Annotated in this window: 48 protein-coding genes (2 of these 48 only partly in view); 16 read left to right on the top strand and 32 right to left on the bottom strand. The window is 56.4% G+C overall.

The genetic code is table 11. The annotated features are described in order from the left end of the window. Positions 1-370 carry the final stretch of a glucosaminidase domain-containing protein gene (locus QWI16_RS02650; RefSeq protein ID WP_302711180.1) on the top strand. 434 nt of this gene lie to the left of the window's left edge, so 370 of the gene's 804 nt are visible here — the last part of the coding sequence; its start codon lies beyond the left edge, outside the window; it ends in the stop codon at positions 368-370. Here the strand turns inward: QWI16_RS02650 and QWI16_RS02645 are convergent. From QWI16_RS02645 to QWI16_RS02620, 6 genes are all read right to left on the bottom strand, one after another. After that, positions 367-915, bottom strand: a complete 549-nt coding sequence (locus tag QWI16_RS02645) for a DUF924 family protein (RefSeq protein WP_302711179.1) — start codon at positions 913-915, stop codon at positions 367-369. The two genes, QWI16_RS02650 and QWI16_RS02645, sit on opposite strands and share 4 nt — an antisense overlap. Next, the gene (locus QWI16_RS02640; RefSeq protein WP_302711178.1) at positions 897-1892 is read right to left on the bottom strand and encodes a polysaccharide deacetylase family protein; all 996 of its coding nucleotides are present in this window, start codon (positions 1890-1892) and stop codon (positions 897-899) included. The genes QWI16_RS02645 and QWI16_RS02640 overlap by 19 nt, the downstream gene beginning before the upstream one ends. A gap of 71 nt (positions 1893-1963) precedes the next feature. Next, positions 1964-3187 (bottom strand): DUF4124 domain-containing protein, encoded by a 1224-nt coding sequence (locus tag QWI16_RS02635; protein ID WP_302711177.1) that lies wholly within the window; start codon positions 3185-3187, stop codon positions 1964-1966. Between the two features lie 8 nt (positions 3188-3195). Continuing rightward, positions 3196-3456 carry a PilZ domain-containing protein gene (locus QWI16_RS02630; RefSeq protein WP_302711176.1) on the bottom strand — a complete coding sequence of 87 codons (261 nt, stop codon included), beginning with the start codon at positions 3454-3456 and terminating at the stop codon, positions 3196-3198. Positions 3457-3469: 13 nt separating this feature from the next. Next, positions 3470-5728, bottom strand: coding sequence for a DNA topoisomerase IV subunit A (gene parC, locus QWI16_RS02625; protein ID WP_302711175.1), 2259 nt, complete (start codon positions 5726-5728; stop codon positions 3470-3472). Between the two features lie 11 nt (positions 5729-5739). Further along, positions 5740-6234 (bottom strand): LEA/WHy family protein, encoded by a 495-nt coding sequence (locus QWI16_RS02620; protein WP_302711174.1) that lies wholly within the window; start codon positions 6232-6234, stop codon positions 5740-5742. 168 nt (positions 6235-6402) lie between these two features. Between QWI16_RS02620 and QWI16_RS02615 the strand changes: the two genes are divergently transcribed. Beyond that, entirely contained in the window at positions 6403-6738 is a 336-nt protein-coding gene (locus QWI16_RS02615; protein WP_302711173.1) for a hypothetical protein, read from the top strand. On the opposite strand, the gene QWI16_RS02610 is transcribed toward QWI16_RS02615, so the two are convergent. From QWI16_RS02610 to QWI16_RS02600, 3 genes are read right to left on the bottom strand one after another with little or no spacing between them, the layout of a single operon-like run. Then, positions 6735-7097, bottom strand: a complete 363-nt coding sequence (locus QWI16_RS02610; protein ID WP_302711172.1) for a DUF2750 domain-containing protein — start codon at positions 7095-7097, stop codon at positions 6735-6737. The two genes, QWI16_RS02615 and QWI16_RS02610, sit on opposite strands and share 4 nt — an antisense overlap. Positions 7098-7107: 10 nt before the next feature. Continuing rightward, a complete protein-coding gene (locus QWI16_RS02605) occupies positions 7108-7809 on the bottom strand; it encodes a M48 family metallopeptidase (RefSeq protein ID WP_302711171.1) in 702 nt (233 codons plus the stop codon). Next, complete coding sequence (locus QWI16_RS02600) at positions 7802-8449, bottom strand: MBL fold metallo-hydrolase (protein WP_302711170.1); 648 nt, start codon at positions 8447-8449, stop codon at positions 7802-7804. Before QWI16_RS02600 ends, QWI16_RS02605 begins: the two co-directional genes overlap by 8 nt. Positions 8450-8553: 104 nt before the next feature. Between QWI16_RS02600 and asd the strand changes: the two genes are divergently transcribed. Further along, positions 8554-9423, top strand: a complete 870-nt coding sequence (gene asd, locus QWI16_RS02595; protein WP_302711169.1) for an archaetidylserine decarboxylase — start codon at positions 8554-8556, stop codon at positions 9421-9423. Here asd and QWI16_RS02590 read toward each other — a convergent pair. From QWI16_RS02590 to gltB, 4 genes are all read right to left on the bottom strand, one after another. Further along, positions 9420-10799: a cyclic di-GMP phosphodiesterase gene (locus QWI16_RS02590; protein ID WP_302711168.1), complete on the bottom strand. Its 1380-nt coding sequence runs from the start codon at positions 10797-10799 to the stop codon at positions 9420-9422. The genes asd and QWI16_RS02590 overlap by 4 nt on opposite strands. A 124-nt stretch (positions 10800-10923) precedes the next feature. Continuing rightward, entirely contained in the window at positions 10924-11988 is a 1065-nt protein-coding gene (hemE, locus tag QWI16_RS02585; protein WP_302711167.1) for a uroporphyrinogen decarboxylase, read from the bottom strand. A 64-nt stretch (positions 11989-12052) separates the two neighbouring features. Then, positions 12053-13471 (bottom strand): glutamate synthase small subunit GltD family protein, encoded by a 1419-nt coding sequence (locus QWI16_RS02580; RefSeq protein ID WP_302711166.1) that lies wholly within the window; start codon positions 13469-13471, stop codon positions 12053-12055. A gap of 33 nt (positions 13472-13504) precedes the next feature. Further along, the gene (gene gltB, locus QWI16_RS02575; RefSeq protein ID WP_302711165.1) at positions 13505-17959 is read right to left on the bottom strand and encodes a glutamate synthase large subunit; all 4455 of its coding nucleotides are present in this window, start codon (positions 17957-17959) and stop codon (positions 13505-13507) included. A 543-nt stretch (positions 17960-18502) separates the two neighbouring features. Between gltB and QWI16_RS02570 the strand changes: the two genes are divergently transcribed. Then, entirely contained in the window at positions 18503-20485 is a 1983-nt protein-coding gene (locus QWI16_RS02570; protein ID WP_302711164.1) for a hypothetical protein, read from the top strand. A 48-nt stretch (positions 20486-20533) separates the two neighbouring features. Here QWI16_RS02570 and QWI16_RS02565 read toward each other — a convergent pair whose 3' ends face one another. The 8 genes from QWI16_RS02565 to QWI16_RS02530 all read right to left on the bottom strand — a co-directional run bounded on the left by QWI16_RS02565 (position 20534) and on the right by QWI16_RS02530 (position 28556). Next, positions 20534-21934 (bottom strand): AAA family ATPase, encoded by a 1401-nt coding sequence (locus QWI16_RS02565; RefSeq protein ID WP_302711163.1) that lies wholly within the window; start codon positions 21932-21934, stop codon positions 20534-20536. Positions 21935-21951: 17 nt separating this feature from the next. Then, the gene (gene aroB / locus QWI16_RS02560; RefSeq protein WP_302711162.1) at positions 21952-23040 is read right to left on the bottom strand and encodes a 3-dehydroquinate synthase; all 1089 of its coding nucleotides are present in this window, start codon (positions 23038-23040) and stop codon (positions 21952-21954) included. A 68-nt stretch (positions 23041-23108) separates the two neighbouring features. Further along, positions 23109-23615, bottom strand: a complete 507-nt coding sequence (gene aroK, locus QWI16_RS02555; protein ID WP_302711161.1) for a shikimate kinase AroK — start codon at positions 23613-23615, stop codon at positions 23109-23111. 4 nt (positions 23616-23619) lie between these two features. Beyond that, positions 23620-25731 carry a type IV pilus secretin PilQ gene (locus QWI16_RS02550; protein ID WP_302711160.1) on the bottom strand — a complete coding sequence of 704 codons (2112 nt, stop codon included), beginning with the start codon at positions 25729-25731 and terminating at the stop codon, positions 23620-23622. Between the two features lie 36 nt (positions 25732-25767). Next, positions 25768-26307, bottom strand: coding sequence for a pilus assembly protein PilP (locus QWI16_RS02545; RefSeq protein WP_302711159.1), 540 nt, complete (start codon positions 26305-26307; stop codon positions 25768-25770). Next, positions 26294-26911 carry a type IV pilus inner membrane component PilO gene (locus QWI16_RS02540; protein WP_302711158.1) on the bottom strand — a complete coding sequence of 206 codons (618 nt, stop codon included), beginning with the start codon at positions 26909-26911 and terminating at the stop codon, positions 26294-26296. Before QWI16_RS02540 ends, QWI16_RS02545 begins: the two co-directional genes overlap by 14 nt. Next, on the bottom strand, positions 26911-27489 hold the full coding sequence (locus QWI16_RS02535; RefSeq protein ID WP_302711157.1) for a PilN domain-containing protein: 579 nt from the start codon (positions 27487-27489) through the stop codon (positions 26911-26913). The genes QWI16_RS02540 and QWI16_RS02535 overlap by 1 nt, the downstream gene beginning before the upstream one ends. After that, a complete protein-coding gene (locus QWI16_RS02530; protein ID WP_302711156.1) occupies positions 27489-28556 on the bottom strand; it encodes a pilus assembly protein PilM in 1068 nt (355 codons plus the stop codon). Before QWI16_RS02530 ends, QWI16_RS02535 begins: the two co-directional genes overlap by 1 nt. Positions 28557-28711: 155 nt before the next feature. On the opposite strand from QWI16_RS02530, the gene QWI16_RS02525 reads away from it, so the two are divergent. Continuing rightward, complete coding sequence (locus tag QWI16_RS02525; RefSeq protein WP_302711155.1) at positions 28712-31192, top strand: penicillin-binding protein 1A; 2481 nt, start codon at positions 28712-28714, stop codon at positions 31190-31192. Between the two features lie 104 nt (positions 31193-31296). Here the strand turns inward: QWI16_RS02525 and rpmE are convergent, their stop codons facing one another. After that, positions 31297-31515: a 50S ribosomal protein L31 gene (rpmE, locus tag QWI16_RS02520; protein ID WP_302711154.1), complete on the bottom strand. Its 219-nt coding sequence runs from the start codon at positions 31513-31515 to the stop codon at positions 31297-31299. Positions 31516-31749: 234 nt separating this feature from the next. Between rpmE and QWI16_RS02515 the strand changes: the two genes are divergently transcribed. From QWI16_RS02515 to QWI16_RS02490, 6 genes are all read left to right on the top strand, one after another. Next, positions 31750-33954 carry a primosomal protein N' gene (locus QWI16_RS02515; protein WP_302711153.1) on the top strand — a complete coding sequence of 735 codons (2205 nt, stop codon included), beginning with the start codon at positions 31750-31752 and terminating at the stop codon, positions 33952-33954. Between the two features lie 126 nt (positions 33955-34080). Further along, positions 34081-34653 (top strand): SPOR domain-containing protein, encoded by a 573-nt coding sequence (locus QWI16_RS02510; protein ID WP_302711152.1) that lies wholly within the window; start codon positions 34081-34083, stop codon positions 34651-34653. A gap of 118 nt (positions 34654-34771) precedes the next feature. Then, positions 34772-35311, top strand: a complete 540-nt coding sequence (gene hslV / locus QWI16_RS02505) for an ATP-dependent protease subunit HslV (protein ID WP_302711151.1) — start codon at positions 34772-34774, stop codon at positions 35309-35311. Between the two features lie 14 nt (positions 35312-35325). Further along, positions 35326-36642: an ATP-dependent protease ATPase subunit HslU gene (gene hslU / locus QWI16_RS02500; RefSeq protein ID WP_302711149.1), complete on the top strand. Its 1317-nt coding sequence runs from the start codon at positions 35326-35328 to the stop codon at positions 36640-36642. 23 nt (positions 36643-36665) lie between these two features. Beyond that, entirely contained in the window at positions 36666-37019 is a 354-nt protein-coding gene (locus tag QWI16_RS02495) for a gamma-butyrobetaine hydroxylase family protein (RefSeq protein ID WP_368045274.1), read from the top strand. A gap of 61 nt (positions 37020-37080) precedes the next feature. Continuing rightward, complete coding sequence (locus QWI16_RS02490; protein WP_302711147.1) at positions 37081-37752, top strand: hypothetical protein; 672 nt, start codon at positions 37081-37083, stop codon at positions 37750-37752. A gap of 8 nt (positions 37753-37760) precedes the next feature. On the opposite strand, the gene QWI16_RS02485 is transcribed toward QWI16_RS02490, so the two are convergent. The 9 genes from QWI16_RS02485 to tfpB all read right to left on the bottom strand — a co-directional run bounded on the left by QWI16_RS02485 (position 37761) and on the right by tfpB (position 51064). Then, positions 37761-38651 carry a glycosyltransferase family 9 protein gene (locus tag QWI16_RS02485; protein WP_302711146.1) on the bottom strand — a complete coding sequence of 297 codons (891 nt, stop codon included), beginning with the start codon at positions 38649-38651 and terminating at the stop codon, positions 37761-37763. A 161-nt stretch (positions 38652-38812) separates the two neighbouring features. Further along, the gene (gene hldE / locus QWI16_RS02480; protein ID WP_302711145.1) at positions 38813-40243 is read right to left on the bottom strand and encodes a bifunctional D-glycero-beta-D-manno-heptose-7-phosphate kinase/D-glycero-beta-D-manno-heptose 1-phosphate adenylyltransferase HldE; all 1431 of its coding nucleotides are present in this window, start codon (positions 40241-40243) and stop codon (positions 38813-38815) included. A 9-nt stretch (positions 40244-40252) separates the two neighbouring features. Beyond that, complete coding sequence (gene msbA, locus QWI16_RS02475) at positions 40253-42025, bottom strand: lipid A export permease/ATP-binding protein MsbA (RefSeq protein ID WP_302711144.1); 1773 nt, start codon at positions 42023-42025, stop codon at positions 40253-40255. Between the two features lie 22 nt (positions 42026-42047). Next, positions 42048-42830: a glycosyltransferase family 2 protein gene (locus QWI16_RS02470; protein WP_302711142.1), complete on the bottom strand. Its 783-nt coding sequence runs from the start codon at positions 42828-42830 to the stop codon at positions 42048-42050. Beyond that, on the bottom strand, positions 42820-44091 hold the full coding sequence (locus QWI16_RS02465) for an O-antigen ligase family protein (RefSeq protein WP_302711141.1): 1272 nt from the start codon (positions 44089-44091) through the stop codon (positions 42820-42822). The genes QWI16_RS02470 and QWI16_RS02465 overlap by 11 nt, the downstream gene beginning before the upstream one ends. Positions 44092-44298: 207 nt before the next feature. Continuing rightward, entirely contained in the window at positions 44299-45324 is a 1026-nt protein-coding gene (gene waaF, locus QWI16_RS02460; protein ID WP_302711140.1) for a lipopolysaccharide heptosyltransferase II, read from the bottom strand. 3 nt (positions 45325-45327) lie between these two features. Next, positions 45328-46257, bottom strand: a complete 930-nt coding sequence (locus QWI16_RS02455) for a branched-chain amino acid transaminase (protein ID WP_302711139.1) — start codon at positions 46255-46257, stop codon at positions 45328-45330. A 66-nt stretch (positions 46258-46323) separates the two neighbouring features. Further along, positions 46324-49269, bottom strand: a complete 2946-nt coding sequence (gene glnE, locus QWI16_RS02450) for a bifunctional [glutamate--ammonia ligase]-adenylyl-L-tyrosine phosphorylase/[glutamate--ammonia-ligase] adenylyltransferase (RefSeq protein ID WP_302711138.1) — start codon at positions 49267-49269, stop codon at positions 46324-46326. Positions 49270-49285: 16 nt separating this feature from the next. Beyond that, positions 49286-51064 (bottom strand): type IV pilus assembly ATPase TfpB, encoded by a 1779-nt coding sequence (gene tfpB / locus QWI16_RS02445; protein ID WP_302711137.1) that lies wholly within the window; start codon positions 51062-51064, stop codon positions 49286-49288. Between the two features lie 138 nt (positions 51065-51202). Here tfpB and QWI16_RS02440 point away from each other — a divergent pair, with 138 nt between their 5' ends. Together QWI16_RS02440 and QWI16_RS02435 are read left to right on the top strand one after the other, a co-directional pair. Beyond that, positions 51203-51883 (top strand): TIGR00153 family protein, encoded by a 681-nt coding sequence (locus QWI16_RS02440; protein WP_302711136.1) that lies wholly within the window; start codon positions 51203-51205, stop codon positions 51881-51883. Positions 51884-51935: 52 nt separating this feature from the next. Then, positions 51936-53210: an inorganic phosphate transporter gene (locus QWI16_RS02435; protein ID WP_302711135.1), complete on the top strand. Its 1275-nt coding sequence runs from the start codon at positions 51936-51938 to the stop codon at positions 53208-53210. Between the two features lie 32 nt (positions 53211-53242). Here the strand turns inward: QWI16_RS02435 and QWI16_RS02430 are convergent, their stop codons facing one another. Beyond that, positions 53243-54019, bottom strand: a complete 777-nt coding sequence (locus QWI16_RS02430) for a hypothetical protein (protein ID WP_302711134.1) — start codon at positions 54017-54019, stop codon at positions 53243-53245. A gap of 153 nt (positions 54020-54172) precedes the next feature. Between QWI16_RS02430 and argE the strand changes: the two genes are divergently transcribed. The 3 genes from argE to ilvD all read left to right on the top strand — a co-directional run. Beyond that, a complete protein-coding gene (argE, locus tag QWI16_RS02425; RefSeq protein ID WP_302711133.1) occupies positions 54173-55342 on the top strand; it encodes an acetylornithine deacetylase in 1170 nt (389 codons plus the stop codon). Then, positions 55339-56658 carry an amino-acid N-acetyltransferase gene (gene argA, locus QWI16_RS02420; protein WP_302711132.1) on the top strand — a complete coding sequence of 440 codons (1320 nt, stop codon included), beginning with the start codon at positions 55339-55341 and terminating at the stop codon, positions 56656-56658. Before argE ends, argA begins: the two co-directional genes overlap by 4 nt. A gap of 125 nt (positions 56659-56783) precedes the next feature. Then, positions 56784-57671, top strand: partial view of a dihydroxy-acid dehydratase gene (gene ilvD, locus QWI16_RS02415; RefSeq protein WP_302711131.1) — the 5' portion only. 954 nt of this gene lie beyond the right edge of the window; the window shows 888 of its 1842 coding nt (coding positions 1-888); it begins with the start codon at positions 56784-56786; its stop codon lies off the right edge, out of view.

The raw sequence follows: 57671 nt of genomic DNA, 5'->3' as shown, positions 1-57671 counted from the left end.
GCAGGCGGCCGCCGAATCCGGCTGGGGCACTTCGCGTTTTGCCCAGCAGGCGCAAAATCTGTTCGGCCAATGGTGTTACAGCAAAGGTTGCGGCATAGTGCCCGCCCGCCGAGCAGCCGGGGCGCGCCATGAGGTAAGACGCTTTCGCGGCATTGAGCACGCGCTAAACGCCTACTACCGTAACATCAACTCTCACCGGGCTTACCGGGAGGTTCGGCAAAAGCGCGCCGAGCTGAGAAAAGCCGAGACGCCGGTTACCGGCAATGCATTGATTACTGGGTTAACGCAGTATTCAAGCCGCGGACAGGCCTATGTGGATGAGCTGGCGGAGCTGATTCGCTATAACCGCCTGGGCGAGCTCGATGACTAAAAGCTCGACCCCGGCTGGGTTAAAAACGCCCGCTCCTCGGGCGTGCTTTCCCGGCCCAAAACCGCGTTGCGATGGGGGTAGCGACCAAAGCGTTCAATGATGACTTTGTGTTTGCGCTCAAACTCGAGATTTTTTTCGTTGCCGAGCTCAGTGAACAGCGCCATCGCCTGCTCGTGATCTTCCAGGCGTTCGCTGTGCATAAAGGGCATGTACAAAAAAGCGCGCTGGCGCGGCGGCAGCAACTGATCCCATTGACGCTCAATCGCAGCGCGGGCGATCGCCAGGGCCTTGTCGTCCTGAGCAAACGCCTCGGGTTGGTCGCGAAATAGGTTGCGGGAAAATTGGTCGAGCACAATCACCGCGACCAGAGCTTGCTCAGGGCTTTGCAGCAGGGCATCGTCTTTGGTTGATACTAACCTTTGATGCAAAGCGCCGAAGCACTGCGCGATCTGCTGATCGAGCCGGTCACTCTTTGCGAACCAGTCTTGCGGTTGGAGGCTGTCAAACCAGAACTTCAGTACCTCGTTTACTCCTCGTGTACCCACTGCCCCTCCTTAGAGCTCACCAGCCAGGGCTCTGAATACCAATAATAGCGACCCGTTTTCTCATCCCTTGCCGTACAGTTAAAGCGCGAACGGCCGGGTGTTAGCGCCTGCTCAGCACGAACGTGCACGCTCGCCCCCTCAACTTTACCCGGCAATGCTTTGCCCTGCTGATAACACTGAAGCGCCTGCGCCAGAGACTTGCTAGCCAGCTGCAAAATCAACTGGGGGCGTTCACCCGCGCGTACCACAGCATCGCTCAGCGCCTTGCCCTCACGATCCAGCCGCTTTACCTGTTCGAGCGGCAGGGGCAAGGTGTTGACCTTAGTGGCAAAACTGTCCATAGCCGCGTAATTCCCGCCCATGGGAAAGCGTGGCAGTGCGAGCCAATCACTGTTGCGGCCGACAGCTCCGGAGTGCTGGCCCACACCAATAAAGCCAAGTGACTCGACAAGCCCCTTAACGCGCGCATCAAACTCACCGTAGGGATAAGCAAGGATCGGGTAATCCTGCCCAGTGTGCTTGACGATTTCACGCTGCGCATCTTTTAGCTCGGAACGGATACGAACTTGCCACTGTTCCTCGGACTCATCCTCGCGCTTGCGTACCAAGTGAGGGTGATTCACTGTGTGGTTGGCCATGCTGGCGCCCGAGTCGATCATCTCCTGCACCTGTGCCCAGCTCAGAAAACCCTTCGCCTCCATCGGCGCCGTGTTGAGAAATACGGTAAAGGGGTAGCCGTGCTTTTTAAGCACTGGGAAGGCTTCGCGGTAGATTGAGTCGTAGCCGTCATCAAAGGTAATGGCCACGGTTTTTTCAGGCAGTGAGCGCCCATCTTTCAGCGCATCCAATAACTCTGGCAATGCCATGACCGTAAACTCGTGCTCTTGCAGGTAAGCCATGTGCTCGGCAAACCGCGCAGGTGTTGTCGATGTAGAGGCAGGCGTTGCCTCATCGACATGGTGATACTGTAGTATCACAGCAGCTCGCGCGCCTAGCGAGATAAGGCTCAACACACTTGCAAAACAACAAAAGGCAAACCGTTTAAATCTCATAGGGACTCGCACCCGCTAGCTGTGTTTAAGGCAACGCTGGTTACACAACGCCACTCCAAAAGGGTAAATCCCTGTTCTACCTCAGGGATAAGCTCAATATAGTGCCCGCCGGGAAGGGCGGTTTCCGGCAAAACGGCATGTACAACGCCGGGCGCCTGCATGTGCATAGACTCGATATGTCGACTGCGCGTTTGAGGGCCGCGCTCAAAGCCAATGGCCGACATGGACAGCGGCATGACACCGCGAACCTGATAATACTCGGCAATTGCCATGCGTACAGCACTGAGCTCCGCCAGGGCTGCCACAAAAGCCGAACGCTGCTGGGCTTGCTGCAATTGCCGTTGCTGAAAATCGTATGGCGCCGAGCCATTCGCGGTCACTACGCCTGGAGCACCTGAGGCCGTTTCAGGTTCTCCGCGTGCCGATTGCGTCACCGCCTGACGCCAGGCGTCCTCGCTTTGAAGATTATCAATGGCCGTCTCAAAGGCCACACGAACGGCAGAGCCCAGACGCAAGCCGCTGTCAAGGCGGGTTGCCGCAACGCCCCGGGTAGTAAACTCGGCCATAGGCTCACCATCAAGTCGACTCGAGAGCGTCCATTTCACTTCCAGCCAGGCATTGACCAGATCAAACTGTGTGACCAGTGAACCATCGAGATCACTGTTACTGATGCCGGGAGGCAGGTTGGTTCGACAGGCATTGATCTTGAGACTAGTGATTTCACCGTTCAAGTAACGGACATCAGCGGTATCCACATCGGGCGCGTTATAGTGCCCGGTGCGATAGACATTGCCATAGGCGCGGGTGCGCAGGGCACGAAAGACATCCGCTTGCAGCTTGCTTTCGTCGCGTAGCACCATGGTGTAGCGAGTGCGCAACTGATTAAAGTTTTGCGATGTGGGCGAGACACAATCGCCGCCAAAGTAAAAGGTGATCAGCGGGCGCTGCTCATCGCTGACGCTGTCGGCATAAAAAAAACGGTCGACTATCAAGGGGTAGAGTTGGCCGTTATAAGTGGCCGGGTCGCTGGTCTCGATCAGCGGTGCGGCAGGCATGGTGCCGATATCGATCTGCTGCGCCTCGGCATTCTCCGCGCGCCGCTGGTCGGAAAAATGCACTTTGCCTTTATCGTCGGTCCAGGTATACACCTGAGCGCCGGCAGAGCAGCAAATACCGGACAACAGCACTGGCAGCCACTGTTTTGTTTGCAACCAGCTCATTGGTTTTCCTAAATAAATTTAAGCCCCACGCCCTCTGGCTCCACTCTTACCACCTCCATGTCTACCACAGGCGCCTCGTCCATCAGCCCCTGGATCTGGCCGGTCACGCGATCACCCACCGGCGGTGTAAGCTCCGGGTCGAGTATCACGAAGACACCGCCCTCGGAAATGTCCCGGGTCTTCACCATCATTTCGCCGAGTTCCTTGTGGCAAATTTTGATGCGGCACGTCATGGGTGTGCGCAGGTGTTCGCGTTTATCGTCGGCCACAGCCTACTCCTTTTTATTTTTCATCGACCGCCAGGCGATCCACTTTCTGAAACCCCCTGGGCAATTTATTTCCGCGCCGGCCACGCTCCCCCTGATAGTGCTCAAGATCTGCGGGCTTGAGCGTCAGGTGGCGTTTGCCGGAGAACACGGTAAGTGACTGACTTTGGCTCAAAACAACGATCGCCACGGCAAACTCTTCTCTGGCCTGCACACGGGCGGACGGAATATTGATGATTTTATTGCCCTTGCCCCGCGCCAAGCGCGGCAACTCCGTCACTGGAAACACCAGCAAACGGCCCTCATTACTCACGGCCGCTACTCGGTCTGTGGCCGCATCACTCACGGTAGCTGGCGGCAGAACCCTGGCCCCTTTGGGCAAGCTTAAGGCATTCTTTCCCGCTTTGTTCTTGCTGTACAAATCGGCAAGGGTGGCGATAAAACCATAGCCTGCATCGCTGGCGAGCAACACCGGCAAATCATCAGCCCCCATCAGCAGCCCCTCAAAGCTGGCCCCATTGGGAGGATTGAGGCGACCGCTCACCGGCTCACCCTGACCGCGGGCAGAGGGCAGATTATGGGCGGCCATGGCGTAGCTGCGGCCAGTGGAATCAAGCAGTATGACCGACTGATTGGACTTTCCCGGCACAGCGAGTTTGAAACTGTCGCCAGCTTTGTAATTGAGTGAAGCGGGATCAATATCATGACCCTTGGCGGCGCGAATCCAACCTTTCTCCGACAGGACCACGGTGACAGGATCGACGCTGATAAGCTCCGTTTCGCTAAAGGCCTGGGCCTCGGCGCGCACCACCAGGGGCGAGCGGCGATCATCACCAAAGTCGCTGGCCACTTGCTTGAGCTCTTTGCGAATTAGGGTTTTCAAACGCGTGGCCGACGCCAGCGTCTTTTGCAAGTCATCGCGCTCTTTTTCAAGTTTTTCCTGTTCTTCCCGAATTTTCATTTCCTCAAGCCGCGCCAATTGGCGCAACTTGGTTTCAAGGATGTACTCCGCCTGCATTTCAATCAGGTTGAAGCGCTCCATGAGCACGGGCTTGGGATGTTCCTCTTCGCGAATGATGCGAATCACCTCGTCGACATTGAGGTATACCAGCATCAAGGCGGCCAGGCGCAACAGCCGCTCCTCGACTTTTTCCAGTCGGTGTTGCAGGCGCCGGCGCGTGGTCACCGTGCGGAAGCTGAGCCATTCGCTGAGAACTTTCTGTAGGCTCTTCACCGCCGGACGGCCGTCGATACCGATCATGTTCATATTGATTCGGTAGGACTTTTCCAAGTCGGTCGTGGCAAACAAATGCTGCATCAGTTGCTCACTATCCACCCGGTTGGAACGCGGGGTGATCACCAGGCGCGTGGGGTTTTCGTGATCGGATTCATCGCGCAGATCCGCCACCATGGGCAGCTTTTTATTTTGCATCTGCGCGGCAATTTGCTCCAGCACGCGTGCGCCGCTGACTTGATGCGGCAAGGCAGTGACAATCAAATCACCAGTGTCGCTCTCGCGGCTCCAGATCGCGCGCATCTTCAGGCTGCCGCGACCGGTTTTATACAGACCAATCAAATCCTCCCGGGGCGTAATAATTTCCGCCTCAGTGGGCATGTCCGGCCCCTGCACAAACTCGCAGAGTTCCTCGACACTGGCCTTTGGGTTATCCAACAAGTGGATGCAAGCATCGACCACCTCACGCAAATTGTGCGGCGGAATATCCGTTGCCATACCCACCGCAATACCCGTGGTGCCATTTAATAACACATTGGGAACGCGTGCGGGAAACACCTCCGGCTCGTCGATAGTGCCATCAAAGTTAGGCTGCCAGTCCACGGTGCCCTGACCCAGCTCTTCCAACAGCACCTCGGCATAGCGTGCCAGCTTGGACTCGGTATAACGCATGGCGGCAAAGGATTTGGGGTCGTCGGGCGAGCCCCAGTTGCCCTGCCCATCCACCAGCGGATAGCGATAGGAAAACGGCTGAGCCATGATCACCATGGCCTCATAGGCCGCCGAGTCGCCGTGAGGGTGAAACTTACCGATAACATCACCCACGGTGCGCGCCGACTTCTTGTACTTGGCCGTGGATTTAAGCCCCAGCTCGCTCATGGCGTAGACAATGCGTCTTTGCACGGGCTTTAATCCGTCGCCAATGTGGGGCAGCGCGCGATCGAGGATCACGTACATCGAATAATCGAGGTAAGCCTTTTCGGCATACTCTTTGAGAGAAATAAACTCTTCCGCTTCGGAAAAAGTGGTGTGTTCTGACATGATAATTCCTGTTACTGCAGCCGCGGGCTGGCGGCCATGTCTTCAAAGCTCACCTCGCCCTGCTCACGCACCTCAATGGCCGGCGAGAAGCGCCCGGTATCGATCCGGGCCTTGAATTCGTATTCTACCGGACGCCAATCCGGCCGCTCGGCCAGGGCGCGCCCAAGCCTGAGCATCTGCAGCACGTCCGCCGTTAGCACCAGCTCCAAGGGCGTTTCGCTGTAGGCGGCAAACACCGGCAAGCCGGAGCGAACGCCCGTGAGTAGATCGAAACCGTCCAAGGCTATGCTATAGGACATGCCATCGGCGGACAAATCCACACTACCGGGGTTGAGAACCCTCAGCGTCACCCCAAGCCTTGGCGCAAATTCGCCGTCGAGCGGCGGCAGCAGGCGCAGACCGGTAACCGTCACCTCAGGTTTGCTGAAACCCGGCTGCAGACTGGCGCAACCAAGCACAGACAGCAGCACCAGCGACAATAATCCGGCGAATAACCTTGACAGCATTGGGCGACCTCCCGAGTCGTCAAACTCTCAGACATTTCAGTAGTGTCACCACGCCGGTTGCGACGGCACACCGGCTTTTTGTGACGGGGTTCACACTGGCAAGCCTTGTCCCTGTGCTGTAATCGACACCATCGTTTTGCCGCCCTTGCGGCCGGCCAGAGAATATGTATGCCTGACCACCGTTTGTACAACCAGGAACTGCTTGGCAGCAGGGAAATTCGCTTTAATAATCGACAGGAATCGATCTATCCAAACCTCATGCGCTTCTGCCTGGACTTCAAGTTCAAGGTACTGCAGCTTCTGCTGAGCCCTGAGTCCGAGCTCTCTCCGCCCGCCAAGGTGGTGGTCATGACCCGCGCCGATTACACCGGCGACCCTGACAGCGCCATTACCCCCGCGTTTACCGAGCTGGAACAGCTTGAGCGCTATGTGTGTGACAATCAGGTGGATATTCTGCACGATTATTTGTTTGGCGTTGAGGACGTTTCCGGACAAGCGGGCTAACCCAACTCAGATTCAAATTCGGCGAGCAGATCCAGGGGCTCCCACTCCTCGCCTTCAAGCTCTTTGTTCCAGTTAACCCCCACCAGAATTACATCGTCGTGCATGCCCGGCAGCCAGTCTTCGAGCAGCTCCTCCAGGGCGATGGGCAGCGGCTGATAATCCGACCACTCCTCGACACAGTGCACCGCGGCCAGCTCGCGGGATGACCAAAGCGGCATCACATCGGTATCGTCGTGCTTCTCCGAGTCGCACAGGGCCCAGCCCTCTGGCCCCTCAAGCCCCCAGACACAGCCAGTGTCTATCCCCTCGACGATAAAGCGATCAACATTTTCTTCAAAGTCATCGGTTAAGGGTTCCATGATGGACCTCTCATAGCGGCGGTAAAATCAACAGGTGCCCGTGCTCCCTCAGCCACTGCCGGTTGTGGCGATAGCCGGGACAGAGCTTCTCGACCTGATCCCAAAAAGCTGGGCCGTGATGGCGATGCACGAGGTGGCTCACCTCGTGGGCTACAAGATAATCCACCACAGACTCCGGGGCCAGCACTATTTGCCAGTTGTACTGAATGTCGCCCTGGGCTGTGCAATGCCCCCACTTTGAGCGCGTCGCACGGACCCGCACAGTGCGGCAGTGGCGCCCCAGCTGTCGGCAGAGGGCGTATGTTTTGTTTTCAAGCAATTCGAGCGCCTGCGCGCGATACCAGCCGGTCAAACCGGCCAGCACCTGCTCTGGCTGAGGTTTGCGACTGCGACAGGACAACTGAATCTGGAGGGTCTGGCCGACCCGCTGACAGGCGGCTGAGGCGCCCAGAGAAACCGCCAACACCAGTGTATCGCCGAGAAAGGGAAAGCGCTCACCGCCTCGATACTCATAGCGCGGACGGCTCTGGATCCGTAGCTGCTGCTGCCGCACTTTCGCATCAATCCAACTGGCCTTTTCCCGCACCAACCGCTGCAGCTGTGCCTGCGAAAAGCCTTTAGGGGCACGCACAATCACCCGTGTCTCGCGCACCTCTATGCCGATGGTGCGCCGCTTCGCCGAGAAGCGGAACTCCGGATGCCAACTAGCCAAACTGTTTGTCCGCGACAAAGGGGTTATCGGCCCGCTCGCTCGCAAAGTCCGACATGGGACCGTGCCCAGGCACAAAGCGAATGTCGTCCCCCAGGGGCCAGAGCTTACCGACAATAGATCGCACCAGCACGGCGTGATCACCCAGGGGAAAATCGGAGCGCCCTACCGAGCCTTTAAACAGAACATCGCCGACAAAGGCCAGGCGCGAGGCTCGGTCCACCAATACCACATGCCCGGGCGTATGGCCGGGGCAATGCAGCACGTCCAACTGGCAATCGCCGACGCTGATTTGATCGCCATCGGCAAGCCAGCGATCCGGGCGCACCGCCTCAGTCGGTGCAAAACCCATCATCTGAGCCTGTTGATCTAACCGGTCAAGCCAGAAGCTGTCGTCCCGGTGCGGCCCAATGATCGGCACTGACAACGACTGTGCCATAGCCGTGGCCGCGCCCACATGATCCATATGCCCGTGCGTGAGCAGAATTTTGCCAACTCGCACGCCCACTTCAGCGATGGCCTCGAGGAGCTTATCCGGCTCGCCCCCAGGGTCCACCAGGGCCGCCTCGCGGGTTGTGCCACACCAGATTAGGCTGCAGTTTTGCTGATAGTGAGTCACCGGAATCATTCGAAAGGCAAGCACAAATCCTCCACCAAAAGAGCGAAAGCGGCATTTTACCAGCCCGGCACCCGCAGAGCTTGCTTCTCTGGTAGCATAAGCCTCCCACAGGTTTTAAAGTGAGCCCCATGAAAGACGCCCTGTTCATTGCCAGCCAGTATTTGATGCCACAACACACTCTCTCACGCCTGGCAGGGAAACTGGCCAACTGTGAAAACCAAACGGTCAAAAGCCGCTTTATTCAATGGTTTGCCAAGCGCTACGGCGTCGATATGAGCGAGGCCGAGCGCGAGGCGTTAGACAGCTACGCCCACTTTAACGATTTTTTCACCCGCGCCCTCAAGCCGGGTGCGCGGCCGATCGATGCGGCCCCTGGCTCCATTGTGTGCCCGGCCGATGGCAGCATTAGCCAAATTGGCGACATTGCCGATGGCCGTATCTTTCAAGCAAAGGGCCAGATGTACTCAGCGCTCGAGCTGCTTGGCGGTGATGAAGCCCTGGCACGGGAGTTTGACGAAGGCAGCTTTGCCACCGTTTATCTCTCGCCCAAGGACTACCACAGAGTCCATATGCCGCTGGGCGGACAGCTTCGCCAAATGACGGTGGTTCCGGGAGAGTTGTTCTCGGTCAATGAAGTGACGGCGCAGAAAGTCCCACGCCTGTTTGCCCGCAATGAGCGTGTAGTAACCGTATTTGATACCGAGGCAGGCCCCATGGCTGTGGTGTTAGTGGGCGCAGTGATAGTTGCCGGCATTGAGACCGTTTGGAGCGGCGAGGTAGCGCCGCTGCGCCGGCGCATTGCCACCACCCGGTACGGGGCCGAAGCAAACCCGCAGATTAAGCTCGCCAAAGGCGCTGAAATGGGACGCTTTAAACTCGGCTCGACTGCGATAGTGCTGTTTGCCAAGGATCAGGTTAACTGGCGCGAGTCGTTCGAAGCCGGCACCGCAACCCGCATGGGCGAGGCACTGGGTGACATTGCGGGAAGCAACAGCTAGTTGGTTAGCCGATCGAGCAACCCCAAAAGCCCTTTGCGCTCGCTGGCCAGCAGATAGCTGTCGCGAACCTGAATAATATCGACGTCGTAGCTACCGGGCTCGAGATCGCGGGCGATTTCTATTTTCTGCACTTCATCGAGCCGCTTCTTGCCCGAATCCACCAATGCCTGCTTGCGCTTGTCGTCCTCGGCCAGATCCAGCAGGCGGGGGCTTTTGAGCTTTTCTTTAAGCGCATCAATGACGACCAGAACTTTCGGCTTGAGGCGGCGCTCAAAATTCTGCTCCACCACAACCGCCACTTCCCCCGTACTTAGCTCCACGAGGGTGCCAGTGGGGTAGAGACCAATCGCGCGAATGAATTCGACCACAAGATCTTCCTGGAACTGGGTGTTGCGAAGCTCATACAAGCGCGCCACCGCCCGTGAGGGGGCAATCGGCACGGTCGCGCTACGCGGTGTTATCACGGTATCGTAAAAGGTCACGATGCCGGCGATCTTGCCCAGCAATGGAATTTTGTCGCCCACTAGGTGCTGCGGAAAGCCGCTGCCATTCAGCCGTTCGCAGTGGGTGCGTACCACACTGATGACCCGCGGCTCCACACCCTCGGTATCGCGCAGCAGCTGCACCCCGAGTTCAACAAAAGTTTCGTATTCTTCCTGCTCGGCCGCAGTGCGCTCGGTCTTGACCAACAGCGCTTTGGGCAGCCGCGTCTTGCCCACGTCTTTCAAAAGCACGCCTAAAGCCAGCACATCGAGGTCGCGCTTGGCGAGCCCAATATGTCGCCCAAACAAAATGGCCCAGACAGCTGCTCGCAGAGCGTGACTGTAGGTGTATTCATCCGCTTCCTGCACCCTCGACAGCCAGGTAAAAGCATCGGGGTTGCGCACCACACTGTCGACCATATCACTGGCCAACTTGCGAGTTTCGGAAATAGGGATATCGTAAAAGCGTTCGGCATCCAGCTGGCCCAATACCTGTCCGACAGCGTCGTACACTTTCTGATGCAGCAGGCGCGCCTTTTTCACCTCTTTGGCCAGGGGCTTGACCTCGGTGTAGCGGTCGCGTTGCACCTTAATGGGTTTGACGGGAACCGTAACGGGCGTGCGGTCATACTGTCTTGGGGCTGTGGACTTTTCGGCGGTGCCGCCCATACCCGGGGTCATCGCCTTAAGGTTGGCGGCAACCGGTGCGCGTCCTTTGACCACATCGATGTAGACATGCTGACAGAGGCTTTTGAGCTTCTTGATTTCATCCACATCGCGGATGTAAAAGCCCTGCAGCGGAAAAGGAGTCTGTGTCCAGGGGCGATCCAGCCCGGAGACAAACATTCCGATGGTCAGTTCATTGACATTAAGCTTGACTTGCTTGATGCCCACGGCAATTCCTCTGGTTGTGGAAACGCCCCGTTCCGACCGGGCAAAGCGGCAGGAGCAACAGGGCGCCTTCTGCAAGGCTCTGGCAGTTTAATCAATAATCAATTGCCGTGCCAGAGCAGGCCTGTCAGCCGTGGTAAGGAATTGATAATTCGTGAACCGCTCGAATAAAAGCACCGGCGTGCTCCGGATCCACCTCGGGGGTGATGCCGTGGCCGAGATTAAACACATGCCCTGCGCCTTTGCCGTAGGAGGCCAGGATACTGCTCACCTCCTGACGAATTCGTTCGGGCTGGGCATAGAGCAGGCTCGGGTCCATGTTCCCCTGAAGGGCCACTTGGTTGCCGACACGATCACGGGCGGCGCCGATATCGGTGGTCCAGTCCAGACCCAGTGCATCAGCTCCGGTATTGGCCATGGCTTCCAGCCACTGACCGCCACCTTTGGTGAACAGAATCACCGGCACACGGCGCCCTTCATGTTCGCGGATCAGGCCCTCGACGATCTGCGCCAGATACTTGAGCGAGAACTCTTGGTAGGCGGCATGAGACAAGGCGCCGCCCCAGGTATCAAAAATTTGCACGGCCTGGGCACCAGCGCGGATTTGGGCATTGAGATAACGAGTCACCGATTGCGCCAAAGTGTCGAGCAGTTGATGCATCCGCTCGGGCGTGTTGTACAGCATTTGCTTGGCGTGGCGAAAATCGCGGCTGGAGCCGCCTTCAATCATATAGGTGGCCAGGGTCCAGGGGCTGCCGGAAAAACCTATCAGCGGCACCCGACCGCCGAGCTCGCGGCGAATCAATGAGACGGCATCGAGAACATAGGGTAAATCTTTGGCGGGATCAATGACCTTGAGGGCCTGGACGTCAGCTTCGCTGCGGACCGTCTTTTTAAACTTGGGCCCCTCGCCGGTTTCAAAGTAAAGGCCCAGCCCCATAGCGTCCGGGATGGTCAGAATATCGGAAAACAGGATCGCTGCATCCAACGGGTAGCGCTCCAGTGGCTGCAGCGTAACTTCACAGGCGCGCTCAGGGTTGCCGCACAGCCCCATAAAGTTGCCCGCTTTTTCGCGGGTGGCCCGGTATTCGGGCAAATAGCGCCCGGCCTGACGCATCATCCAGACAGGGGTGACATCCACGGGCTCGCGCATTAGGGCCCGCAAAAAGCGATCGTTTTTTAATTCGGTCATAGTATTGGTCTGTCGGTCGTGCGTTGGTGTCCAGAAAAAAGCCGGTCTTGCGACCGGCTTATCATTAGACTTCGAGGTAATCGAGGATACCTTCTGCGGCCTGGCGCCCCTCCCAGATGGCGGTAACCACCAGATCCGAGCCACGCACCATATCACCACCGGCAAACACTTTAGGGTTGCTGGTCTGGAACTTAAACTCCTGCTCCTCCGGCGCGATAACACCGCCCCAATCATTGGTGCCCACCTGATGATTGGCGAGCCACTCGGGCGGGTTAGGGCGAAAGCCGAAGGCGATCAATACCACATCAGCCGGCAAGATTTCTTCACTACCAGCCACAGGCTCAGGACGGCGGCGGCCATTTTCATCGGGCTCACCCAATTGCGTGGTGACCACCTTAACCCCTTCGACTTTGTCTTCGCCAACAATCGCGACCGGCTGGCGATTAAAGAGAAACTCGACGCCCTCTTCGCGAGCGTTGGCCACTTCGCGCTTGGAGCCAGGCATGTTCTCTTCATCGCGGCGGTAGGCGCAGGTAACACTCTCTGCCCCCTGACGAATTGAAGTACGATTACAGTCCATGGCCGTATCGCCACCGCCGAGCACAACCACACGTTTGCCCTTGACGCTGATGAACTCTTCCGGACTTTTTTCAAAGCCCAAGTTGCGATTTACGTTCGAGACCAAAAACGGCAGAGCATCGAATACGCCAGGAAGGTCTTCACCCGGGAAGCCACCTTTCATGTAGGTGTAAGTCCCCATGCCCATAAAGACGGCATCATAAGAGGACATCAACTCATCCATGGAAATGTCTTTTCCTACCTCAGTACTCAACCGGAACTCAATACCCATTTCCGTGAAAATTTCACGGCGGCGGCTCATCACAGATTTTTCCAGCTTAAACTCGGGAATACCAAAGGTCAGCAGGCCACCGATTTCGGGGTAGCGATCAAACACCACGGGCTTTACGCCACTGCGCACCAGCACATCGGCGCAGCCCAGGCCCGCCGGGCCGGCACCAATAATGGCGACTTTCTTATCGGTCCACTGAACCTTGGACATATCCGGGCGCCAGCCCATGGCAAATGCGGTATCGGTGATGTACTTCTCGGCGTTACCGATGGTAACCGCACCAAAACCGTCGTTCAGTGTACAGGCTCCCTCACACAAACGATCCTGCGGGCAGACGCGCCCACACACCTCGGGCAGGGTGTTGGTCTGGTGGCTTAACTCCGCCGCCTCGAAGATATTGCCCTCGGAAATCAGCTTCAGCCAATTGGGAATAAAGTTGTGTACCGGGCACTTCCACTCACAATAGGGGTTGCCGCACTCCAGGCAGCGATGTGCCTGGCCGGCCACTTCCTCTTTGCTGTAGGGCTCGTAAATTTCTACGAACTGCTCTTTGCGCGTCTGGATGTCCTTCTTGTTCGGGTCCTGACGCCCTACATCAATAAACTGGAAGTTGTTGTGTAAACGATCGGCCATAATCAATGCCTCTAAACTGTTAAACCCAAGGGGTTATTCGCCGCGAGTTTTAAAGCTTTCCAGCAGACTTTTAAAGCTGGCTGCCTTGGGTTTGACTAACCAGAACTTGCCCACGTAATCATCAAAGTGTGCCAACAGGTGTTCACCCCAGGCACTTTCTGTTTCGCGAACAAACTCTTCGACAATGCCCCGCAAATGATTGCGATGCGCTTCGAGCGATTCAGTGTCGACCCGGTGAATCTCCACCAGCTCGTGATTGTAGCGATCCACAAAGCGGTTGCTCTCATCGAGCACATAGGCGAAGCCGCCGGTCATACCCGCACCGAAGTTCACGCCGGTATCACCCAGCACCGTCACCACACCGCCAGTCATGTATTCACAGCAATGGTCACCGGCGCCTTCGACAACCACATGGGCGCCCGAGTTGCGCACACCACAGCGCTCACCCGCGGTACCGGCCGCAAACAGCTTACCTCCGGTCGCACCGTAGAGGCAGGTGTTGCCCATGATACTGGTGCGGTTAGAATCAAAGCTTGACCCCTTGGGCGGGCGGATGACAATTTTCCCGCCGGCCATGCCTTTGCCCACGTAGTCATTGGCATCTCCTTCAAGGTACATATCCAGGCCGCCGGCGTTCCAAACACCAAAGCTCTGCCCGGCAATACCGGTAAGATTCAGGCGGATAGGCTTATCGGCCATGCCCTGGTTACCATGACGCTTGGCGATCTCACCACTGATGCGCGCCCCAATTGAGCGATCGCAGTTGGTGATATGAAAACGGAACTCGCCGCCGGACTTGACCTCAATAGCTGGCAGCACTTCGCGCACCATGGCCTCAGCAAGCTCACCTTTATCAAAGGGCTCGTTGCGCTTAACGGCACACAGCTGTGGCTTGGTCGCGAGGAAGGCATCGGTGTGCACCACCGGGCTCAAGTCTAGCTGCTTCTGCTTGGTGGTTACACCTTCGGCCAGCTCCAGCAAGTCAACACGCCCCACCAGCTCGGCCAGCGAGCGCACGCCAAGATCGGCCATCAGCAAGCGGGCTTCCTCCGCGACAAAGCGGAAGAAATTCTTCGCCATTTCTACGGTGCCGATGTAGTGATCGCGGCGCAGCTTGTCGTTTTGCGTGGCAACGCCAGTCGCACAGTTGTTCAGGTGACAAATACGAAGATATTTGCAGCCCAAGGCCACCATGGGCGCGGTGCCGAAACCAAAACTTTCAGCGCCGAGCATGGCCGCTTTAATAACATCCAGGCCAGTCTTGAGGCCACCATCAGTTTGCACGCGCACTTTGTCACGAAGATCGTTGGCTCGCAGCGTCTGATGTGTCTCCGACAGACCCAGTTCCCAAGGAGAGCCAGCATAGCGGATGGAGGTCAGCGGGCTCGCAGCCGTACCGCCGTCGTAGCCGGAGATGGTGATCAAATCGGCGTAAGCCTTGGCCACACCGGCGGCGATGGTACCGACACCGGGCCTGGATACCAGCTTGACCGACACCAGCGCATCCGGGTTGACCTGCTTAAGGTCGTAAATCAGTTGCGCCAGATCCTCAATAGAATAAATGTCGTGGTGCGGCGGCGGAGAAATCAAGGTGACACCCGGCACCGAGTAACGCAAGCGCGCGATCAACTCATTGACTTTGCCGCCGGGCAACTGACCACCCTCACCGGGCTTTGCCCCTTGCGCCACTTTAATTTGCAGGACTTCGGCATTCACCAAGTAGTGCGGCGTAACCCCGAAACGCCCTGAGGCAATCTGCTTGATTTTGGAAACTTTGTTGGTGCCGTAGCGCACCGGGTCTTCACCGCCTTCACCACTGTTGGAACGCCCGCCTAGGCTGTTCATGGCTTCGGCCAGGGCCTCGTGAGCCTCGGGAGATAGAGCCCCCAAAGACATACCTGCAGAGTCAAAGCGCTGAATCACACTTTCGACGGGCTCGACTTCTTCAAGTGGAACAGGCTTGCCCGCACCGCCGCGCACTTTAATCAGGTCGCGCAGGGTTGCCACCGGGCGGGTGTTCACCAAGTCTGAATATTTTTGCCAGAGCTTCCAGTCGCCCGTTTGCACCGCGTTTTGCAATGCCTGAACCACATCTGGGTTAAAAGCATGGTATTCCTGTCCGTGCACGTATTTGAGCAGGCCGCCCTGAACAATGGGCTTTCGATCCAGCCAGGCGGTTTTGGCCAAAGCTCTTTGATCAGCCTCAAGGTCTTCAAAGCGGGCACCTTTAATACGCGAGGTAGTACCGGCAAAACACATATCCACCACTTCTTCAGCAAGACCCACAGCCTCGAACAGCTGAGCACCGCGGTAGGAGGTGATGGTGGAAATACCCATTTTTGATAGAATTTTCAGCAGGCCTTTATCGAGGCCCTTGCGGTAATTTTTGTAGGCGTGATCCACATCTGTGAGCAGCTCGCCCTTGTTGAGCAAATCGTTCATGACGTAGTAGCTCAGATAGGGGTAGACCGCCGTGGCACCGTAACCGATCAAGGCCGCCACTTGGTGCGAGTCGCGCGCCGTGCCCGTTTCGACAACAATGTTGGCATCGCAGCGCAGGCCGCGATTTGTCAGGTAATGGTGCACGGCACCTGTGGCCAACAGGGCATGAATGGGCAAAAGCCCTCTTTTCAAGCCCATATCACTCAGAATAACCAGAACCACGCCGGATTTAACCGCCTCGGCAACCTGCTCGCGCAAATCGAGAATGGCCTGTTGCAATCCGGTTTTTTCGGGGTCGTAGGACAAAGAGAACGTCTGCGCACGATAATCGTCGCGCCCGAGGTTTTTCAAAGCCCGGAATTTGGCCGGCGACAAAACCGGCGAAGTCAGGATGACCCGGTTGGCGTGCTCTTCGGTTTCTTCATAAACGGAAAGCTCGCGACCAATGCAGGTTTCCAGAGACATCACAATGGCTTCACGCAGCGGATCAATAGGTGGATTGGTTACCTGAGCAAACTGCTGCCGGAAAAAGTCGTACAAAGAACGCTGCTTGCCAGAGAGCACCGCCATAGGGGTATCATCACCCATAGAGCCAACGGCTTCCTGGCCACCTTCAGCCAGCGGGCGCAGCACCTGATCACGCTCTTCAAAGGTGACCTGGTACTGTTTCATGTAGGCTTTCATGTCTTCTGGCGACAGCCCGTTCTCAGCGACGTCCGACTCCAGGGTGGACTCAATGCGCACGGCATTGTCTTTCAGCCACTGCTTGTAGGGCTTGCCCTGCTTCAGCATCTGGTCAATGTCTTCAGTGTGAAACAGCTGTCCTGTCTCGGTATCGACCGACAGTATCTGGCCGGGACCGAGCCGCCCCTTGGCGACAACATCTTCAGGCTTGTAACCGTAAACGCCCACTTCAGAGGCGACGGTGATCAAGTCATCCTTGGTAATTACCCAACGAGACGGGCGCAGGCCGTTGCGATCGAGCGTGCAGACCGCGTAGCGACCATCGGTGATCACGAGGCCTGCCGGGCCATCCCAAGGCTCCACGTGCATGGAGTTATACTCGTAAAAGGCGCGCAGATCGGAATCCATGTGCTCGACATTTTGCCAAGCCGGTGGCACCAGCATGCGCACGGCGCGGTGCAGCTCCATACCACCGATAAGCAGCACTTCCAGCATATTATCCAGGCTGGATGAATCAGAGCCGGTCCGGTTGACCAGCGGCGCCACCTCGGCGATATCCGGCAACAAGGGCGTTGAGAATTTGGCGGTGCGCGCTACTGACCAATTGCGATTTCCCATTACGGTGTTAATTTCACCGTTGTGCGCCAGCATGCGGAAAGGCTGTGCCAAAGGCCACTGCGGCATGGTGTTGGTGGAAAAGCGCTGGTGAAACACGCAAATCGCAGTTTCAAGCCTCTCATCCGCCAAATCGGCGAAAAACTTGGGCAAGTCCACCGGCATCATCAGGCCTTTATAGGAGAGGACGCTGGTGCTAAGACTGGCGATATAAAAAGAAGGATCATCTTTCAGAGCCAGCTCAGCGCGACGACGAGCCATCATCAGCTTGGCACTGACCTCAGCGTTAGACAGCGCCGAGTCGGCATTGACGAATACGTGATTGAACAGCGGCAAGGACTCGAGAGCAATCGGCCCCAGGCAACTGGAATCCACCGGCACCTCGCGCCAGCCTGCGACGCTTAGGCCCTCATCGGTGAGCGAGCGCTCCAGCACACTGCGGGCCTGGTCGGCTTTTTCGACGCTACGGCTCAACATCACGGCGCCAACGCCATAGATGTCTCCCAGCGGCTGGCAGCCTGCTTCGGCTGCAACGGCACGCAAGAAGCTGTCAGGTTTTTGCAGCAACAGACCGCAACCGTCACCCGTTTTGCCGTCCGCAGCAATACCACCGCGGTGCGTCATACACGTCAATGATTCGATAGCGGTCTCGAGCAGACGGTGGCTGGTCTTGCCTTTCAAATGGGCAATAAGACCGAAGCCACAGTTGTCTTTAAACTCGTCCAACCTGTACAGACCAGTGGTCATACGCAGTCTCTCAATTAGTACCTGATTCACTCTCGCACCGGCAAGCCAGTCGTGCCCGCTCGGTGCGCCAGACAAAAAAGCCCCTGAACAAGAGGGGCTATACAAATGGGCGCAGAATATTACCCGCTGGAGCCTCTTTAGGCAAGCGGAAGCGGGCTCAGCAGGCCGGCACAAACCGGCGGATTATTCGATGTGCGACAGGGTGATTAGACTTATAATCAGGGTATTGCCTAGTGGTTATAATTGCAACAACCACCCACTTATGTGGCGCATTTATATTAAGAAACTACAGTAACACCCTACAACAAGAGCCTGAAATTAAAAGAAATTGTAAAAATGTGCCACTATTCCTCATTTTCAGCCGTCTAGGCCTTTATCCCGCTTGAAAATTACGCTAATTTAGGCAGCAGGAGCGGTGTTTTGGGCTCATCAGGCCCCGGAGCACAATATTTGTCTAGGGCGCGTCACGATCGGAAAGCTACTTTAACCGGCCGCCCCTTTAAGGCAATAACAAAGACAATTCCGATAAATCAGGACTTAGACATGCGGATAACAACACTCGGGTCTCAAGCTTCAAAATGCGCGGCTCTCATTGCCCTTTGTACTGGTCTTGTCGCCTGTGGCGGCGGTAGCAGTGGTAGCGCCCTGGACAACCTAAACGGGGGCGGCGGAGGCAATGGCAATGGCAGCAGCAGTAGCGCCGGAAACGAGCTCGCCCAAATCGGCAGAGGCTCTGGAGATAATTTCGTGCCCGGAGAAATAGGCAAGGGTATTGGCGACAACACTCTTTCTGCCGGCGGAAATACGCTGCTGAGCGTCAATGTAGTCAATAATGGCAGCCTCATCACCGACAGCGTGGCTGTTACTTTCAGCTCTCCATGCATCGCCGCGGGGGAAGCGTTACTTTCGCCTCAAACGGGTGGAACTTGTGAAGATGGCTGTCCTACCGATGTCGTCCAGACCTCAAATGGCCAAGCCACGATCCGCTATACCGCTAACGGCTGTATCGGGTCAGACACAATAAAGGCGACTACAACCTACGGCGGCTCTGTAATAAGCGCAGAGACAACCATTGATGTTGCAGCCGATACGGTTACCAGCCTACGCTTCATAGACGCCAGCCCAAGCCTCATTACCCTCAAAGGCTCTGGCGGCATCGAAACCTCCACCCTGCGCTTCAGGGTGCTGGGTAGCACAGGCGCTCCCGTCAAAGATGTTGACGTCAACTTTGCGTTAAGCCGCACCAGCGGAGGTCTTCAACTGGTTAGTAGCAGCGGCACTTCCGGCGTTGATGGCTACGTTTATACCACCGTGCAAGCCGGAACGGTTCCCGGGCCAGTGCAGGTTATTGCAACAACAGACGGCGGAATTACCACGCAATCGATAGGCCTCGTTTTATCCAGCGGCTTACCGGACCAAAACAGCTTTAGCATTGCTGCCAGCGACGTAGCCCCGCCCAGCTGGAATACAGATGGCGTGGAATCCACCATCACGGTTCGCGCAGCAGATGCATTTAACAATCCGGCACCAATTGGCACTCCCATTTATTTTACCGCAAGCGGTGCAGCGATTGACGGAGACTGCCTCATCACGCCCGACGACGACAATCCTGAACGCAGCAGTGGGTCGTGTAGCGTGAACTGGACCAGTCAAGAGCCTCGCCAGTATTCAGACGTGAACTTTAGCATCAACGAAAGCTCTCTAACTTTAGAATGCCCCCCAGGGGTGGCAGAGTGTCGGGACGGCCGGCTGAAGATAATCGCCACAACATTAGGCAACGAGTCTTTTATTGATACCAACGGCAACGGCCTATTCGACCTAAATGAAGACGTTTTCTATACCGCGGACAGCACGGAGGGCAATGCTGCTGCCAGGGCAATCAACTGCCTGGCCAGCCAGCCAGTATCAGGCTCAGCCTCGCACCAAACTTCTGGCGGCATCTCAAACGCCTTCGGGTGCGACGACCTTGGCTCGCCCTATCTCGATAGAAATTTTAATGGTGCTTACGACTCTAACGAAGAAATAGCCACGATAGATGGAGAAACTGAGACTCAGTACTCAAGTGGTAACGGTCTTTACAACGGCGTTTTATGTAGACCAGCGGATGCAGATGCTGGTTTGTGTAGCCGAGATCCAGTCCTCGTGCGAGCAGACATGACCCTCGTGATGTCCTGTAGCAGACCTCTTCGCACTTCTGATGGCCGCCTACCAGGCCAGCCCACAACACCGGTAGTGCTGGGGCCCAATCAGGTGAAGTCTGTGCGGATGCTATTGGCAGACTGCAACGGCAACGGCATTCCCGCCGGCTCAGAAACTACCGCTTACGACGAGGTCGCCAATAATGCTGATGTTGTGGTTTCCCCCGACGGCGTCTGGCCCTCATCTCAGGAGTACGGGTATGTGACCCTCTTTATTACTGCTGGCGAGGAGCCGCCTAGCGGTGCGGCAGGCATAGACGTCACCATTGGCGGGAATACCTGGACATTCCTGATTCCAATTGAAGCTCAAGGATTCCCTACGGAATAACAAGAGCTATCCTAAAAAACAAAAAGCCCGGCTTATAGCCGGGCTTTTTTAAGGGTATGCACTAATTAATTCCTGCACTTCCGATACTGTTCTAGGCCAAGCGCCAGCTTTAGCCTGCGATTGAGGTAAGGACCCGAGTCTATTTCTCGCCTCAGCTAAGGACTGGTAGCGACCAGCAAGAACAATAAACCATTGCTTCCCCTGCCGCTTACTTCGAACAAGCTTTAAGAGGCTTGCATTACTTTGTGCGAGAATAAAGCGATCAGCCGACTCATAGCTGGCAACGCCTAAAACTTGTATCGTGTATTCATCAGGCGGCCAAGACATCACTTCAAGCTCGTCTTCGGTCCAAACTGAAGCCTTGGGCCGAACCGCGGCGGCTTGCGCTTCGAGCTCAACCTCAGGAACCACATCTTGCGTGTGAATCCCCAAGCTGCTAGAGGCAAACGAAGACGCCTCCCCACTTCCAACATCTGAATGGGCAGGGCTCGTTACCGCCAAACTAGAACTCGCAGGCGCTTGAGAAGAGGATGCCAAAATCTCTACAGAGACTGAGGACTCGTGAGAGGGCTCCTTAGGCTGCACAGATAAATCGCCGCCCTCCTGGACGCCGGCATTCTCTCCGGAATATAAACAGGTGACGCCCAAGGTCGCCAACAGAGCTGAAATCGCTATAATGTGAATAACGGGCAATCCGTGGCTGTTTACTTTAAGTGGCAAACTCCTCTCGGGGCTCTCAACATACTTAGCCTGAAGCCATTTCTCTGCATTTTCTAAAAATTTTTGAATACTGCCATCACTCGCTCGCCATAATTGCTCCGCTTCGGCATCCCCCAAAATTCCTTGTCCAGAGTAACCAACACCGCGGAGTCGACAATGTAGAGCTTCAATAATATCCTCCAGGGCTGGCTCAGGGAGTTCAAATACTTCAGCGGAGGAAAAAAGAGACGCCGGGCATAAGTCATTTAAATTGGCTTCAGAAAACAGAATCAGTCCAATATTCCCCCTACAAGCAAGAGAGGCCAAGAAATAAATACTCTCACAACTCAAGAAATTCGCGTCATCAACCAAAACAACGACCGTTTCAGATGATGACAATTTAAGCGACTCCTCGACTTGCAAACTCAACCCATCTGTATTTTGACTAGGCAACGCGGGCAACGCCAAATGGTCATGAAAGGAAGACAGCACACCTAAAAAGGTACCGTCGGCCCTAGCGCTATACAGTAGTGGGGAATTCGAATCCGCGAGTCGGCGGTAGAGATAAAGGGCGAGCTCAGACTTACCCGTTCCACGCCCACCATAAATCACAACAAAATGAGCAGAGAACTCAACTGTATGCTGAATACGATGTGCGAATTCCTCTAACCCGGACCAAAGAGAATTGCTTTTAGCCTTAAAGGGGTCAGAAGATAATCCTAAACTGTCTATATAGTTGGAAATACTCACACCCACTCCGGCGAGGACTACCCGGACCGAAAGGCGTCCAGAGTTTGATTAAGGAGATGAGGATCAACATCGGAAGTCACAAAGGCCTCGCCAAGAGACCGCAACAACACCAGACGAAGCTGCCCATTCAGTACTTTTTTGTCCACAGCCATTAGAGAAATAAAGCTTTCGTTCGTCATTCCGGCTGGTGACTCATGTGGTAATCTAGCCTTTTCCACAAGAAATTTAGTGCGCTCTAACAGACTATGTGGAACCAACCCCATTCGGCACGACAAGTCCACAGCCATCAACATCCCTACGCCTACCGCCTCGCCGTGCAGCCAATTCCCGTAGCCTTGGGCTGTTTCAATAGCATGGCCGAATGTGTGACCGAGATTGAGTATGGCCCTCACACCCCCCTCGCGCTCATCTTGGGCAACGACACGAGACTTGTCTGCACAGGAGCGTTCGACGCAGTACGCCAGGGCCGCCACATCTCCAGCCATCACCCGCTCCATATTGGATTCAAGCCACTCGAAGAACTCCCTATCGCAAATCAGCCCGTACTTGATGACCTCAGCAACACCCGCGGATAGCTCGCGACTAGGAAGAGTTGATAAAACGCCGATATCCGCAATCACCGCCCTAGGTTGATAAAATGCGCCAATCATATTTTTACCGAGCGCATGATTTACGCCCGTTTTGCCACCGACGGAGGAATCCACCATTGATAACAGTGTTGTCGGCAACTGAATAAAGTGAACACCTCGCTGATAACTCGCCGCAGCGAATCCGGTCATATCGCCAACTACCCCGCCACCAAGCGCTACCAGAGTACAGCTTCGATTAAACCGAGCGTTGAGCAGACCATCAAAGATCAAGTTCAGTGTTTCGAGGTTTTTATAGGCCTCCCCATCAGGCAAAATAATGGATATTACTTCAAGTTCCGCCGCCTGCAGGCTGCGAACACAACTATCCAAATACAGGGGTTGAACCGTCTCATTGGTAACAACACAGACTTGCTTACCTGGCACAAATCCGGCCAGCAATTCAGGACGCCGAATAAGGTTTGCACCAATATGAATGGGGTAACTTCTGTCCCCCAGATCGACATTCACGGTTTTCATGGTAAGAATCAATTCGCCAAATTGACTACTTTACCACAGCTTATATAGGACGAGCGAAAGGGTCGGCACTAAAGGTGAGAAAGTATTTCCTGGATAGCCGCTTTAGGGCCATGGCGGTCTGTGTTCACGACTATGTCGGCGACTGAGCGGTACAGAGGCTCTCTTTCGGCGAGAATCTCTACGATTTTATCGCGAGGCTTATCGACCTGAAGCAGCGGGCGCTTCCGGTCACGAGCCGTTCTTTCCACAAGCTGATCCACGGAAGCTTGCAGATAGCAAACAACACCAAAATCTGTCATTAGCTCGCGGTTACGCGGCTGAGTGACAATGCCGCCACCTGTGGCAATAATGGCCGGCGCCTCCCGGCAAACATCTTCCAGGACTTGAGTTTCACGCAGGCGAAAGCCCGACTCACCCTCCATGTCAAAAATCCAGGGAATGTCTGCGCCAGTGCGCTCCTCAATAATACGGTCAGTGTCGCGGAACGCCAAACCCAGCTCGCCGGCCAACAGTCGGCCGATGGTAGACTTGCCGACCCCCATAGGGCCGACAAGAAACACGTGTTTGTCAATCATCTGTCTATTGAGTCAGCTCATCAGACATGATACGCGGAGTAATGAAGACCATCAGCTCGCTTTTTTCTTGATTGACCACGTCGCGACGGAACAATCTGCCAAGATACGGGATATCACCTAAGAAAGGGACCTTATCAACCCCGGTCAACTGTTCCATTTCAAAAATGCCACCAAGGACGATGGTTTGACCATCGTTGACTAAAACTTTTGTACTGACGCGCGTCACATCGATGATTGGCACACCAAACTCCTGATTGAACTCGGCGAGCAAATCTTTCTTGATAATCAGATCCATAATTATGTTGTTATCTGGAGTGATTTGTGGCGTCACATCAAGCTCTAGCACGACCTCCTTGAAAGACGCAGCTGTCGCACCGCTCGCTGATGCTTCTTGGTATGGAATCTCACTACCCGTTGAGATTTTGGCCTGCTGCTTGTCACCAGTAATTACTTTAGGCTGGGAGACAATTTCAGCATAGCCATTATATTCCATTGCCGAAAGCTCAAGATCCAGAAAAGCATTATCGGTCAAAAGGCCAAAGGCTATACTTCCAACCGGGTTCTGCACGCCGAGATCTACCATCATGTTCTCATTGAGCTCCATAGAGCCCCCGCCGTAGATGAAATCAAAAGGCGTACCCGGATCTGAGTCCAAACCATCTACCGAACCGCCAATCTCTAGCAATGCGTTGTCGCCCAAACTAGCTCCAACACCACCCCAGCGAACGCCCAACTCCTCACGAAAATCCTTGTTGGCAATCACCAGCCGCGCCTCAATCATAACCTGCTTAATAGGAACATCAATCTCCTGAAGCAAGCGCTTAAACGCCTCTACGCGATCCACCGTATCGGTAACGATAATTGAATTAGTACGCTCATCCACTACGGCGTGCCCACGCTCCGAAAGCAGGGTGTAGTTCGCACCTTGGTTATTCGACTGCCGGCTACCGCTCTCGCCTCCCATCGCGATCTCAAACACCTCCTGAGCATTGGCATAGCTTATACGGATATACTCGGTGCGAAGAGGCGCAAGCTCCTCAAGCTGTCGCTTAGTGGAAAGCTCTTGTCGTTCACGCTCAGCGATTTCGGCAGCTGGAGCCACCATTAATACATTCCCTACTTGACGCTTATCAAGGCCCTTGGTTTTCAAAACCATATCAAGCGCCTGATCCCATGGCACATTATCCAAACGCAGAGTTATGCGACCTTGCACCGTATCGGATGCAACTAAGTTTAGCTCAGTAAAATCTGCAATAATCTGCAACACCGCTCGGACTTCAATGTCTTGGAAGTTGAACGACAACCGAGAACCAGTATATTCAAAAAGTCTTTCCTGTTCGGCTTTTTCGGCCGGAGTCAAAGGCTTAACACTAATTACATAGCGGTTATCTGTCTGATACGCCAAATAGTCGTAATCCCCCTCGGCACTGACATCGAGGACTACATCACCATCATCACTGTCTGCAGAAATAATACTGACGGGTGTCGCAAAATCCATTACGTCTAGGCGGCGACGCAAAGCTTGAGGAATAAAGGTATCAGAGAAGCGCACCCTTAGGCCACTAGCCGTATCTCGCATCTGTGCACTGATCGCGTTTGAAGAAAGGTCTACAATAATACGCCCCTCTCCTTGGTCTCCGCGCCGAAAATCAATAGCGGCCACTTCTTGCTGTCCAGAGCTTGCTTGACGAGTCTGAACTGCATTAGATGTCACTGAAGTCCTTGAGGGTGTTGCGGCAGCACCAGGCTGACTCGCGCCCACCTCCACCACGTAAGAATTCCCATCAACCGAGGCCTGATAAGTCGAGAGATTCTCCAAATTTAGAATAAGCCTAGTTCTATCACCCGAGGTAAGTACCAAGGCACTCTTGCCATTATCGAATGCTAAAGGGTATCTCCGCTCTTTCAGCTCGCTGACGACGTCAGGAAAATCCAATACGATTCGAGCCGGGGTCTCAATCGTATACCCCTGCGGCTCAGGCGGAGCTTCGTTAAAAGTCAACCTAACCTCGAACCGCTGATTAGGCAGCTCTGCGAACCGAATGTCATCGAGCGTTGCGGCACCGACCAGCGGAGACAATAGGGACGCCACTAGCAACACGAGTGTTTTTCTCATATTAAACCCCACTAAGAACAAAGCACGCATGACCGCCTATTCCTTTTCTTGTAATTTGATTATACGAGGACGTTCAACCCAACCGTCATCGCCATCGGAGACAATCTCCATCACCTCTATTTGGACTGGTGATGCACTAATGATTTTGCCGTGATTGCGCCCCAAATAATTGCCGACAGTCACCGGCTCAACACTCCTCTGACTACCTGGGCCAGTATCTATTAGGGCCCAAAGCGTCCCATTTTGCTCAACCGTCCCTACCATACTCATATTAGTAATACTGAAATTTTCAAGATATTCCTTTGACCTAGTGAGATCCGGCTCTACAGACTTACCGCCTTTGACACTTGCCAACTCCTCTACAGGCCGTTCAAAAGGGCTGCGTAAAGTCATCGCCGAATAACTAAAAGGCGGCAAGGGCCGGAAAACTGGCAGGGGCTCTATCTGTTTTCCAGGGCGGCGCTTGGTTTCCTCAATGTAGTCACGCAATTCACCAAGATCACCACCGCCGCCACCACAAGCCGCCAAGGTGGCAGCTAAAACCATTACAACCAAGGAGGGCTTACTGCTGCTCATTTCCAGCGCCTCCTTGATAGTGATAAGTTTTGGCCAAAATCTCCATAACGAGATCACCGCCTTCCTTAGATTGCTTGATAGAAAAATCATGCAGAGTAACAATCCTGGGCATTCCAGCAACCCCACTAACGAACCCGCCGAAATCGTGATAACCACCCTTTACACTGATGTTAATCGGCAGCTCCACGTAATACTCTGCATCTCTCTCTGGCTGTAGCTCAAGACTAAGATCGCCCAGCCCACTCTCTACACTACGAGCATCAATATCTTCTAGAAGCCCAGGGACTTCAGTATCTGAAGGAAGGCGGGCAAGAAGAGACTCAAATGAACTCTGCATTTCAACCATTTGCGCCTTGTAAGCTGCCAAGTTCGCTGCTTGGGCGCTGCGCGACTCAAAAGTTTTGCGTAAATTGCTTTCTTCCGCCTGAGCCCTTAGCAAATCTTGATTAATAGACTTGACCTTAACGTAATAGGTGCCTATCAAAACAACGGCAACGATGAACAAACACACCAAGATTTTTGTGGGCGTGGGCCAGACCCCAAGTTTATTGGGGTCGTTATAATCAAACTCCCGGATTTGCTCAATTGTATCCTTAAAAGCCATTACAGAGCCTCCCCTTCTTGCTGAAGCATGAGCTCTTTGGCGACGACAGTTTTTACCGTCATCTGGAAGGCATTAGCCTGCCCGCCCTGCTCTGGCGCGACTTCTACTGAGGACAAATTCGGCGAGCTATACCAAGGCGATGCATCAAGGTTACGCATAAAACTCGAGACTCTGTTGTTCGATTCAGCGTACCCTTCGATACTCATAATATCACCCGTTCTCCCAAGAGATGTAAGGAAAACCCCATCCGGAATGGCGCGTACCAAATCATCGAAATGGTGAACAATGACGGAGCGAGTACCTTCAAGGTTACGAATCAAACCCATCAACTCAAGAAGCTCTTCACGTTTTTGCTGCAAATCCTTGATCTCTGCCACTTTCTTGTCGAGCTCTGTAATTTCCTGCTGCAATATGTCATTACGCTGGCGTTGATGATCCACACGGCCATTGGCATTCGCGACCCAAACGTAAGCTACCAGCAGCGCAAGAACAGCCACACCAACCATAATAGCGATAAATTCTTTCTTCTTTTCTTCCCGATATTGGACACGCCAGGGCAGGAGGTTAATAGTCGCCATCAGTCAAAGCTCCTCATTGCCAGCCCGGTTGCCACCATCAGCGAAGGTGCATCATTGGCCAGCGCTGCCGCATTGACCCGAGAGGCCACAGACATATTGGCAAAGGGGTTCGCCACCAAAGTTTGTGTACCGAGCTTCTCTTCGATCAACTCAACCAAACCCTCCATTGAGGCAACACCTCCGGCGAGCACGATAAAGTCAACATCGTTGTACTCACTTGCCGAAAAGAAAAACTGCAAGGATCGTGTGACCTGCTGAACCACCGCTTCTTTAAAAGGGTCGAGCACCTCAGACTGATAATCATCAGGCAAGCCCCCTTGCTTTTTTGCAAGCCCCGCCTCTTCCATGGACAAACCGTAGCGGCGCTGGATTTCTTCGGTTAGCTGGCGACCACCAAACAACTGTTCGCGGGTATAAACCGTCCGCCCGTCCACCAAGACACTCAGCGTCATCATGGTGGCGCCAATGTCTAACACGGCCACCACTTGATTCTCTTGATCTTCCAGCTGCTCTAGAACAAACTCAAAGGCCCGCTCCATGGCGTAGGCCTCAACATCCACGATCTTTTCTTCAAGCCCCGCAAGCTGCAAGGTGGCGACACGAGTATCGACATTCTCGGTGCGACAGGCCGCCAGTAGCACCTCAACCAATTCCGGGTCTTCTGGCGACTCGCCCAGAACCTCAAAATCAATGGAGACTTCATCAATGGGAAAGGGAATGTACTGATCGGCTTCGATATAGATGCGGTTTTCGAGATCGTCCTCCGTCAAACCGGCCGGCATTTCGACAACCTTAGTAATCACAGCAGAGCCGGCTACCGAGACGGCCGCTTGCTTCAGCTTGGTTTTGGACTGTTTGACCAGCGCCCTGACCACCTCGGCGACAGCGGCTTCATCGTTGATGTTTTTCTCCACCACCGCATTGGGCGGCAAGGGCCGAACAGCATAGGTTTCCACCCGATAGCGGTCACCATTGCGGCTCAGCTCCAAGAGCTTGACTGAGGTTGAACTGATATCCAACCCCAGCACCGGCTTGGTCTTTTTATCCAAGAATCCGAAAATGCCCATTTTTCTATCTATATCCGTAACTTAGCCGTCGTTTATGTTATAGCACTTTAACTTAAGCCTGCAACAAGAACGTACGTATGTAAACAGTTAAAAACCCCGTATAATGCAGCCTTCATCCGGCCAATGTCGCTAACCCTCTAATTCTCATAGAAAAAATGCTTAAAAAATATTCTTTTATCAAGGTGCTTTTATGGCTATTCGTCTTAGGCTGCGGCGTGACAGCCATCACATTTGCCGGACTCTATCTTTATTTGGACCCCAAGCTGCCCGAGGTGCAGAGCCTGAGGCAGGTTAAATTACAGACCCCGCTCAGGGTTTATTCAAGTGATCACAAGCTGATTGGTGAATTCGGTGAACAGCGCCGCACTCCAATTAGCTATAAACAGATCCCCCCGTTATATATAAAAGCTCTACTTTCAGCCGAGGACGCTCAATTCTACGACCATAACGGAGTGTCCATTAGAGGACTTTTGCGAGCAGCATCACAATTATTGCAAACAGGCCAGATCCAGTCTGGCGGCAGCACCATCACCATGCAGGTTGCCCGCAACTTCTTTCTGACGTTCAAGCAGACCTTTGCCCGCAAATTCAACGAAATTCTTCTTGCACTGCAGATTGAGCGCGAGCTGAGCAAAGAGGAAATCCTCGAGCTCTACAACAATAAAATCTACTTCGGCAATCGGGCTTACGGTATTCAGGCTGCCGCCAACGTTTACTACGGCAAGGACATCGGCGAGCTCAACTTGGCTCAGTGGGCCATGATTGCTGGGCTGCCAAAGGCGCCATCGGCGTTCAATCCGCTGGCGAACCCCGAGAGAGCGCTCATTCGGCGCAATTGGATTCTCGGGCGCATGCTTGAGCTCGGTCATATCGACGAGACCAGCTGGCGCCAGGCCAGCAACGAGCCGATCAGCGCTCGCTACCATGGCCTCACTCCCGAACTGTACGCGCCCTATGTAGCAGAGATGGCTCGGCAGGAAGCGATATCCCGCTACGGCAATGGTGCTTATACAGATGGTTACAGCGTTTATACGACAGTAAACGCTCACTTACAGGAAATTGCGCGCAAGGCGTTGATTGAAGGGGTGCTTACTTACGATCAGCGTCACGGCTACCGTGGGCCGGAGCAAAACCTCGGGCTGGAAAACCCCGATAGTTGGCTTGATCAGCTCAAAGACATTCCCGTTTACGGCGGGCTGATGCCCGCCGTAGTCACCAGCACCGACGAGCAATCGGCCGAACTGATGCTAAAAGATGGCAGCACCACCACTTTAAACTGGGAGCAGGGCCTGTCCGAAGCACAACCCTACATCAACGAGAACTACAAAGGTAAAAAGCCTCAGTTTACCAGCGACGTGCTAAAACCCGCCGACGTTATTCGCCTACGCGACACACAAGCCGGTTGGCATTTGGCTCAGCTGCCCGCTGCCGAAGCGGCGCTCGTTTCTGTGAACCCCGCAGATGGGGCCATCATCTCACTCGTGGGAGGCTTTGATTTCAATCAAAGCCACTTTAACCGCATCACCCAGGCAAAACGCCAACCCGGCTCTTCATTCAAACCTTTTATCTATACCACCGCCCTGGAAAACGGCTTTACCCCTGCGACTATCATCAATGACGCGCCCATTGTGATTGAGGATGCCAGCCTCGAAGGCACTTGGCGACCGGAAAACGACGGCGGCAAATTTCTCGGCCCCATGCGTATGCGCGCAGCGCTCTACCGTTCGCGCAACTTGGTATCAATCCGTATTCTGCGCTCCTTGGGCATGGAGACCGCCCACAAGAGTCTGGCGCGCTTCGGTTTTGAAGAGGAGGCACTGCCTTATGACCTGTCCCTGGCACTCGGCAGTCACGACGTTACGCCGTTAGAGCTGGCCGAGGGCTACGCCGCCTTTGCTAACGGAGGCTACAAGGTTGAGCCCTACCTGATTGAGCGAATAGAAACCATCGAGGGCGAGACGCCCTACCAGGCCGAGCCGGCCACCGTATGCCGCGACTGTGAAGAAGAGCCCGAAGCCCCGAGCGCCACCGAGCAGGCAGAGCCCCTCGAGGCTCGCACACTGGAGGAATTGCTGGCCGTACCAGGCGCTGAGCTAGCGGTGAGTGAGCCCAAGGCCGAGCACCCCACCCAGAAGAGCCGCCCGGCCCCGCGCATCCTCGACCCGCAAACGGCTTTTATAGCCGACTCCATGCTCAGGGACGTGATTGCACGAGGCACTGGCCGGCGCGCCCGGGTATTGGAGCGCAGTGACATTGCTGGCAAAACCGGTACCACCAATGGCCCACGGGATGCGTGGTTTGCCGGCTACAACCCGGACATTGTCACCATTACCTGGCTCGGATTCGATAACTACACGCCGCTTGGGCAAAATGAATACGGTGGCTCTGCCGCTTTGCCCATATGGATTGACTATATGCGTGCCGCGCTAGACGGCAAGCCCGACCTGCCAGCGCGGCGCCCGGACGGCATTGTCACTGTTCGCATCGATCCAGAGACGGGAAAACGGGCCGGCCCCAATGATCCGGACGCCATCTTCGAAATTTTTCGGGTAGACAACCTACCCCCTCTGTCTGGCACAAGCCAAGGCAATGGCGACACAAACTCGCCTGAGGTATTGCCGGAGGAGCTGTTCTAGACGCCTCAATCAAGCCAAGGGTAACGATCCAAACACAAAAAAGCCGGCACCATTACTGGCGCCGGCTTTTTATTCCCGTCTGACCAAAGTGTCAGAGAAGGCTCTTACTTCTTACCGCCGATGCGACCACCGAAACGCTTGTTGAAGCGATCGATACGACCACCGGTATCAACAACTTTCTGCTTACCAGTAAAGAAGGGGTGGCACTCTGAGCAGACGTCAATATGGAAGTCTTCACCCAAGGTAGAGCGGGTTTTGATCTGGTTGCCGCAACTGCACGTTGCAGTAACGTCGGTGTAATTCGGATGGATATCAGCTTGCATGATTCTGGCCTGTGTTGTGGATACCGCCACCCGATAACCCGCCTGTTGCTGGGCTCCGAGCACGGTAACGCTCGTTAATACCAAATTTGAGGGCGGCGATACTACCACAGCTGCCCGCCAAATCAAGAAAAATGTACAAATTTCACCCTCTCGCCGCTCACAGCGAACCAGACCTGTACTCAGGCTGCAAATCCAGTAAGCTTGCGGCTGTGCCCGATGATACTCATAGCGCGAATGACCGATTCTCCTTACCTACAAGTTGCCCTGCCCGTGCCCCTACGCCGGCTGTTTCACTACTCGCTGCCGGATACCTGCCTCACCGCGCCCCATACCGGCACCCGGGTCAGGGTGTCCTTTGCCGGACGTCAGTTGGTCGGCTTGGTAATGGGCGAGTCTGACCATCCGGGCGTCGATGAGGATAAGGTCAAAGCCGTTGACGCGATCATCGACGCGATACCGATTTTGGATCGCGAACTGCTCTCATTCATCCACTGGGCCGCTGACTATTATCACTGCCCCTTGGGCGAAGCCCTTCAAACTGCACTCCCTGTACTTTTACGTCAGGGAGAGGACGCCAGCTTTGAGCCGGAAGAATCCTGCCGCCTGTGGGACTTAACCCCGGAGGGGCGGGGGCTACCTGAGACCCCTCTGCCCCGAGCCCCCAAACAAGCAGAGCTTCTGGTCTACCTGCGCGAGCACGGCCCCACCTCTTGGCAAACACTCAAAGAACAAGGCTTTTCGCGGGACCCTCTAAAGCGGCTTGACGAGCGCGGGCTGATCGCCACCGCAGATCCCGACAGTCTCGATCACTTCTCCGCGGAGCCACCTCTGGCGCTAAACCCGCAGCAAGCTCGCGCGCTGGAGGCTCTGGCGCCTGGAAAATTCGCCGCTCACTTACTGGACGGCACGACAGGCAGCGGCAAAACCGAGGTCTACTTGCAGGCCATCGAGCGAGTGCGGAAAGTCACTCCGACGGCACAGGCATTAGTTCTCGTGCCGGAAATCGGCCTGACACCGCAAACCATTGCCCGGTTTCGACGGCGCTTTGGCCCCAAGATAGCTGTTTTACACTCGGGGCTGACCGATCGAGAGCGCCTCAACAACTGGGTGCTCGCCGCTACGGGTCGGGCACAGATCGTCATCGGTACCCGTTCCGCCATTTTCACCCCGCTTGCGAAGCCCGGGCTGATCATCGTCGATGAAGAGCACGATCTGTCCTTTAAGCAACAAGAAGGCTTTCGCTATTCGGCCAGAGATCTGGCTAGCGTTCGCGCGCAGCGGCTCGGTATTCCCGTGATTCTCGGCAGCGCCACACCCGCGCTTGAGAGTTTGCATAACGCTCGGGCCGGGCGCTACCACCACCTGCAGCTCACCCAAAGAGCCAACAGCCAGGCCACGCCGCAAATTATCGTCAGCGATAGCCATGACGTGCCAGCCAGCCGTGGCGTCACAGAGGAGAGCCTGGCGGCCATTGGTTCGCACCTGGCTTCGGGCAATCAGGTATTGGTGTTCCTCAATCGCCGAGGCTATGCCCCCACACTGCAGTGCCACGATTGCGGTACCCAACTGCAATGCCCCCACTGCGACGCGCGGCTGACTTTGCATCACAACCCCAGACACCTTCACTGTCATCATTGTGATTTTCAGCGCCCGCAGAGCTCCCACTGCGAGCACTGCCACAGTCACCGGCTGGTACCGCTGGGACTCGGCACCGAACGCAGCGAAGAGTTTCTCAAAGCCAACTTCCCGCAGACACCGGTGCTCCGCATTGACCGCGACACCACGCGCAGTAAACACGCTCTCGAGCGGCTCATGGCGCAAATTCACTCTGGCGAAGCCTGTATTCTGGTGGGGACACAAATGCTCGCCAAAGGGCATCACTTCCCCGACGTCACACTCGCGATCATTATGGATGTCGACGGCGGCCTGTTGAGCGCCGATTTTCGTGGTCCGGAGCGCATGGGTCAACTGATCACCCAAGTCGCCGGGCGCGCTGGGCGCGCCGATAAGGCAGGGCAGGTTATTTTGCAAACGCGCAATCGCGAGCATCCATTGCTGCAACTGTTGGTGCATCAGGGTTACGGCGCCTTTGCCCAGGCGCTCCTGAGCGAGCGGGATATCACCCGCATGCCACCCTTTGCCCACTTGGCGCTGGTGCGCGCCGACGCCCCCAACGCCGAGATACCCCAGAGCTTTCTCAAGCAGCTCAGGCAGCAGGTGGAGGCGGCCGCACTAACGCATAAGGTCCAACTATTGGGCCCCATGCCCGCGTTGATGGAAAAACGCGGACAGCGTTACCGCTACCAGTTGCAAGCCAAAGCCGAGTCGCGCGGCGCGCTGCATCAATTTTTACAAGCGCTAGTGAGCGCCATTGAGGCCGGCCGCTGGCAACGGGCGCTGCGCTGGTCCCTGGACATCGACCCTCAGGATATGAGCTAGAGTTTCACATCTGTGTTACCGATAAAGCCTTGTCGACAATCTTGCATAGCTGCGGCGTGAAGAATCCCTCATTGCGAAAGACGAGGGCACAACCGTAAAATACCGCCTTTTACCCGAGCGCCCTCCATGACCCGCGATTACGCCAAAAATAAGCGCCCTGCCAGCAAAAAAACCCCGCCGCGCTCCCAGGTCCCCTGGTGGGTATGGCTCTTTATCGGCTCGGTGCTGGGTGCTTTTGTGATGTTTTTGGTGTACCTGGCGGGCATTTCTCCCGCCGAGGGGCTGTCTCAACCCAAAACCCCTGCCGCCGCCGTGCTTGAAACTCAACAAACCGAACCCGAGCCAAAGGAGGAGCTGCCCAAGCCGCGCTTTGATTTTTATAAGCTGCTGCAGGAAAGCGAAGAGATTGTTCCCGCTACCGAGCCGAGCGAAGTCGCCAGCGAACCGGAGACGCCCGTGGAGTATCTCTTGCAGGTAGGCTCCTTTCGCCGCGGCGAAGACGCAGACAACCTGCGGGCCCAATTGCTGCTCCTGAATCTGGACGCCTACACCGAGCAAGTCACTATCCGCGGTGGCGAGCGCTGGCACCGAGTGGTTGTCGGCCCCTTTGACAACCCAAGCCGCATGTCGAAAGCGCGCTCGACTCTGGTGTCCAACCGCTATAACGCTCTGGTGCTCAAACGCAAGCCCGAGGGCTAAGTGCGCTTGAAAAACGTCACCGCGCCCCCATCCTAACGGTCTAGCTGCCGCCTCTGCCGGCACCGGGTGTACGGCACACGCCCGGTCAATCCACCAGCCAAGATGTAAAGGACAAGACGTGGAACAGTACCGAGGTACCACCATTCTCTCCGTGCGCCGGGGCAACACCGTTGTCATCGGCGGCGACGGCCAGGTCTCACTGGGCAACACCATCATGAAAGGCAACGCGCGTAAGGTCCGTAGACTTTATCGCGACCAAGTGCTGGCCGGATTTGCCGGCGGCACCGCTGATGCCTTTACCCTGTTCGAGCGCTTTGAAGCCAAGTTAGAAGCCTACAACGGCCAGCTGACCCGGGCGGCCGTAGAGCTGGCTAAGGACTGGCGCACAGAGCGCTCTCTACGCCGCCTGGAGGCCTTGCTGGCTGTTGCTGACAAAGAGGCCTCGTTGATCATTACCGGCAACGGTGACGTAATTCAGCCCGAAGACGACCTCATCGCCATAGGCTCAGGCGGCGCCTTCGCGCAGTCGGCTGCGCGCGCGTTGCTCGACAACACCGAGCTCGACGCCCGCGCCATCGTCGAAAAGGGTCTGTCTATCGCCGGCGACATCTGCATCTATACCAACCACAACCAGACGATTGAATCTCTGGAATACTGACAGCGAGTGCTTCTATGTCCAGCATGACTCCCCGTGAAATTGTTCACGAGCTCGATCGCCATATCGTTGGCCAGAGCGACGCCAAGCGCGCGGTCGCCATAGCGCTGCGAAACCGCTGGCGGCGCATGCAGGTCGCCCCGGATCTGCGCGGTGAAATCACCCCAAAAAATATTTTGATGATTGGCCCCACGGGGGTCGGCAAAACCGAAATCGCCCGGCGTCTGGCCAAGCTCGCCGGCGCCCCGTTTATCAAAGTGGAAGCCACCAAGTTCACCGAAGTCGGCTACGTCGGCCGGGACGTGGAATCCATTATTCGTGACCTGGTGGAAAGCGCCATTAAAATGCAGCGCGAGCAGGCCATGAAGCGCGTAGAGGTACGCGCCGCCGAGGCCGCTGAGGAGCGTGTCCTCAACGCCCTTTTACCCAAAGCACGGGGCGACAGCGACACTGAATCAGGCGCGAACACCCGCCAGGTATTTCGCAAGAAGCTGCGCGAGGGCGACCTGGACGACAAAGAAATCGAAGTGGACGTTGCGGCTACCCCGGTCGGTGTTGAGATCATGGCGCCACCCGGTATGGAAGAGATGACCAACCAGCTACAAAACATGTTTTCCTCCATGTCCAGCGGTAAAACACACACCAGTAAAATGACCGTCAAGCAAGCCTTGAAAGTGTTGCAGGAAGAAGAAGCGGCACGCCTGGTTAACAATGACGACATTAAATCCATGGCAATTGAGGCCGTGGAGCAAAACGGCATCGTCTTTATTGATGAAATCGATAAAGTCGCCAAGCGCGGCGAAACCAGCGGCGCCGATGTCTCCCGCGAAGGCGTGCAGCGGGACCTCCTGCCGCTTATTGAGGGCTGTACCGTCAGCACCAAACACGGCATGGTCAAAACCGATCATATCCTGTTTATTTCATCCGGAGCCTTTCACTTATCCAAGCCTTCGGATCTGATTCCAGAGCTGCAGGGCCGGCTGCCCATTCGGGTGGAGCTGAGCGCTCTGACACCGGACGACTTTGAGCGGATTCTCACCGAGCCCTCGGCATCGCTCACCGAGCAGCAGCAAGCGCTGTTAAAAACCGAAGGCGTCGACATCGAGTTCACCAAAGACGGAATTCGTCGCATCGCCGAAACCGCTTTTGATGTGAACGAGCGCACCGAAAACATTGGTGCACGACGCCTGCACACCCTGCTTGAACGCTTACTGGAAGAAATTTCCTTTGACGCTGGCAGCGATGGCGAGCGGTTTGTGATCGACGCCGGCTATGTCGACAACCACCTCGGTGAATTAGCTAAAAACGAAGATCTGAGCCGCTATATTCTCTGATGAATGCGCCCAGCAAAATAAAATTGCACCGCGACAGCGCCGAGCTGGAAATCCAGTTCGGCGCAGAACACTATCGCCTGAGCGCCGAGTTTTTGAGGGTGCATTCCCCCAGCGCCGAGGTCAAAGGCCACGGACCAGGCCAGGCCAAACTGCAATACGGCAAACGTCTGGTCACCATTCTCAAGCTGGAGCCTGTAGGCAATTACGCCATCAAGCTGAGCTTTGACGACGGGCACAACACCGGTATCTATACCTGGGATATGCTGCGCGCGTTTTGCCAGCACAAAGAGGATTACTGGCGCGAGTATGAAGAGGCGCTGTCGCTAGCGGGGCTAGATCGCGACCCAGACACTCGTGCGGTGCGCTTCGTCCCTTAACTCGCAATTTTGGGCAAGATGGCTACAATAGCAGGCCAAAACTTCCAACTGGCGCGCCTGAATGAATACCACAACCAACGCCCTACCCCTTCGTCCACTGCGCTATCTGTTGTTGCTGGCCATGGTCATCATCGCCATCGCCGTAACGGTGTACTACTACATCAGCGCCGGGGATGTCGCCGCAATGCAGGCAGCGCGCGAAGGCGGCCCCATCGATTTTGCCTCGGCCATGGGCTACTTTGTCTGCGCCGCGCTGATGGTGTGCCTGGGAGGCTCCCATGTGGTCCGCCACCACTGGCCACTGATTATCACGGTCACTCTGCTGGGGCTGCGGGAGATGGACTTTGACAAGCGCTTTTCGACGTATGGGCTATTCAAATCCGCCACCCTGCGTGCACCGGACGTCTCTATCCTGGAAAAGGGCATTACTCTGTTGGTGATCCTGGCCGTGGTGGCGCTGTTCATCACCCTGATTCGTCGCTATGCCCGCACCCTGCTCGGCAGTGTTCTGCGGCTGGAGGCGGTATCCCTGATCACCGGCTTCGCCGGAGCCATGCTGATCATTGCCCGGGCTCTGGATGGCGCCGCCCGCAAACTGGCCGACTTTGGCATTCACCTACCGCATCACAGTGAGGTGCTCACCACGATTACCGAGGAGGTGATTGAGCTCGGTGTACCCGTGACTCTCATGCTCGCTTTTCTGGCCTACCGCCGTGTCTACTTGCGGCATTAGTTCGCGACCTAGGCGATCTCGGTGCGAGCCACCAAACGCCGAAAACTTTTCATAACTTGCTTGGGGCCTAGAGCACGCTTCCAATAGCGGGTTTTCAATGGCCGGCAAAACAGCCATGAAGGCGCCAATACCACTTCGCTGATGTGCCAGGACGGTGCCCACAGGCGCGCGGTGCCGCGGCGAATAGCAATGGAGACCGTGGGAACTCCGAGGCACGACGCCAAATGCCCAAGACCTGAATCGCAGCCAATAAAGTAATTGGCACGGGTGAGAAAACCGGCCACATCGGACAGGGAATCAAAACTCATTACTTTGTAGCCCGCGGCTTCTGCCGAGCACCAAGCACCCTTTTCACTGGGTGCCACCACAAACACCGGCTCAAAACCCTCGGCCAGCAAGTCACTTGCCAGCTGTAAAAACTTATCCTGAGGCCAGACTTTAAAGGGGTCTACCGAGGTCGGATGAATCACTATTCGCCCATCTATGACATCAACGGAACCCACCGTAGCTGCCATGATGCCATTGTGCCGCACTGGATCGACTACTCCCCAGTAACGTCGGCAGTAAGCCATTTGAATGTCTACCATAGGCTGTGGGGTACGGAACAACTCAGAATCACTCATTACCTCAACCCGAGGGTGGTGCGAGCGCAGCTCGCTCACATAGGGCCGGTCAAATAACACCAGCACTTTGTCAAAGTCCTGCCAGTCACTAGTGGCGGCAAAACTTTTGGGGTAGGGACGAATAGTAAAACCGGGAAACCAGCAACGCAATTGGAACAGGTAATCACTGAACACAATCACCTCGTGGCCCGCCTGCTGTAAATTATTGACCGTGACCATACCAATCAGGGAGTCGCCCAAACGGTCACTACTGACAAACGCTATTGCCTTGGCCATACAATACGTCCTGTACTATAACTTCTGGAATAAATTAGTCTTACTGAAAACAAAAAAATTCCACAGCGGCCGTTTGGCGTTTGGCCGCTGTGGAATTTTTTTGTTATCGATATTGGAAAGTGTTGTGTATTTAAACGCCACCCCTAGGGGGCGATGATTCTCTACTGCGATTTTTCGTGAATCTTTTTAATAATACCAGTGGTCGAGCAATTTTCATAAAATTTAAGCACAGCCACCTCGCCGCCATAGGCCTTGACAATTTCCCAGCCGACCACCTGCTCGTCAGTGTAGTCGCCGCCTTTGACCAAAACGTCAGGTCGCAACTCACGCAGTAGATTCTCGGGTGTATCTTCCGTAAAACTGACCACCCAATCCACCGCCTCAAGACCTGCCAAGACCGCCATACGACGTTCCACCGGATTGATAGGCCGTGACGGCCCCTTAAGCCGCACCACGGACTCATCGCTGTTAATGGCTACCACTAGTCGGTCACCCTGCTCGCGCGCCTGCTCCAAATAGCCGACGTGGCCAGCATGAATAATATCGAAACAGCCATTGGTAAAGACTATCTTTTCACCTTGTTGCCGTGCTTCATCCAGGGCAATTAGCAACTGCTCGACGCTGACGACACCGCGCTCCACACCCTTTTCCTGCCCTACGGCACGACGCAGCTCCGGACCACTGATGGTAGCGGTACCCAATTTGCCAACTACAATGCCGGCGGCTATATTCGCAAGTCCGGTGGCCTCAGGTAACGAATACCCTGCCGCCACCGATGAAGCCAAAACGGCAATCACTGTATCGCCGGCGCCAGTCACATCAAAAACTTCACGCGCCCGCGCCGGCAGATGCAACTCGGGAAGCCCTGGGCGCAGCAAGGTCATGCCCTGTTCACCGCGGGTGACTAACAGCGCCTGCAAGTCCAACTCACTCATCAACTGCGATGCTTTTTCAACCAGCGTCTGCTCATTCCGGCAGGCACCCACCACGGCTTCCAGCTCATGCAAATTTGGCGTCAGCAAAGTGGCACCACGATAGCGGGAGAAATCGGTTCCCTTGGGGTCCACCAGCACCGGAACACCGGCCTGGCGTGCAAGCGAGATCAGAGTCTGGCTGTCAGCAAGGCTCCCCTTGGCATAATCGGATAAAACCAGCACACCGACTTGCTCGATCATCTGACCGACCGCCTCGGCGAACTCACTGGAATCGGCGGGATCAAATGGGGCCTCAAAATCCAGCCGCAGCAACTGTTGATGCCGGCTCATCACACGCAGCTTGGTAATGGTGGGCTTATCCCCGGACACTTGAAATCTGGTGGCAATGCCAGCCGCCTGAAGCTGACCACGGAGCACACCGGCGGCCTCATCATCACCGACGACGCTCAGCAGCGAAGCACCAGCCCCCAAAGCGGCGATATTCAAAGCCACATTACCCGCGCCACCGGCCCGGTCCTCTGTCTGTTCGACATTAACCACGGGCACTGGCGCCTCAGGGGATATGCGCGATGTCTCACCATGCCAGTAGCGGTCGAGCATGACATCGCCTACCACCAGAATTTGGGAACGATCAAAGCGCGGCATGGGTAATTGCATAAATCTACCTTAGAGGGTCAGCGAATCAGACTGGGTGGCACTGTGCAGGCGAGCGTAATGCCCCTGCTCTTGCATGAGTTGAGCGTGGCTCCCCTGCTCGACAATACAGCCGTCCTCCATCACGACAATAACGTCGGCTTTCTCAATAGTAGAAAGACGGTGAGCCACCACAAAGGTTGTGCGACCGCGAGAAACCGTTTCCAGCGCCTGCTGAATATAGCGCTCCGACTCATTGTCCAAAGCCGACGTCGCTTCGTCGAGAATCAAAATGGGGGCGTCTTTAAAAATAGCCCGGGCAATTGCCAAGCGTTGACGCTGACCGCCGGACAGCTTGGCGCCGCCTTCGCCAATAAACGTATCGTAGCCTTGGGGGAGCTTATCAATAAACTCGGAGGCGTAGGCGAGATCTGCCGCTCGACGGACCTTGTCCATGGCGGCGTCATTCAGTGTGCCATAGGCGATATTGGCAGCAACCGTGTCATTAAACAGCACCACTTGCTGAGTAACCAGCGCTATCTGGGCTCTCAGGCTCTTCAAAGTAAACTCGCGTATATCCGTACCGTCGATAGTGATACTGCCCTCAAATCCAGAGTAAAAGCGCGTGAGCAAGTTCATCAAGGTCGACTTGCCGCTGCCAGATTTCCCCACCAAAGCCACCACCTGTCCCGGCTGAACGTCGAGCTGAATGCCTTTGAGCGCTTCCCGGTCACTGCCTTGATAAGTAAAATGCAAATCGCGCACAGATACCTTGCCTGATACCCGATTAGGCACATAATCGCCATTGTCTTCTTCTGTCTTTTCATCCAAAACTTGGAAAATACTGTCGGCAGCGGCGACACCCTTTTGAATAACGGGTACCACTTCACTGAGCTGGCGCATGGTTTTTTGCACCATTCCCACAGCCAGAAAATAAGCCACAAAAGCACCGGCATCTTGTATTTGCATTTGCCCTAGAGCCACCCACAAAAGTGCCCCCATAGCCAGGGCTATTAACAGCTGAATCACCGGCGTATTCAGCGCAGAGGTAAATATAACCTTAACGTTCTGCAAATAATTGCGCCAACTGGCAGCAGCAAAGCGCTCTTTCTCATAGGTTTCACCACCAAAACTGCGCATTACCCTATAGCCGCTGACCATTTCTGAGGTTACCTGGGTGATATCACCCATGCTGTGCTGCACCTTCGAGCTCAAGCGTCTTAAGCGTTTCCCGACATACCCTACCAATACCGCAATAATGGGGGCGACGGTCATCATGATTAGAGTCAGCACCCAGTCTTTGTAAAACAAATAAGCTAATAACCCTATGAGGGTGGTGCCTTCCCGGATAATGGTCTTGAGCGCTTCGGTCGAAGCAGTTGTGACATTATTAATATTGAAGTTAATAATGGATATGAGCTTACCCGAATCGTTGCGCTCGTAAAACTCACCCGGTAAATACACCATGTGATTGAATAGAGTGACCCGCAGCGTGTCGACAATGCGAAATGACACTTTGGAGATGAAGAAATTACCCAGAAACCCGCCGAAGCCACGCACAGCAATAATGGCGATAATAATCAGCGATGGCTGCCACAGCGGCCCGCGCTCCTCTGCCTCGATAAAATTCAGCAGGTACTCCATGTACTGAGCCATCGCCGGCTGCGATGCCGAATAGACGACAAACCCCAAAACACTGATCAAAAAGCTCAGCCAGTGCGGCTTGATATAGCCCAGTAGGCGCAGGTAGACCGTCAGCGAGGCGGTTTCGGAGGCGGTGTTTGGCGAGCTGGTGGAAGAAGTCATAGTGCCCTTTGTAGTTGCAGAGTCAGGGCGCTGTTCTGGTGCGCACCCATAGGTCGGCGTATTTTACAAAGGTTGCATGGGACATAACCAGTGCAATCAAGAATCCCTGTCCCCCATCGAGAAAACCCCGACGCAGGACATACATGCGGACAAAGCACGCCAGCCCGTGCAGACAGGCTGAGAGCAGCGACCCTTTCCGCCCCTGCTCGGCTCGGGCGATGGCCCACTGCTCGGAATAGAGCGCTGATTTACTCACAAGGTGGCGCACACTGTCATAAACATAGTGCAACAGATCACCGTCGAGCCGGCGAACCGGTAGTTTTTGCGGGTTCTGTAATCGCTCGTGTACCCGTGTATCATCAAAGCCGGCCTTGGCGCGCGGATAGAGCCGGGGAATCCAGTCAGGGTACATGTCCGTGTGCCGCATAAAACGGCCAAAGCACCAGCTTAGTCGGTTGACTTCATACACCGCATCGTCACCGTTGATCGCCTGCACTATGGACTGCCGCAGCGGCACCGTCACACGCTCATCGGCATCGATACACAGGATCCAGTGCCCCCGGGCCAGGCTCTGAGCCCTTTGGCGCTGTACGCCAAAGCCTTGCCACTCGAGCTCCACTGCAACCCGCGCCCCGTAGCGATGAGCGATATCGCAGGTATCATCGGTGCTGCCAGAGTCCAGCACCAGTATTTCATCGGCAAAATAGAGGCTTTCCAGGCACTCAGCCAACTTATCGCTTTCATTTTTTACAATGAGTACAGCCGAAAGCAGTACCTGATCCTCGGGCTCGGAATTAGCGCCCATCGTCTGAATCCCGACCATGAGCGCTGCGCATATAGCCCCAGATTACCACGAGGAAAAAGGCGTAAAGGGTGACACCACTGTTGTGGCGAAAAAAAGCCTGAGTCAGACCAAACAGCATCACACCGACCACCAGAAGCACACCGCAGAGCGCGAAGGCCCGCAACTGCGACGCCTGCCTGTCGGCGCGATACAGCTGCTGCGCGAACAGGACAAACGGCACTAGATACACAACCAATAGCGCCAGCAACCCCCAGGCTCCGCGCTTGATCAAAGTGTCGAGGGTATCATTGTGCACATGATCGTACTTTCCCACGATGGCACGTACACGCTCATCTTCAATCTGTGCCTTCATCGGCTCAACATAAGCGGTCTCGCCCCAGCCTGCCCAAGGGCGCACCGAAGACAGATCCAACACCGAGCGCCACATGACCAGACGAATCCCCACTGAACTGGTCGCCGAGCCATGGTCTAGATAGCCGTCGAGCTCCGTGCTCGCCCGGTTGAGTCGCTCCTGAATGCCCGTTTGCGGAATCGCATAGAGCGCAGCCAGTAATAAGAGTAAGCTCGCCAGGCCTGTGGCCAGCAAACGCCGGCTCATGTGCCGGCGGAAATTAAAGTACAAAATGGCCAGCAATATCGGCAGAGCCAGCCAGCCGCCGCGCGCGCCCGAGAGCATGGAGCCGAGAATACCCAGCACCGCGGCAATGCACAGCGCCAGGGTCCACTGCACAGTGCAGCGCCGGTGGCGCGCCCAGCCGAGACCTGCCAAACACAGGCAGCCCATTAGCAGCGACAAATTGCCGAACTGTATTGGATTCATAAATCCGCCGGCTCTCGCCTGCCCTTCGACAACAATTTGCCAGAGAGCCACTACGCCACCGAGCGACGTACCAACCACGAGCCCACTCCACCAATAGCGTGCGCTTGGGGCGAAACCCATCACCGCCAGTAAAATGGCCACACCCAATAAAAAACGACTGGGCTCTTCATAATATCGGGAAGAGAGTCCGTGATAGGCGTTCAGCAGAGCATTCACAGCAAAGTAGAATAAGAGCGCCGCTATCATCCACCCATCGGCGCGACTTAAGCCCAGCGCGGGACGAAACCAGAGCAACAGAGGGACGCTCGACAGACACAACAATGCCGAACCGTAGGAATAACCTGAGGGCAGCACAAAACACAGTGCGCAGGCCAGAAAGATACAGCCGGCCACAAAGGCCCTGACAGGTCGCCCCTGCAAACTGATGCCGGTCGTTGGCATGTATTTATAATCCGGTTCCAGAAACATGCGCCTGTGAATACCTTTGGCAAGAATAGCGTATTACCATTTGAACGATAAGCGGCTGAACCGGCCCTGAATGATCAGCACCGACTGAAGGTCTTAAAGGCCCGTATTGAATCACACTTGCTACGCCATAGGTAGCAAAGCCAAAGCGCAAACTGTGAAAACTTGTACGCATACCTCAGCTCACACGCCAAGGCGCGCCAGGGCAGCCAGCACCTGCTCTGGCGCAAGCTCCTCCAGACACTGCTTATGCCCTAATGGACACTCCCGGGCAAAACAGGGCTGACAGCTAAGCGCCAAGGAGAGCGTCTCCACCGCCGAGCCCAGAGGCGGAGTGAAGGCCGCACTGGTAGAGCCATAGACTGCCACCAGAGGCCGGTTCAGCGCTGCGGCAATGTGCATGAGGCCGGAATCGTTGCTGACCACCGCCGATGCCATGGACAAGAGATCTATGGCGTCGGCCAGAGACGTTTTTCCCGCCAGCAAGTGACAGCGAGAGCGCGACTGGGGGAGCTGCGCATAAATGCGCTGGGCGACTGCAGCGTCTTTGCCGGAGCCAAACACCCATACCTGCCAGCCCTCGGCGAGCTTGGCCTCCGCCACGCGGGAATAATGACGGCTGGGCCAACGCTTGGACGGACCGAACTCGGCGCCGGGGCACAGCGCCAGTATTGGCCGCTGCCGCTCCAACCCATAGGTTTGCAGTAAATCGGGGTAGCGATCGGTGTCGGCCACAAGCGAGGGCCGCGGTAAATGCTCGGGCAGAGCCACTCCGGGCTCATAGGCCAAGGCAACAAAGCGCTCCACCATCAAGGGGTAGCGAGCAGGCTCCAACCGACGCAGGTCATTGAGCAGGCCATAGCGCATTTCACCGCGCCATCCGACACGTCTGTCGATACCGGCGAAAGCCGGAATCAGCGCCGATTTGAGCGAATTGGGAAGGACGTAAGCGCGTGTGTAACCGCGCTTGGCAAGCTGGCGGGCCAAGCGCCACCGCTCACCAAGCATAACGCTGCCGTGACCCACCGGCATATCGATGCTGCCGCCGACCTCCCGCATGCGCTCGGTCAGCGGCCGGCTCCAGGCAGGGGCGAGCACATCCAGCGCCTCGGGCACAAACCGCTGCTGCAGCGTGGCAAACAGCGACTGCGCCATCACCATATCGCCGACCCAGGACGGGCCGATGACCAGAATGCGCTCAGTGGACACGCGTTAACCTTTGATCGGCGCTAACCATCCTTTGTGCTGGGGCAGGCGCCCCTTGACCGCGTCAAAATACAACCCCTGCAGCTCGGTGGTGATCGGGCCGCGCTTGCCCTCGCCGATCATTCGGCCGTCGAGCTCGCGAATAGGCAAAACCTCCGCAGCGGTACCGGTAAAGAACACCTCGTCCGCCACATAAACTTCATCGCGGGTAATGCGCTTTTCACGCACGGGATAGCCACACTCACTGGCCAGCGCAAAAATCGTGTTGCGGGTGATGCCGTCCAGACAAGAAGTGAGCTCGGGGGTGTAGATCACGCCATCGCGCACCACAAACACGTTCTCGCCACTGCCTTCGGCCACATAGCCTTCGTTGTCCAGCAGCAGCGCCTCTTCACACCCGCTGTCGAGGGCTTCTTGCAGAGCCAGCAGGGAGTTGATGTAGTGCCCGTTCGCCTTGGCCTTGCACATGGAAATGTTCACGTGGTGACGAGTGTAGCTGGAGGTCCGCACTTTGATGCCCATGTCACGGGCTTCCGGCGACATGTAGGACGGCCAGTTCCAGGCAGCCACCATCACGTGCACCCGCAGGTTGTCGGCGCGCAAACCCATTCCCTCAGAGCCGTAAAAAGCCATGGGACGCAGGTAGCTCTCGTGCAAGTTATTTTCCCGCACCACACACTTTTGCGCCTCGTTGAGGGCGGCCTTATCGTAGGGCAGCTTCATACGCATGATGTGCGCCGAGCGGAACAGGCGATCGGTGTGCTCCTGCAAACGAAAAATGCAGGTGCCATCTTCAGCGGTTTCGTAGGCCCGAACCCCCTCAAACACCCCCATGCCGTAGTGCAGGGTGTGGGTCAGAACGTGTACGCGAGCGTCACGCCAGGGCACCAGTTCGCCATCCAGCCAGATTACGCCGTCGCGATCGGCAAATGACATAGCCAACTCCTAAAAAGTCTCAGTTCAATACAGGGATAGTGGTCCAAGGGTCGACGGCAGCGCGGGTCATTGGCTATCCGGCGCGAGCATCAGCTCTTGCCAGATGTCAGTTACCTGTCTGCGCTCAGCGCTAAACACATCATCACCTTGCAGTACCGCCTCCTGGCGCTGTAACGCTAGGCGGTGTCCGGTGGACCGATAGGCCTTGTAGGCGTCAATCAGTTGCGAAACCGTCTCGGCAGGCAATAAGGCCTCCCGCTCCAGAGTTTCGAGAATGCGGATATTGTCCGTGTACCGGGTGAGCGAGGGTGCTTTGTGGGCCCACGCCAAAACGGCGTATTGAACCATAAATTCAATATCGACGATACCTCCGGCATCCTGCTTGAGCTGAAATTTACCCGTATCTGTACCGCTACCGAGGTGACTGCGCATTTTTTCGCGCATTTCAATGACCTCGCGGCGCAGTGTCGCCGCCTCCCGGCTCTGGCCCAGCACACGCTCACGCACCTGATCAAAGCGCGCCGCCAAGGCTTCGCTCCCCGCTACAGGTCTGGCTCTGACCAGCGCTTGGTGCTCCCAAGTCCAGGCTTCACCAAACTGGTACTTTTCAAAGGCGCCGAGAGAGCTGACCAGCATGCCGGAATTGCCCGAAGGGCGCAGGCGCATATCCACCTCATAGAGCAGTCCGGAGACCGTCTGAGTGTTGAGAATATGGATGATCCGTTGCCCAAGCCGGGTATAAAAGGTCAGGTTATCCACCGACTTTTCGCCGCTGGTCGAGCCGCCGGCATAGGTATCGTGAATAAACACCAGATCCAGATCGGAGCCGTGACCCAGCTCGATACCGCCGAGCTTACCGTAACCCACAATCACCAGGTTCGGCTCGCGTTCCTCAGCGCCGCTCTCGGCGCGGGGATGGCCGTGGCGCGCCACCATCTGCTCCCAGGCGAGCACCAGCACGTGCTCGAGAACAACCTCGGCGATATAGGTGAGATAATCACTGACCTTCATCAAAGCCAGGGCACCGGTCACCTCACTGGCGGCCACCCGCAGGGCGTGGGCACTGCGAAAGTAGCGCAGAGACTCCATGTGGCCTTCGAGATCATCCCAGCCCAAGCGCAGGAGCTCGCGGCGCAGCTCATCGCGCAGCGCGTCTTTATCCGGTGGCGCGTAGAGGCTTTCGGGGGTCAGCAGCTCATCCAGCAGAATCGGATGCTGAGCGAGCTGGTGGGCAATCCAGGGGCTGGCCGCACTCAGGTGCACCAGCTGGCGCAGCGCTGTGGGATTCTCCACCAACATCACCAGGTAGGCGCTGCGCCGTGCAACCGCCTCGACAAAAGGCAGGATGCGCTGCAGCGTTTCGGCGGCGTCAATATCCGGCTCGCTGGCAAGACTCGCCAACAGCCGCGGCACAAAGGCATCCAGGCGCGTGCGGCTGGATGCCTGCATCGCCAGCACCTGCCGCGATTGCTGCAAGCTGGCGAGCGCCTCAACAATCGCCTCGCCCGGCTCACAGCCGTGTTCCGCCAAAAACGCCAGCGCCTCCTCACCTGCCAGCGTGTGATCCCACAACCCCAGCCAATCGTTGAGCTCGGCATCGTCTACCGCAGAGTCGCTATCCGGGTCGGCAATCACCTGCTGAAATTCGCTGTTGACCCGCTGGCGGTGCTCGCTGAGCACATCGAAAAAAGCCTGCCAGCTCTCAAAACCCATGGCCCAGGCGAGACGCAGCTGGCCGGTCGAATCCGTCGGCAGGGACTGCGTCTGACGGTCCTGGTAGCCCTGTATGGCGTGTTCGGTATTGCGCAGAAACTCATAGGCGCTGAGCAGCGCCTCGCCACTGCCCGGCGGCAGGTATTTTTCTCGCTCCAGCATGGGCAGTAGTTTGCAGACCTGACGCTCGCGCAGCGCCGTCTCGCGCCCGCCACGAATCAACTGAAACAGCTGCACCACGAACTCCACCTCGCGGATACCGCCTTCGCCCAACTTGACGTCCAGATCCATGCCCTTGCGCTGCACCTGGCGCTGGATCAAACCTTTCATATCCCGCAGCGATTCGATCACGCTGAAATCCACGTACTGGCGATAGGTAAAAGGCGCCAGCATTTGCATCAACTCGTCACAGGCCGCTTCACCACCGGCCACCCAGGCGACGGGGCGCGCCTTGATCATGGCGTAGCGCTCCCAATCGCGCCCCTGAGACTGATAGTAGCTCTCCATTGCGTCGAAATTCTGCACCAGCGCGCCACTTTGCCCGTGGGGCCGCAGGCGCATATCCACCCGGAAGACGAAACCGTCGGCGGTTTGCGCGTCCAGGCTGCGGATCAACTTTTGCCCCAAACGGACAAAGAACTCCTGATTGGTCAGGCTTTTCTTGCCGTTGGTTTCGCCGGCTTCTGGGTAGGCGAATATCAGATCGATATCCGAGGAGACATTGAGCTCGCGCGCACCGAGCTTGCCCATACCCAGCACCACCATAGGCTGAGGTTGCCCGCTCTGACGGCCTACCGGCTCGCCGTAGCGCGCAACCAGTGCCCGGTAATGCCAATTGAGGCACGCCTGTATCACGGTATCGGCAAAAGCCGACAATTCGGCGGTAATCTCAAGCATGCTCCCCAGCCGATTGAGATCGCGCCAGATGATACGCACCATAGCGCGATTGCGCTCGCGCCTGACGAGCTGCTCGAGCTCGGTCTCATCGGAGCACGCAGCCAAGGACTCTGCCAGCCGGGAGAGGTCATCGTCACACTGGGCGGCAAACAAACGCCCGCGGCGCAAAAGCTCGGCCAAATGCTGGGGATTGATTCGGCAGGTTTTTGCCACAAACTCGCTACAGGCCAGTACCTTGGTGAGCTGAGCGTTGAAAAGCTCCCAGTCGGGCGCCGCCGGGGCCTTGGCTAGCAACTGCGAAAACTCCTCAAGCTTCGCTTGTTGCCAGGCCTGGATCAACGCTTCGCGGTGCTGCTCCGCGATGGCTCGCAAAGCGCCGGGAATTTCTTGCGCTTGGGTCATAGGGTCTCCAACATCATTAACGATCGCTGCGCTCGGGAGGCGGGGCCACTCTCAGAACTTCTTCCATGGTCGTCAAGCCGGCTGCTATTTTCTGGGCGCCGGACAGTCGGAGGGTTCTCATCCCCTCGCGCATGGCCTGCTTACGCAAGGTCTGCAGATTGCAGCCGTCAGTAATCAATTCTTTTATGGTGTCCGACAGCAGCAGGATCTCAAAGATGCCCTGCCGCCCCAGATACCCGGTGTTGCGACACTCCAGGCAACCGACGGGGCGGTACACCTGATCGGGCAGGTTCACCTTCCAGGGAGCCACCAGCGCATCCCAGTCTTCTCGCTTGATACTGCCGGCTTCCTTGCAATGCGGGCAGAGAGTACGCACCAAACGCTGCGCCATGATACCGAGCAAGGTGGCGTTGATAAGGTAGGAGGGAATTCCCAGATCCAGCAGCCGGGCGACGGTGGCAGGGGCATCGTTGGTGTGCAGCGTGGACAATACCAGATGGCCGGTCAGCGCCGCCTGCACGGCCATCTGCGCGGTTTCCAGGTCGCGCATTTCGCCAACCATTATGATATCCGGGTCCTGACGCATCAGGGTGCGAATACCGGCGGCGAAATCCAGTTCAATTTTGTGGTGCACCTGTGTCTGGTTAAAGCGCTCCTCCACCATCTCAATCGGGTCTTCAATGGTGCTGACATTGACCTCGCTGGTCGCGACTTTGCGCAGCGATGAATAGAGCGTGGTGGTTTTACCCGAGCCCGTTGGGCCTGTCACCAGAACTATCCCGTTGGGCCGGTTGAGCATGCCGTCCCAGCGATTGTAGTCGTCGCCCACCAGGCCCAAATCGTGAAAGCTGCGCAACAAGACCTCGGGGTCAAAGATCCGCATCACCAGCTTCTCACCAAAGGCGGTGGGCAGGGTCGACAGCCGCAGCTCCACCTCGCTGTCATCGGCGCGGCGGGTCTTGATGCGCCCATCCTGAGGCTTGCGCTTCTCGGCAATATTCATGCGCCCCAACACTTTGAAGCGGCTGACGACGGCCATGGCCACAGTGGCGGGGAACTCATAGACGTCGTGCAGAACCCCGTCGATGCGAAAGCGAACCCGCCCGACTTCACGCCGCGGCTCAATATGAATGTCGCTGGCGCGCTGATCGTAAGCGTACTGTAACAACCAGTCGACAATATTAACCACGTGCTTGTCGTCGGCATCGGCATCGCCCAGGGATTTCAAATCCACAAGCTGCTCGAAGTTGGTCACGGCCGATGCCCCGGGGCCGCCGCTGGCCCCGGAGACCGAACGCGCCAGGGTATAGAACTCAATCTGGTAGCGGGCGACATCGGCCGGGTTGGCAAACACCCGCGTCACCTTGCGCCGGGCAACGTGCTCGACCTGGGGCTCCCAGCCAGTGAGAAACGGCTGGGCGCAGGCGATCAGCACCTCGTCGGGGGTAACACCGACACAGAGAATACTGTGGCGTTTGGCAAAAGCGTAAGACACCACCGAGGTGACCTTGGAGACATCAATTTTGAGTGGATCGATATGAAAGACCGGCAATCCGGCCCGCTGGGCCATCCACTGGGTGAGCGCTTCGCCGTCGAGCAGCTTGCCCGGGCGGGCCTGATCGTCAATGCCCTGGCTGGCGACATACGCCAAGGGGTGCATCGCCGTCTGCGAGCGAGTGCGGTTGGCTCCAAGCAGTATATTGGCGTCCGCCTGACTCATGCGGCCATCATTCACCAGGTCATCAATGACAGATCGCAGATCCAGCACTTTTTCTGCAGCCGGCGGCTGGGGCATGGTTTACTCCCTTGGGTGACTCACTTGGGCCGATTGTAGCCTGCCGGCGGCAGATCCGTCACGGGCCCAGCATTCAGGGTGACCTGACTGCCCAATATTCTTATACTGCGCGCTGATTCTGAGCAAAGGACAATCATTATGGTCTTCAGCAACCCGTTTTCCAATATGTTTGGGCGCTCGCCCATCAAGCCCATGCAGGAACACATGGCGACTGTGGTCGAGGCTTCCGGCAAGCTTCCGGATTTTATCGAGGCGGTCATCGCCGGCGATTGGCCCCGCGCCGAGGCGACCCAGGCGGAGATTTCCAAACTTGAGCGCCGGGCCGATGAGCTGAAAAAACAGCTGCGCCTGCATTTGCCCAAGAGCCTTTTTCTACCCGTTCCCCGCACCGACCTTCTCGAACTGCTCAGCACCCAGGACCGCATCGCCAATAAGGCGCAGGACATCTCCGGCATTATGCTCGGCCGCAAAATGGTGCTGCCAGCAAGCCTACAGGTGAGCTTTACCGAGTTCGTCACCTCCGCTCAGCAAACCGCCGAGCAAGCCCTGATCGCCATTAACGAGTTGGACGAGCTGCTGGAAGCAGGCTTTTCTGGCCGCGAGTTGACTCTGGTGGAGAACATGATTGAAAAGCTCGACCAGTACGAGCGCACCAACGACAAACTCCAGGTTGAGATCCGGGCCGCGCTGTTTAAGCTCGAGTCAGAACTACCGGCGGTGGAGGTGATGTTCCTGTACCAGATTATCGACTGGATTGGCGATCTGGCTGACCGCGCTCAGGCAGTGGGCAGCCGATTGCAACTGCTTTTAGCCCGCTGAGCGGATAACAACGACAACACTCAACGAACGATAGATAACCGGGGAAATTTTCATGACCGTTATTGCCGAATACGGCCAGATTCTGCTGATACTCGCCTGTGTGTTTGGCCTTTTTATGGCGTGGGGGGTCGGCGCTAACGACGTCGCCAACGCCATGGGCACTTCCGTCGGCTCGAAGGCGCTGACTATCAAGCAGGCGATCGTTATCGCCATGATTTTCGAGTTTTTGGGGGCCTACCTAGCCGGCGGCGCCGTCACCTCGACAATTCGCAAGGGCATTGTCGACCCGGCCATTATGGCGGGCTCCCCCGATCTGCTGGTGTACGGGATGCTCTCGGCGTTGCTGGCCGCAGGCACCTGGCTGCTGGTGGCCAGCATCCTCGGGTGGCCGGTGTCCACCACCCACTCGATCGTCGGCGCGATCGTCGGCTTTGCCGCTGTCGGCATCTCCGTGGAGGCGGTTGCCTGGGGCAAGGTCCTGTCTATTGTGGCCAGTTGGGTCGTCTCGCCCATGCTCGCCGGCACCATCGCCTTTTTTATCTTCCGCTCCGTGCAGCGGCTGATCCTCAACGCCGAAGACCCTTTTACCCAGGCCAAACGCTATATTCCCTTTTACATGTTCGCCGTCGGCTTTCTGATCGCCATGGTCACCCTGCTCAAGGGCCTCAAGCATGTGTTCAAGGACGTCGGCTTCTCCCTAAGCTTTATCGAGAGCACCCTGATCGCCGCTGTTATCGGCGGGATTGTCTGCGCATTTGGCATTTACCTGCTGCGCCGGGTTAAGCCCGAGGCAACACCCGCCTCTGGAAACCGCTTTGCCAACGTCGAAAAAATGTTTGCAGTGCTCATGGTCTTCACCGCCTGTGCCATGGCCTTTGCCCACGGCTCCAACGATGTCGCCAACGCCGTCGGCCCTATGGCGGCCGTCATTAACGTGGTCAAAACCGGCGGCGTCGCCAGCCAGTCTGTGATGCCGAGCTGGGTCCTGCTGATCGGCGGTGTAGGTATCGTGATTGGGCTTGCCACCTACGGTTTTAAGGTGATGGCCACCATCGGCAAAAAGATCACCGAGCTGACCCCCAGCCGCGGCTTTGCTGCTGAGCTGGCTGCCGCAGCCACGGTGGTGCTGGCCTCAGGCACAGGTCTGCCCATCTCCACCACTCATACACTGGTCGGCGCAGTGCTCGGCGTCGGCCTGGCACGCGGCATTGGCGCCCTTAACCTGGGTGTTGTGGGCTCGATTTTTATGTCCTGGATCGTGACTCTGCCGGCGGGTGCCGGCCTGGCCATTTTGTTCTTTTTCTTCTTCAAGGGCATCTTTGGCTGATCGACTGGGGAGGGCGACTGCCCTCCCCAGTGTCAGTTGAGAAAACTCGGCAGGCTTGGCGCATCCGCAGGCGCCTGAGTAATCTTCGATACCGCCCCGCTGGCCCCAAACTCCAACAGCTTTACCGTGGTTTTTGATTTATCGCCATTTGTCACACTTTCCGACTCACTGGAAACCAGCGCAAAAGGCACTGAGCCGGACAGGCACATCTGCGTTTCACTCTCGACCCTGATGGTTTTGAACATCACTTTCATTTCCGTGTAACCACTGCCCTCGTGCACCGTGCAGGTAAACGTGCCGGCGGGCACTGAGACATCCTTTTCACCCGCGGTGCGATAGTCGTAATCCATTTGAGTGCCCATAGCCTGGAGCATGGCATCGGCCATGGCACCGCCACCGGTGATACGCATGGGCTGCTGATCACCACTTTGCAGGATGATTTCGTCACCGATGCCCCGCAAATTACTCATAATGTCGCCCGGGTCGCCCGTTAGTGCCGCCTGGGATACCAACACCTTGACGATGGTGATGTCACCATCCTTTTTGCGCTTTCCATTCTTGACCTTGTAATTCTGCGACTCCACCTCGATCCAGTAGTGTGGCTGGCCATTGCGCTCTTCCTTAGCAATCATGGAGCTGCGGACCAAAGCCACGGCCTCGCGCCCCTTGTGATCGATGGTGGACTCTTCACGTTGCTGCCAGCTACCCACGGGCGTCGACTCGAGCACATCCACAGCACCGGCATTGAGCGCGCAAAACCAAAGCCCCAAAACCCCCAGCATCCAAAAACGCCCACGATAATGACGCATATATCCTCCAAATGAATGTGTGAAAACCAACCGCTAGAGTGACCTGCCAAAGTGACAAGCTTAGTATCAAAATCCGCTTTTCGCCCTTCACCAGCCATTTGTGAATTTTCGGCGCTGTATTACACTGTCGGGCTGTTTACCGGAGAGGGTGTTATGCCTTTTAACCTCAATCGCTACACCGATTTTTTACGCCAACTGGTGGCCGAGCCCTCAGTAAGCTGCGCCGTGCCGCGCTGGGATATGTCAAACCAGCGGGTGATTGAGCTTTTGGCTAACTGGCTGGCTGACTACGGGTTTGAGGTAGAGGTCATGCCGGTTCCGGAGCACCCCGGCAAGTTCAATCTGCTGGCTACAGCGGGCCAGGGCGACGGCGGGCTGGTGTTCGCCGGGCACAGCGACACAGTGCCCTTTGATGAGGGACGCTGGCAAAGCGATCCTTTTACGCTGAGCGAGAGAGACGACAAACTCTACGGCCTGGGCGCAACCGATATGAAAGGGTTTTTCCCTGTCGTGCTCGAGGCGCTGCGTGAAATCGACCTGAGCAAGCTGACCCAGCCCGTGATGGTGCTAGCTACGGCCGACGAAGAGAGCAGCATGAGTGGCGCCCGGCACCTGGTCGCAAGCGGTGGACTCAAGGCGCGCTACGCCGTGGTCGGAGAGCCCACCGGCATGACGCCGATTCATATGCACAAAGGCATACTCATGGAATCAATCCGGGTTATTGGCTCCGCCGGACATTCCTCCAACCCGGCTCTGGGTAATAGCGCGCTGGAGGCCATGCACGAGGTCATGGCCGAGCTGTTGGACTATCGTACCGAGTTGCAGCAGCGCTATCACAACCCGGGGTTTGCCGTTGCCCTGCCCACTCTGAACCTCGGCTGTATTCACGGGGGCGACGGGGCCAACCGAATTTGTGGCGAGTGCGAGCTGCACTTTGACCTGCGCTCGACACCGGGCATGCACAATGACGAGCTGCGCGAGCAGATCAGTCGCCGCCTCACCCCTTTGGCGCAGCGGCGTAAAGTTGATATTGTCTTCTCAACGCTCTTCGAGGGGGTAGACCCGTTTTATCAGGATCTTGACTCACCGCTGATTAAGGCTTGTGAGCGGCTGACCGGCCAGCAACCTGCCAGCGTGGCCTTTGCTACCGAGGCGCCCTTTTATCGGGAGCTGGGAATGCAGACCGTGGTCATGGGGCCGGGTTCGATTGATCAGGCCCATCAGAGCAACGAATTTATTGAAATAGGCCAACTGGCACCGGCCGCAAAAAGCCTGCGAGGACTGATAGAAACCTTGTGCATGGCAGAGACCAGAATCGCATGACTGAGAGCAATCAAAAAGACTACGTAAAGTGGTTTCGCCACTCCTCGCCCTACATCAACGCGCACCGGGGTAAGACCTTTGTGGTGATGCTGCCGGGTGAAGCGCTGGGCCATAGCAACTTCAGCAATATTATTCACGACCTGGCTCTGCTCGCCAGCCTCGGAGTAAGGTTGGTGCTGGTGCATGGTGCAAGACCGCAAATCGATCAGCGGCTGATAAACGACGGCAGGCCATCGCTGTTTCACCAACGCCTGCGCATTACCGACTCGGACAGCTTGAGTAGTGTGCTGCAAGCCATAGGCGAGGCGCGCATCATTATGGAAGCGGCGCTATCGACCGGGCTACCCAACTCACCCATGCACGGTTCGCGTATCGAGGTGCTGAGCGGCAACTTTGTCTCGGCCATGCCCCACGGTGTACTGGACGGGGTCGATTTGCAGCACACAGGAAAGGTCCGGCGGATTAACGTCCAGCAACTGACCCGCTCGCTAGATGCGGGGGCCATCGCCTTGCTGTCACCGCTTGGCTATTCCGCCACTGGCGAAGTTTTCAACCTGACCTATGCGGATGTCGCCACCCAGGTGGCCAGCGCTTTAAAAGCGGACAAGCTGCTCGCCTTTTGCGACAGCGACGGTGCCTATGACACAGACGAACAGTTAATCCGCCAGCTTACGTTGGCCCAGTGCAAGGAGTACTTCGCCGAGCGGGGGGAGTCGCTCGGTGAGCTGGTGCACCTGGCTCTGGAGAGCGCCTACCTGAGCTGTTTGCAGGGCGTGCAGCGGGCACAACTGATCAATTACACCACCGATGGTGCTCTGCTCGGAGAGCTGTTCACCCGCGACGGCCAGGGCACCATGGTCTACTCGGGCCAGTACGAGCAACTGCGCGTCGCCACCATTGAAGACGTCGGCGGCATCCTCGAGTTGATCTCTCCGCTGGAAGAGCAAGGCATTCTTGTGCGCCGCTCCCGGGAGCTGCTGGAAACTGAAATTGACAAATTTCATGTTATGGAAAAAGACGGCACGGTGATCGCTTGCGCCGCACTCTACCCTTTTGGCGAGGTGGCAGAGCTCGCCTGCGTTGCCACTCATCCAGAGTACCGCAAAGGTGGACGCGCCAGTCAGCTACTGGAGCAGCTGGAGCAGCGGGCGCGCAAGGGCGGCACCAGCAAGCTGTTTGTACTGACCACTCAAACTGCCCACTGGTTTCTCGAACACGGTTTTTTGCCGGGCAAAATTGATGATTTGCCGCTCGAGCGCCAGTCCATGTACAACTACAAGCGCGGCTCCAAGGTGTTCCTCAAGGACATTCGCTGACACCACCAAAGGCGCAAGCTTGCCGCCTTTGAGATCCTAATGCGCCCTGAAATCTGTTATTCTTAACGGTTAAACGTTGGGCTCTGGCGGCGTCCCGGGCCTTTAACCGCGCAATCGGGGATACTATGCCAACCTATCGTTCCAGAACCACTACCGCCGGTCGCAACATGGCCGGCGCCCGCGCCCTGTGGCGCGCTACGGGCATGAAAGACGACGATTTTCAAAAGCCTATCATCGCCATCGCCAACTCTTTTACTCAGTTTGTACCCGGCCATGTCCACCTAAAAGACATGGGCCAATTGGTCGCCCGTGAAGTCGAAAAGGCCGGAGGCGTCGCCAAAGAATTTAATACCATTGCGGTGGACGACGGCATCGCCATGGGCCACGATGGCATGCTCTACTCGCTGCCCTCGCGCGATATTATTGCCGACTCGGTGGAGTACATGGTCAACGCCCACTGCGCCGATGCGCTGGTGTGCATTTCCAATTGCGACAAAATCACCCCCGGAATGTTGATGGCGGCTATGCGCCTGAATATCCCGGCTATTTTTGTCTCCGGCGGCCCCATGGAAGCCGGCAAAACCAAGTTGCTCGATCACGGCCTCGATCTGATTGATGCCATGGTGATGGCCGCAGACGACAGTGTCGACGATGAAACACTTACCGAGGTGGAGCGCAGCGCCTGCCCGACCTGTGGCAGCTGTTCAGGCATGTTCACGGCCAACTCGATGAACTGCCTGACCGAGGCCCTGGGCTTGTCTCTGCCGGGCAACGGCACCATTGTGGCGACCCACGCCGACCGTGAAAAATTGTTTAAGCAAGCGGGCCACCGTATTGTCGAGTTGGCCAAACGCTACTACGAAGGCGAAGAAGAGCACCTGCTGCCACGGGCCATTGGCAGCAAAAAAGCTTTCGGTAACGCCATGGCGTTGGATATCGCCATGGGCGGCTCTACCAACACTATTTTGCACTTGCTCGCAGCGGCCCAAGAGGCAGAGCTGGACTTCGGTATG

This window comes from Gilvimarinus algae, from assembly GCF_030518215.1.
Classification (GTDB): domain Bacteria; phylum Pseudomonadota; class Gammaproteobacteria; order Pseudomonadales; family Cellvibrionaceae; genus Gilvimarinus; species Gilvimarinus algae.
The sequence above is the reverse complement of the archived record's forward strand: the minus strand, read 5'-3'. Positions and strand labels throughout refer to the sequence as shown.

What these genes read in the sequence shown, in the direction of transcription:
- QWI16_RS02635 (WP_302711177.1), bottom strand. Translation starts at nt 3,187, where the DNA reads ATGAGCTGGTTGCAAACAAAACAGTGGCTGCCAGTGCTGTTGTCCGGT.
- parC (WP_302711175.1), bottom strand. Translation starts at nt 5,728, where the DNA reads ATGTCAGAACACACCACTTTTTCCGAAGCGGAAGAGTTTATTTCTCTC.
- QWI16_RS02620 (WP_302711174.1), bottom strand. Translation starts at nt 6,234, where the DNA reads ATGCTGTCAAGGTTATTCGCCGGATTATTGTCGCTGGTGCTGCTGTCT.
- QWI16_RS02615 (WP_302711173.1), top strand. Translation starts at nt 6,403, where the DNA reads ATGCCTGACCACCGTTTGTACAACCAGGAACTGCTTGGCAGCAGGGAA.
- QWI16_RS02610 (WP_302711172.1), bottom strand. Translation starts at nt 7,097, where the DNA reads ATGGAACCCTTAACCGATGACTTTGAAGAAAATGTTGATCGCTTTATC.
- asd (WP_302711169.1), top strand. Translation starts at nt 8,554, where the DNA reads ATGAAAGACGCCCTGTTCATTGCCAGCCAGTATTTGATGCCACAACAC.
- hemE (WP_302711167.1), bottom strand. Translation starts at nt 11,988, where the DNA reads ATGACCGAATTAAAAAACGATCGCTTTTTGCGGGCCCTAATGCGCGAG.
- QWI16_RS02580 (WP_302711166.1), bottom strand. Translation starts at nt 13,471, where the DNA reads ATGGCCGATCGTTTACACAACAACTTCCAGTTTATTGATGTAGGGCGT.
- gltB (WP_302711165.1), bottom strand. Translation starts at nt 17,959, where the DNA reads ATGACCACTGGTCTGTACAGGTTGGACGAGTTTAAAGACAACTGTGGC.
- QWI16_RS02570 (WP_302711164.1), top strand. Translation starts at nt 18,503, where the DNA reads ATGCGGATAACAACACTCGGGTCTCAAGCTTCAAAATGCGCGGCTCTC.
- aroB (WP_302711162.1), bottom strand. Translation starts at nt 23,040, where the DNA reads ATGAAAACCGTGAATGTCGATCTGGGGGACAGAAGTTACCCCATTCAT.
- aroK (WP_302711161.1), bottom strand. Translation starts at nt 23,615, where the DNA reads ATGATTGACAAACACGTGTTTCTTGTCGGCCCTATGGGGGTCGGCAAG.
- QWI16_RS02550 (WP_302711160.1), bottom strand. Translation starts at nt 25,731, where the DNA reads ATGAGAAAAACACTCGTGTTGCTAGTGGCGTCCCTATTGTCTCCGCTG.
- QWI16_RS02545 (WP_302711159.1), bottom strand. Translation starts at nt 26,307, where the DNA reads ATGAGCAGCAGTAAGCCCTCCTTGGTTGTAATGGTTTTAGCTGCCACC.
- QWI16_RS02540 (WP_302711158.1), bottom strand. Translation starts at nt 26,911, where the DNA reads ATGGCTTTTAAGGATACAATTGAGCAAATCCGGGAGTTTGATTATAAC.
- QWI16_RS02535 (WP_302711157.1), bottom strand. Translation starts at nt 27,489, where the DNA reads ATGGCGACTATTAACCTCCTGCCCTGGCGTGTCCAATATCGGGAAGAA.
- QWI16_RS02530 (WP_302711156.1), bottom strand. Translation starts at nt 28,556, where the DNA reads ATGGGCATTTTCGGATTCTTGGATAAAAAGACCAAGCCGGTGCTGGGG.
- QWI16_RS02525 (WP_302711155.1), top strand. Translation starts at nt 28,712, where the DNA reads ATGCTTAAAAAATATTCTTTTATCAAGGTGCTTTTATGGCTATTCGTC.
- rpmE (WP_302711154.1), bottom strand. Translation starts at nt 31,515, where the DNA reads ATGCAAGCTGATATCCATCCGAATTACACCGACGTTACTGCAACGTGC.
- QWI16_RS02515 (WP_302711153.1), top strand. Translation starts at nt 31,750, where the DNA reads ATGACCGATTCTCCTTACCTACAAGTTGCCCTGCCCGTGCCCCTACGC.
- QWI16_RS02510 (WP_302711152.1), top strand. Translation starts at nt 34,081, where the DNA reads ATGACCCGCGATTACGCCAAAAATAAGCGCCCTGCCAGCAAAAAAACC.
- hslU (WP_302711149.1), top strand. Translation starts at nt 35,326, where the DNA reads ATGTCCAGCATGACTCCCCGTGAAATTGTTCACGAGCTCGATCGCCAT.
- QWI16_RS02490 (WP_302711147.1), top strand. Translation starts at nt 37,081, where the DNA reads ATGAATACCACAACCAACGCCCTACCCCTTCGTCCACTGCGCTATCTG.
- QWI16_RS02485 (WP_302711146.1), bottom strand. Translation starts at nt 38,651, where the DNA reads ATGGCCAAGGCAATAGCGTTTGTCAGTAGTGACCGTTTGGGCGACTCC.
- hldE (WP_302711145.1), bottom strand. Translation starts at nt 40,243, where the DNA reads ATGCAATTACCCATGCCGCGCTTTGATCGTTCCCAAATTCTGGTGGTA.
- msbA (WP_302711144.1), bottom strand. Translation starts at nt 42,025, where the DNA reads ATGACTTCTTCCACCAGCTCGCCAAACACCGCCTCCGAAACCGCCTCG.
- QWI16_RS02470 (WP_302711142.1), bottom strand. Translation starts at nt 42,830, where the DNA reads ATGGGCGCTAATTCCGAGCCCGAGGATCAGGTACTGCTTTCGGCTGTA.
- QWI16_RS02465 (WP_302711141.1), bottom strand. Translation starts at nt 44,091, where the DNA reads ATGCCAACGACCGGCATCAGTTTGCAGGGGCGACCTGTCAGGGCCTTT.
- QWI16_RS02455 (WP_302711139.1), bottom strand. Translation starts at nt 46,257, where the DNA reads ATGTCATTTGCCGATCGCGACGGCGTAATCTGGCTGGATGGCGAACTG.
- glnE (WP_302711138.1), bottom strand. Translation starts at nt 49,269, where the DNA reads ATGACCCAAGCGCAAGAAATTCCCGGCGCTTTGCGAGCCATCGCGGAG.
- tfpB (WP_302711137.1), bottom strand. Translation starts at nt 51,064, where the DNA reads ATGCCCCAGCCGCCGGCTGCAGAAAAAGTGCTGGATCTGCGATCTGTC.
- QWI16_RS02440 (WP_302711136.1), top strand. Translation starts at nt 51,203, where the DNA reads ATGGTCTTCAGCAACCCGTTTTCCAATATGTTTGGGCGCTCGCCCATC.
- QWI16_RS02435 (WP_302711135.1), top strand. Translation starts at nt 51,936, where the DNA reads ATGACCGTTATTGCCGAATACGGCCAGATTCTGCTGATACTCGCCTGT.
- QWI16_RS02430 (WP_302711134.1), bottom strand. Translation starts at nt 54,019, where the DNA reads ATGCGTCATTATCGTGGGCGTTTTTGGATGCTGGGGGTTTTGGGGCTT.
- argE (WP_302711133.1), top strand. Translation starts at nt 54,173, where the DNA reads ATGCCTTTTAACCTCAATCGCTACACCGATTTTTTACGCCAACTGGTG.
- argA (WP_302711132.1), top strand. Translation starts at nt 55,339, where the DNA reads ATGACTGAGAGCAATCAAAAAGACTACGTAAAGTGGTTTCGCCACTCC.